Origin of the sequence: Streptomyces sp. NPDC050732, assembly GCF_040654255.1 — a bacterium.
Lineage (GTDB): Bacteria > Actinomycetota > Actinomycetes > Streptomycetales > Streptomycetaceae > Streptomyces.
On sequence record NZ_JBFAHP010000001.1, the window covers coordinates 398,215 to 440,622 of the forward strand.

Genomic DNA, 42,408 nt, shown 5'->3' on the forward strand with positions numbered 1-42,408 from the left:
ACCCGCTACTACAAACCGCAGTCCGGGGACGGGACGATCACCTTCCCCATGGCCGACGACGTGGACCCCCGCCTGAAGAAGGGCGACCGCGTCATGGTCACCATCCCCGTGGGGGAGGCCCACCCCGACAACTGGGCCATGGGCAAGGATCGCGACAGCCTGCGCCGCATGGTCCTCAAGGCCCTGCCGGGTGCGGCGAAGGTCCGGTGCGCGGACCAGTGAAAAGCGCCGGGCGGGCTCGACGACCGAGCCCGTCCGGCGCTTGTTCACTGCGACACCGTTACGGCGTGACCTTCTCGACCTTCACGCTGCCGCTGCCCGCGACCGTGCCGCCCGCGTTGAGCAGGGACACCTCGCCGAACAGCTCACGGCCCGCGGCGGCCGGGGCCTTCGCGTCGACCTTGGCCTCGACCTGCGCCGACTCACCGTTGCCGAGCTTGACCGTCTTCGACTCATCGACGGTCACCTGGCCGAGCGCGTCCGAGAAGAAGACGTCCCGGTAGTCGTACGCGGTCGAGCCGGACGGCACCGAGTAGCCCGTCACCTCGATCGTGTACGTGCCGGCGGCCGGCTTCTTCAGGCTGACGCTTTCCTCCGAGTCGCCCTCCGCCGAGGAGCCCACGACCTGGCCGTCCTTCTTCACGGCGAGGTCCAGGTCGGCGGCGACGTCCGCGGGGGAGCCGATGGCGACGTCGAGACGTTCCGCGCCCGCGGGCACGACGACCTCGGTGGTCTGCGTCTCGTTCTGCTTGATGGCGGGCCGCGCCGACTTGGCGGAGCCGAGCGCGCCGCCCTTCAGCTTGCCGTCGACGGCCGCGAAGTTGTTCGTGGCCTTCCAGGAGACGGGCGCGGGCGTGCCGACCTTCGCCTCCGGGAGCGTCTGCACGGCCGGGTCGAAGTCGACACCGAGCGCGGCGACGTTCAGCTTGTACGGGTTGTCGAGCAGCGGCGACGTGCGGCGCGACTCGACCTCGATCTCCCAGACACCGGCCTGCGGCTCCGCGTACGAACGCAGGTCCGGGCGGCAGGTGTTGGCCGGGTTCTCGTAGTTCGGGTAGCAGACGATCGACGAGGTGGAGTCGACCGGGACGCCGTACGGGTGGATCGCTATGAAGCGGGTCTGGCTCTTGTCCTTCAGACCGCTGAGCGACACCTCAAGGGACTTGGCGCCCTTGGGGACCGTCACGAAGTAGGACTTCGGGGCGCTGCGCTGCACCGAGTCCTCGGCGGAGAAGGTGAACGACGGCTTGGCGAGCGGCGCCGAGACGACGACCGTCGACATGATCTGCTGGTCGATGCCCTCGGAGCGCTCGTCGTCGACGGTGAGGATCGCGCTGTGCAGCCCGGCGGACTTGGCCTTCGCCTGGACCTTGACGGTGACCGGCTTGTTCAGCGGCAGCGTGACGTCGCCGTCGCCGAGCAGGCGGAACGTCTTCTCGTGGTTGTTGACGAGGTCCAGCTCGTGGCGGACGCCGCGGTCCGGGCCCGAGGTGCGGGTGATCGTGACGTCGTACGTCCGCTTCTGGCCGGCCTTCAGGCCGCCCTCGCGGTCGTAGATGCCGGTGCCGGGCTTCTTGAGCTCCTGCTCAAGGGCGGTGTCGACCGGGGCCTTCACGGTGTACGTGTGGGCCTTCGCGTCGTCCTCGATGGCGTTCCAGGCGTCGACCACGTTGATGCGGCCGGTGCCCTGGGCGTACGCCTGCTCGCCGCGGATGCGGTCCGCGGTCGAGGTCAGCGCGGTGCGCAGCTTCGCCGGGGTGAGGTCGACCTTCTCCCGCTTCGCGGCGGAGAGCAGCAGCGCCGAGGCGCCCGCGGCCTGCGGGGACGCCATCGAGGTGCCCTGCAGCATGGAGTAGCCGGCCGGGAGCTTGTAGCCCGCCTCGGCGACCGGGGAGCCCGGCAGCCAGGTCTGGGTGGTGTTGATGGCCGAGCCGGGCGCCGAGATGACCGGCGCGAAGCCGCCGTCCTCACGCGGGCCGCGCGAGGAGAACGGCATCATCGCGTACGGACGCTCCACCTGGGAGCCGTAGTTGGCGGCCCAGGTCTCCTTGGAGATGGCGGCGCCGACCGAGATGACCTTGTCGGCGAGGCTGGGGTCGCCGATGGTGTTGGCGCCGGGGCCCGAGTTGCCCGCGGAGATCACCAGCTGCACGCCGTAGGTGTCGATGAGGCGCGTGTAGAGCTCGGCGCGCGCGTTGTTGCCGTCGTTGAGGGCGGGCAGGCCGCCGATCGACATGTTGACGATGTCGACGCCGCGCTCGGTGACGAGGTCGATCATGCCCTCGGTCAGCGCGACGTTGGTGCAGCCGCCGGTCCAGGTGCAGGCGCGCGAGGAGACCAGCTTGGCGCCGGGCGCCGCGCCGTTCATCCTGCCGCCGAACAGGCCGTTGGCCGCGGTGATGCCCGCGACGTGCGTGCCGTGCTCCGACTCGATGACGCCGATGTTGACGAAGTCGGCCTTCTTGCCGACCCAGTCGCCGCCGTACGGGTCGGTGGGCACGTCCTTGCGGATCTCGACGACGAACGGGACGCGCTCGACGACGTCGGTCGCCGGGTCGTCCTTGCCGAAGTAGGCGACCTGGTGGCCGTCCTTGTACGGCTTCATCACCTCGTCGTCGGTGAAGTCCTTGTTGTTGTTCAGGTCGACGCGCACGGTGCCCGCGGCCGGGTCGTAGAGCATGCCCCAGCTGTCGGTGGTGTCGCCGTCGCGGTTGATGTCGCCCTTGGCGTCGCCGCCCGTGGTGGCCGACTCGCGGAAGCGGTTGACCTGGAAGGAGCCCGCCGGGGCCTGCCACGTCTCGCTGTCCCAGGTGAAGGTGGGGCCGCTGACCGGGTTGGTCATGCGGCGCCAGGTGCCGTCCGCGTCCACGATCGGGTCGGTCGCCGTCACCCAGTCGGTGATCTTGCGCTCGCCGGTGGTGGTCTTCTTCAGCGCCGGGTGGCCGAGGTCGACGCCGGAGTCGAGGATGCCGATGGTGATGCCGCGGCCGTCCGCCTTCGGGTTCTTCTTCACGAAGTCGACGGCGCCCGTCTCGGCGGCCGGGTTGTACGGGTTGTCCGCCGGGGTGTTCCTGTCCGGGCCCGGGTACGTGCCCCGCGCGCCGGGCTTCGCGCCCTTGGCGCGGTCGGCGGCCGGGGTCGGGTCGTCCAGCTCGATCTCGTGGCGCAGATCGATGGCGTGCACCGACGACAGCTTCGCGGCCGACTTGATCGCCGCGTCGGCCTTGCCGGTCGGCACGGTCGCGCGGACATAGCCGAGCTTGTCGTAGGTGCGGCCGACCGAGCCGCCCTTGACGGCGTCGAGCCGGCCGGCGACCTGCTCGGTGGCGCCGGGCGCGGTGGCGACCATCATGGTGACGGTCTTCTCGCCCTCCGCCTTGGCGTCGGCGAGCAGGTCGGCGTCGGCAGGACCGAGCTTGCCGCCCGCGGACTTGGGGGCGGGGACGGGTATCTCGTCCGCCGCGAAGGCGAGGGGCGCGGCTCCGGTCGCGCAGAGCGCGGCGGTGAGACCGACGGCTATCGCGAGGCGCACCGAGTCTCTTGAGGCCTTGGGTCTCGCGCTGGAACTGGATCTGGGCATCGGCATCCCTGTGCGTGAAGGTCGGGAAGGAGGGTCGACCCGGCCCCCGGTTTCCGAGGAGTTCCGGAATGCGGGGCCGGATGACCGCTCAGCCTTACGCAAGTGACAGCTGTTTGGGGAGAGTTGTCCGAGCTGTGATCAGGGCGTGACGCAATTCCGCCATGCGCCATCGAGGACATGGGCGGCTATAGGGGGACATGGCGGAGCGACCGCACCCGTGGCGGAGACACGGGGGACGGCATGACGAGCCACGGCGAACTCGCAGATGAACGACGGGCAACGGGAGAACCGCCTAGCGTCGACCCCGTGCAGAAAGAACTCCGGGTGGCGGCCTACGCCGTATGCGTACGCGACGGGCAGGTGTTGCTGGCCCGCTGGGTGGCGGGCGACGGCAGCAAACGCTGGACGCTGCCCGGCGGCGGCATGGACCACGGAGAGGACCCCTACGACACCGTGATCCGCGAGGCCGACGAGGAGACCGGCTACGTCGTCGAGCCCGTCGCGCTCCTCGGCATCGACTCGCTGCGCCGCCGCTACCCGCGCAGGCTCGGCGCCGTCGCCGACTTCCACGGACTGCGGATCGTGTACGAGGGGCGCGTCACCGGCGGCGCACTGCGCCACGAGACCGACGGGTCCACCGACCTCGCGGCCTGGCACCCCCTCGGCGCCGTGCCGGACCTCGACCGCGTCGGGCTCGTCGACATCGGCCTGGAGCTGTGGCGCGGCCGCCCGGCCGACGGACACGGCCGCGCCGCGGGCCCTCCCTTCCCCGCGAGGTGAACGCGGAGTGACCGCCTCCTCTCCGGTCGGGGAGGGGTGGATGACCGCGTAGGGTACCGACTGATCCACGTACGGTGATCGGCGCTGCCCGTTGCCGTCTCGTTCACGCACAGGCCATTCCCGATGCCAACGATCCAGTACGAGCGGGAGTTCGCAGGCCGCAGTCAGGCCGGGACGACCGCGACCACTGCCGACGCGTTCGCACTCGGGGAGACCGCGCATGCCGCGCATACGCTCTGTCGCCACCGCAACAGCCGCCGCAACCGCCACCGCCGCGGCCGGTGCCGCCGCCCGGCTCGACCGCCGCGCGTTCCTCGCCGCCACCGGAGCGGTCACCCTCTCCGCGGGCGTCGGCTACGCCCTCGGTCCCGGCGCCGGTTCCGGGAACGCCTCACCCGCGGGTCACGCCACCGTCCCGCGCTCCCGCCCCGCGCCCGCCGCACCCCTCATGCCGTACGAGAACGGCACCACCCTGCTCACCGTCGCCGCCCCGCACGGCACCACCGGCTACCGGCGGCTCGGCGACGGGCCCGCCTGGCCGCGCGTCGTCCGCGGCGACCTCGCGGCGGCCGAGGACGGCCGGGAGGGGCGGCGGACCCCGCTCGCCGCCTTCGTGCAATTCACCGACCTGCACCTCGTCGACGTGCAACACCCGCTGCGGTACGAGTACTTGCGCGCGCAGACCGCGAGCGCCTGGCGGCCCCACGAGTCCCTGTCCGTGGCGGGCGCCGTCGCCCTCGTCGAACGCGTCAACGCGCTGCGCGGCGCGCCCGCCACCGGCGCGCCCCTGCACTGCGTCGTGACGACCGGCGACAACACCGACAACAACTCCCGGGCCGAACTCGACTGGTTCCTCAAGGTGATGAACGGCGGCCGCATCACCCCCAACACGGGCGACCCGCGCCGGTACGAAGGAGTGCAGGCCAGCAGCCTCAAGCTGTACTGGCACCCGGACGACGCCCTGCGCGACGCCGACAAACGGCTCGGCTTCCCGCACCTGCACGGCTTCCTCGACGCCGCGATCCGCGAGGTCAACAGCCCCGGCCTCGGCCTGCCCTGGTACTCCACGGTCGGCAACCACGACGCCCTCCCCGGCGGCTGCTGGGCGCCCAAGGACTCGTACTTCACCGAGTTCGCCGTCGGGGGCAAGAAGCTGATGTCCCTGGACGAGTCGCGCGGAGCCGCCCTGTGGAAGGCGGTCAAGAAGGGCCGCGACCCCAAGGGCGCGCAGTTCAAGGAGCTCCTGCGGAGCGAGAAGCGGCGGATGCGGTCCATCACGCCGGACCCCGCCCGGGCGCCCTTCACCCCCGCCGAGTACCTCCAGGCCCACCTCGACCCCGCGCACACCGGCCCCGGCCCCCACGGCCACGGCTACACCCAGCGGAACCTCGCCACCGCCACCCAGTACTACTCCTTCCGCATCAGCGACGACGTGCTCGGCATCAGCCTCGACACCACCGACCCCGGCGGCCACTACGAAGGCTCCCTCGGCACCGCCCAGCTCCGCTGGCTGGAACGCGAACTCAAGGCCAACGAGCAGCGCGACGGCGGCCCGTCGTACGTCGTCGTATTCAGCCATCACACCAGCAGGACCATGCGCAACCTCCGCCACGACCCGGCGCGCCCCGGCGAGGCCCGGCACGGCGGCGACGAGGTCGTCTCGCTGCTCGGCCGGTACCGCTCCGTCCTCGCCTGGGTCAACGGCCACAGCCACAAGAACAGGATCACCCCGCACCGCACCCCGCACGGCTCCTTCTGGGAGGTCTCCACCGCATCGCACATCGACTTCCCGCAGCTCGCGCGGGTGGTGGAGATCACCGACAACCACGACGGCACGGTCTCCGTCCTCACCACGCTCATCGAATCCGCCGCCCCGCACCGCACCGACTTCGCCGACCTCTCACAGACCGGCCTGGCCGCGCTCTACCGCGAACTCTCCTTCAACGCCCCCGGCGCGAAGCCCGCCCTGGGCGGCGGAAACGATGACAAGAACACCGAACTCGTGCTGCGGAAGGGCTGATCCGGCCCCCGAGCGCCGCCCCTACCTGGGCAGCACCACCACATACGCCGCCGGTTCCCGGTCGGTCGCCGCCATGAGCGCCGTCCGCACCACGGTGGCCTGCTGCTCCAGCGCGTCCCTGAGCTTCCTCGGGGTGATGTGGACGACGGTGATGCCCAGCCGCTCCAGGTGCTCGCGCTTGCGGACGTACTCGGACCAGAGCGCGTCGTCGTCCTGCCGGAGGCCCTGGCGGGGCGCCCGCGTGTCCAGCTCCACCGCCACGGCCTGGTCGGGCCAGTACGCGTCGACACCGCCGAGCAGCGGGCCGCCGGGCATGCGCAGGTCGACGTTCCACAGCGGGGCGGGCAGCCCGTGCTCGTCGACCATCCGGTACAGCCGGTCCTCGGCGATGGCCCGCCCCTCGGCGAGCAGCGAGTCGACGGCGTCCACCACATGCGGCCGGTTCAGCAGCCGGGCGAGGTTCAACTCCCGGACCACGGCCGCCGGTTCGCAGTGGCCGCCGCGCACCGCCTCGGTGAGCAGCCGGCGCACCGCGCCCGCCTCGGAGAGCCGCGCCACGGCATCGGCGACGGCACGCGGCACCGGAGCGACCGGAACTCCCGTGACCTGCTGCGGAGTCGGCATCGCCGGGGTGCGCACGAGCCGGGCGAAGCCCACCGAACGCAGGCGCCGGGTGCGGGGCACCAGGACATCGATGCGGTCCAGGGAGAGCAGCGGGGGAGCGGACGAGAAGCGGTGCAGGGCGAGCGCGGCGAGTCCCGTGATCATCGCGTCCGCGTACGGGGCGTGCGGCTCGCCCGCGCGGGGCTGGGCGGGCACGGCCCCGGCCTGCCGGACCGGCGGCCGCCCCGCGTACAGCAGCGCGCCGTGCAGCCGCTCCTCGCTGGTCGGCGGTCCCGGGTGCAGCAGGCAGACGCCCGGCAGCAGCTGCTGCCAGGGGCCGCCGGGCCGGCAGTGGGCACCGGCGTCCGCCGCGGAGACGCCGTGCGCGCCGAGCTGGGCGGTGCTCATGACGCGGGGCCGGGCATCGGCGAGGTGCCTGAGCGGGAGGGGGAGGGAGAGGGGGGAGAGCGGGGTGTTGTGGTTCATGACCCGGTCGTTCCCTCGCCCGGTCGCCCCGCTAACCGCTGTTACAAGCCCGTCGACAAACCCGGACAAGCTCGCCCTAAAGCACGGGCGTTCGACAACCGATGAGTGCCGGCGCCGACCAGAGCCCTGACCTGCGCGCCCGCGGCCGCCCCACGGTGTCCCCGGAACACCGTGGGGCGGCCGCACCGCTCCAAGTGATCTAGGCCGCGGCCCCCGCGTCGCACGCCTGTGCCCGCAGCGAGCGGGCCAGGTCGTCGCGCGCCTCCAGGACCAGACGGCGCAGGGCCGGCGCGGCCCCCTCGTGGGCGGCGAGCCACTCGTCCGCCGCCGCGAGCGTCGCCGCGTCCCCCTGCAGATGGGGGAAGAGGCCCTTCACCACGTCCATGCCGATCTGGATGGACCGCTCCGCCCACACCCGCTCGACGGCGGCGAAGTACTTCGGCGCGTACGGCGCGGTGAGCTCGCGCTGCGACGGCTGGGTGAACCCCGAGATGGTCGCCTCGACCAGCGCGTTGGACAGCGCGTCGGACTCCACCACGGAGGCCCACGCCTGCGCCTTGACCGCCGCCGAGGGCCGCGCGGCCAGGCACCGCACCTGGTGCCGCTTGCCGGAGGCCGTGTCGTCCCTGGCCAGCTCGGCGGCGAGGACCTCCTCGTCGGCGACGCCGTGCGCGGCCAGCGGGTTCAGGAACGCCCAGCGCAGCTCCTGGTCGACGTCCAGACCGTCGATCTTCGCGGTGCCCGCCAACAGCCCCTCCAGGAGCTGCAGGTCGGCGGCCGACGACGCCACCGCGGCGAAGAACCGCGCCCACGTCAGCTGGTGCTGGCTGCCCGGCGCCGCGATCCGCAGCTCCCGCAGCGCGCCCTCGGCGAGTGCCCGGCCGCCCTCCTCGCGCCACTCGGGCGCGGCGTAGTGCGTGAGGGCGGACCGCATCCAGGCGTGGAGCATCTGCAGCACGCCGATGTCGCTCTCCTGCCCGGCGAAGCGGAGCACGAGACCGATGAAGTCGCGCGCGGGCATCAGTCCGTCCCGCGTGAGGTTCCACAGCGCCGACCAGCACAGGGCGCGGGCCAGCGGGTCGGTGAGGTCGCCGAGGTGCTCCCGCAGCGTGGCGAGGGAGTTCTCGTCGAAGCGGATCTTGCAGTACGTCAGGTCGTCGTCGTTGACCAGGACGAGCTCGGGGGCGGCCTCCCCGGCCAGCTCGGCCACGACGGTGCGCGGCCCGTCGACGTCGGTCTCCGCGCGGGCGTACCGCTCCAGGTCGCCGTCCGGCGTCCTCCGGTAGAGGCCCACGGCCACGCGGTGCGGGCGCAGTTCCGGATGGGACTCCGCGGCCTCCTGGAGGACGGAGAGCTCGGTGATCCGGCCCTCCGCGTTCAGGATGACCTGGGGGGTCAGGGCGTTGACGCCGGCCGTCTGGAGCCAGGACCGCGCCCAGGAACCCATGTCGCGCCCGGACGTCTCCTCCAGGACCGAGAGCAGGTCGCCGAGGACCGTGTTGCCGTACGCGTGGCGCTTGAAGTAGCGGCGGGCGCCCTCCAGGAACGCGTCACGGCCCGCGTACGCCACGAGCTGCTTGAGGACCGAGGCGCCCTTCGCGTAGGTGATCCCGTCGAAGTTGAGCTTGGCGTCCTCCAGGTCGCGGATGTCGGCCGTGACCGGGTGGGTGGAGGGCAGCTGGTCGGCGCGGTAGGCCCAGGCCTTGCGGTTGTTGGCGAAGGTGATCCAGCCGTTGGTGAAGCGGGTCGCCTCCACCATCGAGAAGGAGCCCATGAAGTCGGCGAAGGACTCCTTGAGCCACAGGTCGTCCCACCAGCGCATGGTGACGAGGTCGCCGAACCACATGTGGGCCATCTCGTGGAGGATGACGTTGGCCCGGCGCTCGTACGACGCCTGGGTCACCTTGCCGCGGAAGATGAACTCCTCGCGGAAGGTCACCATGCCCGGGTTCTCCATCGCGCCGAGGTTGTACTCCGGCACGAACGCCTGGTCGTACTTCCCGAAGGGGTACGGGTAGTCGAAGTTGTCGTGGAAGAAGTCCAGGCCCTGCTTGGTGACCAGGAAGACGTCGTCGGCGTCGAAGTGCGGGGCGAGGCCCTTGCGGCACATCGCGCCGAGCGGGATCTCCAGGCGCGTGCCGTCGGCCAGGACGCGGGAGTACGAATCCGTGACGTAGTGATAGGGGCCCGCGACGACCGCCGTGATGTACGTCGAGATCGGCTTCGTCTCGGCGAACCGCCACACCCCGTCGGACAGTTCGCCCACGCCGTTGGACCACGCGGTCCAGCCCTCGGGGGCCTGCACCGAGAAGCGGTAGGGCGCCTTCAGGTCGGGCTGCTCGAAGTTGGCGAAGACGCGGCGGGAGTCCGCGGGCTCGTACTGCGTATAGAGATAGACCTCGCCGTCCTCCGGGTCGACGAAGCGGTGCATGCCCTCACCGGTGCGGCTGTAGGCGCACTGGGCGTCCACCACCAGTTCGTTCTCCTCGGCGAGGTCCTCCAGGGTGATCCTGGTGCCGTCGAAGACCTCGGAGGGGTCCAGGTCCTTGCCGTTGAGCGAGAGGGCCGTGACGCTCGGCGCGATCAGGTCGGCGAAGGTCGCGGCGCCCGGCTCGGCGCTGCGGAACCGGATCGTGGTGACCGAGCGGAACGTGCGCGGCTCCTGACCGCTCTCGCCGACCGCCGACCGCAGGTCGAGGAAGACCTCGTAACCCTCGACGGAGAGCAGCGCGGCCCTCTCGCGGGCCTCGTCGCGGGACAGATTCTCACCGGGCACGGGCGGCACTCCCTTGTGACTCGCATGGCTGTGACTCGCATGATCGGCACGACTCGCATGACTCGCGTGGCTCGTACGAATGTCTACGATCCTCGCATGTGCCGTCTGCGGCCGACATCCGGGAATGCCCCGGTGCGCCACTGACGTTTCCCCGGCCAGATGCGAACGGATTCCCTAGGGAGAGACATGTCCGAGAACGGCAGCAAGACCCCCGTCGACTTCTGGTTCGACCCGCTGTGCCCCTGGGCGTGGATGACGTCGCGCTGGATGCTTGAGGTCGAGAAGGTCCGCGACGTGGAGGTCCGCTGGCACGTGATGAGCCTCGCCGTCCTGAACGAGGACAAGCTCGACGAGCTGCCCGAGGAGTACCGCGAGATGCTGGCGACGCAGGCGTGGGGTCCCGTCCGCGTGGTCGTCGCGGCCCAGCAGAAGCACGGCGACGAGATCACCGGCAAGCTCTACACCGCGCTCGGCACCCGCTTCCACAACCGCGGCGAGGGCCCCACGCGCGAGGCCGTCGTCGGCGCCCTTGAGGACGTCGGCCTGCCTGCCGACCTCGTCGAGTACATGGACTCGGACGCGTACGACACGGAGCTGCGCGCCTCCCACAAGGAGGGCATCGACAAGGTCGGCCAGGAGGTCGGCACGCCCGTCATCGCCGTCCCCGGCGCCGACGGCGGCCAGGTCGCCTTCTTCGGCCCCGTCGTCACCCCGGCCCCCAAGGGCGAGGCCGCGGCGAAGCTCTGGGACGGCACGCTGCTCGTGGCGTCGACGCCGGGCTTCTACGAGATCAAGCGGACCCGCACCCAGGGCCCGATCTTCGACTGACCCACAGCCGCGCCCGCACCACCCCGGCATACCGAAAGGCCCCCGTGAGTCACGTCCTCACGGGGGCCTTTCCTTCATTCACCTGCCTCGGTGAAGGTTGAGAAGACGATCACGAGGCAGGACCTGCACGGGCTGTCACCGGGGGAGCGGACGACAGCCCTGGCTCAGAGCCTGTCTTTCACGGGGCCAGCAGCAGGCTGTTGACCCGCTCCTTGGCTGCGGCGTAACGCTTCGCCACGTCCTGCCAGTTGACGACCTGCCACATGGCCTCGATGAAGTCGACCTTCTGGTTCTTGTACTGCAGGTAGAAGGCGTGCTCCCAGGCGTCGAAGACCAGGATCGGCGTGGAGCCCTGGCCGACGTTGCCCTGGTGGTCGTAGACCTGCTCGACGATGAGGCGGCCGCTGAGCGGCTCGTAGGCGAGCACGCCCCAGCCGGAGCCCTGCGTCGTCGCCGATGCCTTGGTCAGCTGGGCCTTGAACTTGGCGAAGGAGCCGAAGGACTCGGTGATCGCGTCCGCGAGGTCACCGACACCGTCGGCGGCCAGCGGCTCGCCGCCGCCACCGTCCTTCGGGCTGTTCATGTTGTGCCAGTAAATGCTGTGCAGGATGTGACCGGAGAGGTGGAAGGCCAGGTTCTTCTCCAGGCCGTTGATGGCGCCCCACGTCTCCTTGTCGCGAGCCTCCTCCAGCTGCTCAAGGGTGTCGTTCGCGCCCTTCACGTACGCCGCGTGGTGCTTGTCGTGGTGCAGCTCGATGATCTGCGGGTTGATGACGGGTTCGAGCGCCGCGTAGTCGTACGGAAGTTCAGGAAGCGTGTAAATGGCCATGAGTCCGAGCCCTCCGACTGCTGCTCTGCTGTGGTGCGCTGTTATGTCGCTCAAGTTATTGCAACTGTCTCGCAACTGCAGGCTAGCAGCAGGAACCCCGGGAAGTTGATCAGCCCTTCGTCCTAGGTCCGCGGCGCGGTACCCCGAACGGCCGAGCGCACGAAAAAAGCCCCGGACCGCGAGGTCCGGGGCTTTCCTGGGAAGTTGTCAGGCGGCGGCTGCCGCCCGCTTCTCCGCCATCTTCTGGCGCACGAACCCGATCACGGCGAGCCCCAGCGTCAGCGCGCCCGTGGCGAGCAGCTGTTTGCGCGTGTCCGGCTGGTCGGTCATCAGGTAGAAGACGTACGCCATGGCGGCCAGCGCCACCCACGTGAGGAACGGGAAACCCCACATCTTCACGACCAGCGTCTCCGGGGCCTCGCGCTCCGTCCTGCGGCGCAGGATCAGCTGCGAGACGGCGATGAAGATCCAGACGACCAGGATCATCGCGCCGATCATGTTGAGCAGCCAGGGGAAGACGTCGTCGGGGCGCCAGTAGCTGAGCAGCACGCAGACGAAGCCGAAGACCGAGGAGGCGAGGACGGCCAGGCGCGGCACGCCGCTGTAGACGCGGCCGAGCACCTTCGGGCCCTGGCCGCGCTCGATCAGGGAGTACGACATGCGCGAGGCGCCGTAGATGTTGGCGTTCATCGCGGAGAGCAGGGCGATCAGGACGATGACGTTCATGATCTCGCCGGCGCCGGGGATGCCGAGGTGGTCGAGCGTGGCGACGTAGGGGCCCTTGGCGACGACTTCCTTGTTGTCCCACGGCAGCAGCGTGACGACGACGAGCATCGAGCCGACGTAGAAGACGGCGATGCGCCACATCGCCGTGCGGACGGCCTTGGCGACGCTCCTGACCGGGTTCTCGGACTCGGCGGCGGCGATCGTGACGGTCTCCAGGCCGCCGTACGCGAAGACGGAGGCGAGGAGGCCGATGATCAGGCCGTCCGTGCCGTTCGGCATGAACCCGCCCTCGCCGCTGAGGTTCTCCAGGCCGGGCGCCGGGGCGTCCGAGCCGGGCAGGATGCCGAGGATCGCGAGGGCGCCGATGCCGAGGAAGAGCGTGATGGCGCCGACCTTGAGGGCGGCGAACCAGAACTCGAACTCGCCGAAGTTCTTCACGGCCGTCAGGTTCGCGCCGCAGAACACCAGCATGAAGAGGGCGACCCACGCCCACTCCGGGCTGTCGGGGAACCAGCCCACCATGATCTTCGCGGCGCCGATGCCCTCCAGGCCGACGGCGACACAGAGCAGGAACCAGAAGCCCCAGCCCGCGGTGAAGCCCGCCCACGGACCGATGGCCCGCTCGGCGTGGACCGAGAAGGAGCCCGACGCCGGGTTCGCGGCCGACATCTCGCCCAGCATGCGCATCACCAGCATGACGAGCGCACCGGACAGCGCGTAGGCGAGGACGATCGAGGGGCCGGCCGCGGCGATGCCCGCCCCGGACCCCACGAAGAGACCGGCCCCGATCACGCCGCCGAGGGCGATCATGGAAAGATGCCGCTGCTTGAGGCCGTGCACGAGCGGCGAGTCGGCCTTGGGGACCTCTTCGGGTGCTGCGTCCTGCTGGGTGGACGTCCGAGACATGGGCGTGCCCTGTTCAGTAGCCGAGACGGGGGAGCGAGCGGCCCACAGTCTGAAGTCCGGTACCGCTGACAGGGAACACTTGACCGCTATACGGACACCACGCTCACACGTTGTGAAGAAATGTGCACATCAAGTTCATCTTCTCTTCACGCGTGCCGCGTGCCGCTCCCGCAGCCCCGCGATCACCAGCACGAGCCCCGTCGCCCCGGCCGACCACAGCAGCTGCGGCCGCGCCCCCTCGTCCGTCAGCATCAGCCCGAGCACGGCTGCCATCGCGGCCAGCGCGGCCCACGTCAGATACGGGAACGCCCACATCCGCAGCACCAGCCGCTCCGGCGCCTCCCGCTCGATGCGCCGGCGCAGCCGCAGCTGCGAGACCGCGATCAGCGCCCAGACGAAGAGGAGCACCGCGCCGACGGAGTTGAGCATGTAGAGGAAGACCGAGTCCGGCCACTTCAGATTGAGGACGACGGACACGAAGCCGAAGGCGACGGAGGCGAGGACCGCGCGGCGCGGCACCCCGCCGCCGGACACCTTCAGGAGGGCCTTCGGCGCCTCGCCGCGCTCGGCCAGCGAGAAGACCATCCGGGACGAGCCGTAGAGGTTGGCGTTCAGCGCGGAGAGCAGCGCCACGAACACCACGATGTTCATGATGGTCCCGGCGGACGGCACCCCGATCGAGTCGAGGACCGTGACGTACGGGCTGGCGCCCGCCTGCTGCGCCGTCCAGGGCAGCACCGTCACGATGACGAGCATCGACCCGACGTAGAAGAAGAGGATGCGGTAGACCGCGCTGCGCACCGCGCGGGCGACCGAGCGCACCGGGTCGTCGGACTCGGCGGCCGCGATCGTCACGACCTCAAGGCCGCCGAACGCGAAGACGACGGCGAGGACGCCCGAGACGACGCCCTCCCAGCCGTTCGGCAGGAAACCGCCCTGCTCGGTGAGGTTGGTGAGGCCCACGGGGTCCGTGTCGGGCAGCACGCCGAAGACCGCGAGCAGCCCGAGGACCAGGAACGCGACGATCGCGAAGACCTTCAGGGCCGCGAACCAGAACTCGAACTCGCCGAAGTTCTTCACCGAGGCGAGGTTGGCCGCGGTGAAGACCAGCATGAAGATCAGCACCCAGGCCCACTGCGGCACCGCGGGCGCCCAGCCGTGCGCGATCTGCGCGGCGCCGGTCGCCTCCACGGCGAGCACGACCACAAGCAGGAACCAGTAGAGCCAGCCGACGCTGAACCCCGCCCAGCGGCCGAGCGCGCGCTCCGCGTGCACGGAGAAGGAGCCCGACGCGGGCATCGCGGCCGACATCTCGCCGAGCATCCGCATGACGCACATCGCGAGCGCGCCCGCGATCAGATACGAGACGACGATGCCGGGGCCCGCGACCGAGATCCCCGCCCCCGACCCCACGAACAGTCCGGCGCCGATGACACCGCCGAGCCCGAGCATGGTGAGGTGCCGCTGCTTGAGACCGCCCCCCAGAGGCTGGTCGGGCGGCGATTGGTCGTGCATGGCGTTCAGCTGGCTCTCAGGGTGCTCAGTGGTTTGGCGGGAACCTACAGTCTCCCCGGGCGGCAGCCCCGCGCGCAAAACGGGGCACCCACCCGCCGACCTCCGTGACGAGCGTCACGCCGCCCGAGGTGTACGAACGCCCCTTTGTACGGAGCCCACCAAGGCCCCGCCCCCGGGTTGTCGGCCGATGACCGTGTTGCCGCGCCACCGCCTGGGATAGCGTCGACGCGTTCCCCACCTGCCCACGTCCTCGCGGAGTCCCCGATGAGCATCGCCGCTGCCACCACCCGTCCCGGCCAGGTCCTCGCGGACCTGCTGCCCGCGTCCCGCGTGAAGGACGCGGCGCTCGTGCTCGGCGGCGCCGCGCTCACCGGGATCGCCGCCCAGATCGCGGTGCCCGTGCCGGGCTCCCCGGTGCCGGTGACCGGCCAGACCTTCGCCGCGCTGCTCGTCGGCACGTCGCTGGGCGCCCGCCGCGGCTTCCTCTCGCTCGCGGTGTACGCCCTCGTGGGCATGGCGGGCATGCCGTGGTTCGCCCAGGCGGGCTCCGGCGTCGCGGCCCCGTCCCTCGGCTACGTCCTCGGCATGCTGCTCGCCGCCACGGTGGTGGGCGCGCTGGCCCGCCGCGGCGGCGACCGCTCGGTGCTGCGCACGGCGGGCACGATGGTCCTCGGCTCCGCGATCATCTACGCGGTCGGCGTCCCCTACCTGGCCGCCGCCACCGGCATGTCGCTGACCCAGGCCGTCGCCGCCGGGCTCACGCCCTTCCTGATCGGCGACGCCCTGAAGGCCGCGCTCGCGATGGGCGCGCTGCCCACGGCGTGGAAGCTCCTCGACCGCTGACACGCACCGGTGCCTCCGGCCGTCGGCCGGACTATCCGACGCTGTAATTCCGCCTGAAGAGGTTCGCCGGGTCGTACGTGGCCTTCAACGCGGCGAGCCTCTTCAGCGTTTCCGGGTCGTAAAGACCCTCCGGCCGGTCGTTGCCGCCGAAGACGAAGTTGAGGGAGCGCCCCAGGGCCTGCGGCGCGAGGAGCCCGAACGCCTCCGCGTGCACCTTCCGCTGGGTCTCGACGTCCGTCCCGTCCAGCGGTGACAGGAGCCGCAGGAGCCACCCCGCCTCGCGGTAGGGCACCGCGTTCGGCGCGGGCCGCGCCAGGGCCCCGCCCAGGTGGTTGAGCTGCAGGACGTGCATGGTGGCCGCGCCGGGTCCGGCGAGCGCGAGGACGTCGGCGGCCGCGTCGACGTCGAGGCCGCTCAGGAGCACGTTGTCGCCGTAGAAGGCGTGCGGGAAGTCCGGGTCGCCGTGGATGGAGGGGCTCTCGGCGTACGGCATCTCGCGCATCGTGTCCGACACGGTGGGCCCGATCTCCCGCAGGGGAGCCACGAGCCGCTCGCCGTCGGCCGCCGAGCCGGTGGAGGCGATCCGGATCAGGAGGAGGTAGCGGCCCTTCAGGTGCGGCGGGAGCTGCGGCAGGTCCGGGTAGACGAGCGCCGCGAGCGACGAGGTCACCTCGTCGGGCAGGGTCCGCGCCCACTGCTCGTAGCCGCGCAGCACGGCGGCCGGGTCGACCGCGCCGCCGTCGAACGCGAGGGCGCCGCCGTACAGCCTGGCCACCGGCATCAGACCGATCTCCAGGCCGGTGACGACTCCGAGGTTCGCGCCGCCGCCCAGCAGCCCCCAGCAGAGCTCGGGGTCGCTGTCCGCCGTGACGTGGCGCAGGACGCCGTCCGCGGTGACGACGTCGAGCGAGCGGACGTGGTCGGCCGCGTAGCCGAACTCGCGGCCGAGGATGCCGAGTCCGCCACCGAGGGTGTACGAGACAGCGCCCACGCTCGGCGCCGTGCCGTTCGGCGGGGCGAGGCCGTGCTCCACCGCGGCCTCGACGACCTGGCCCCAGCGGGCGCCGGCGCCCACGGTGACGGAGCGCGCCTCGGGGTCGACGCGCACGGAGTCCATCCGCCGCGTACTGATCAGGACGCCGCCCTCCGACGCTCCCGGCACGCCGTGCCCGGTGGCCTGGACGCCGACGGGGAGGCCGGCCTCGGCGGCGTACGACACCGCGGCGACGACGTCGTCGGCGCTCCCCGCGCCGAAGACGATGGCGGGCCGCGTCGCGAAGCCGGTCTGCATGCCGGCGAGTTCCTCGTCGTATCCGGGATCACCCGGCCGGAACACGAGTCGCTGTGCGGTGAAGTCCACGGGAGCCTCCGTTGAACGGCCGGGCGGCGGCCGACCGCCGCCCTGCCTGCATACGTCGAGACGGGTGTCTCGTCTGACAGGGAGAGCATCCCTCACAGACGTGAACACCCGTCGTCAACTGTCCCGGCGCTCCACCGGAATTCAGGTCAGGACGCCACCCGGGGCCGCACCTTCTCGCGCACGAGCGAGAAGACGACGACGAAGGCGGCGGCGAGGAGCGAGAGCAGCACCTGCTTGCGGCCGGCCTCGTCGGTCAGCATGTAGACGAGTACGAACGAGATCATCGCGATCGTGACCCACGTCAGGTACGGGAAGAGCCACATCTTCACGACGAGCTTCTCCGGCTCCTCGCGCAGGATGATGCCGCGCATCCGCAGCTGCGTGAAGCTGATGATCAGCCACACGAAGAGGGCCACCGCGCCCGAGGAGTTGAGCAGGAAGTCGAAGACGGTGTCCTTCCACTGGTAGTTGAACCAGACGGCGACGAAACCGAAGACGACGGAGCCGAGGATCGCGGCCTGCGGGACGCCCCGCGCGTTGGTGCGCGCGAAGGACTTGGGCGCGTCGCCGCGCTGGCCGAGCGAGAAGGCCATGCGGGACGCGGTGTAGAGGCCGGAGTTGAGGCAGGAGAGCACGGCGGTGAGGACGATGACGTTCATGACCTGGCCGGCGTGCGGGATGCCGATCGAGTTCAGCGCGGCGACGTAACTGCCGTGCTCGGTGATCGACTTGTCGTTCCACGGCAGGAGCGTGATGACGACGAAGATCGAGCCCAGGTAGAAGACGCCGATGCGCCAGATCACGCTGTTCGTCGCCTTGGTGACGGCACGCTGCGGGTCCTCGGACTCACCGGCGGCCAGAGTGACGATCTCGCTGCCCATGAAGGAGAAGACGACCATCAGCACACCGGTGAGGATGGCGCCAGCCCCCTTGGGCATGAAGCCGCCCGCGTCGGTGAGGTGCGCGAATCCGGCGCCGGGGTTGTCCGAGCCGGGCAGCAGGCCGAAGACGGCGAGCAGACCGATGACGACGAAGCCGCCGATGGCGACGACCTTGATCCCGGCGAACCAGAACTCGAACTCGCCGTACGAGCCCACCGACACGAGGTTCGTCGCGGTGAGGACGACCATCACGATCAGCGCCCAGCCCCACTGCGGGACGGCGGGTATCCAGCCGTTGAGGATGACGGCACCGGCGGTGGCCTCCACCGCGAGCACGACGACCCAGAAGAACCAGTACAGCCAGCCGATGGAGAAACCGGCCCAGCGGCCGAGGGCCTGGTCCGCGTAGGTGGAGAAGGAGCCGGAGGCGGGCCGGGCGGCGGCCATCTCGCCGAGCATCCGCATCACGAGGACGACCATCGTGCCGACGAGGGCGTACGAGATGAGGATCGCGGGCCCGGCGGCGGCGATGCCGGAGCTGGAGCCGACGAAGAGACCGGCGCCGATCACGCCGCCGATGGCGATCATCGAGAGGTGGCGGTTCTTCAGACCCGCCTTGAGGCCGTCGCCGGTGTCACCACTCTGGCCTGACTGCGGATCCCCAGGGGATGTGGGGTTGCTGTCTGCCTTCGCAAGGGAGGGTTGCGAGGTCATGGACGAATCCTTAAGTTCTCGGGTCACGAGCCCCCGCATTCAAACTCAGGGGTGAACGGGACGGAAGTCCTGAATCCGGATCGTTGTATTCCGGCCAATGGCCTGGACCAAGGTCCCGCCCGGGGTGATCCCGGGGAGATCTCGACAAGATCAAGCTCCTGCCCGGTCGCGGCTACCCGCCCCGCGACATGCCACACTCGGACCCATGCGCGTGTACCTCGGCTCGGATCATGCCGGCTACGAACTCAAGAACCACCTGGTCGAATGGCTCAAGAGCCACGGCCACGAGCCCGTCGACTGCGGGCCCCACATCTATGACGCCCAGGACGACTACCCGCCGTTCTGCCTGCGCGCCGCGGAGAGGACCGCCGCGGACCCGGAGGCCCTCGGCATCGTCATCGGCGGCTCCGGGAACGGCGAGCAGATCGCCGCGAACAAGGTGAAGGGCGTGCGGGCGGCCCTGGCCTGGAGCGAGCAGACCGCGGCGCTCGGCCGCGAGCACAACAACGCCAACGTGATCTCCATCGGCGGCCGCATGCACACCCAGGAAGAGGCGACGAAGTTCGTCGAGATCTTCCTGGCGACGCCGTACTCGGGTGAGGAGCGTCACACGCGCCGCATCGAGATGCTGGCGCGCTACGAGGAGACGGGCGAGCTGCCCGCGATCCCCGCAGGCCACCCCCAGCAGTAGCGGACGTCACGGGGCTCCGCCCCGGACCCCGCTCCTCAAACGCCGGAGGGGCTGACATCACAGCCCCTCCGCACCACCCCCGGAGGGACCCGTGCCGGAGGGGCACACCATTCATCGGCTTGCGGCCGACCACCGCGACCGCTTCCAGGGCCGTCCGGTGCGGGCGACCAGCCCGCAGGGCAAGTTCTCCGACAGCGCCGCCCTCCTCACCGGCCAGGTGATGGACACCGCGGAGGCCCACGGCAAGCACCTCTTCCTGGGCTTCGCCGAGACCGGCTGGGTCCACATCCACCTCGGCCTCTTCGGCAAGTACGCCGTCGGCGAGTGCCCCGCCCCGCCCCCCACGGACACCGTCCGCCTCCGCCTGCTGAACGAGTCGTACTACTCCGACCTGCGCGGCCCCACCACCTGCGCCCTCATCACGGACGAGGAGAAGCGGGCGATACACGACCGCCTCGGCCCCGACCCCCTGCGGGACGGCGACGACCCGGCGAAGGCCTACCGCCGCATCTCCCGCAGCCGCACCACCGTCGCCGCCCTCCTCATGGACCAGAAGGTCATCGCGGGCGTCGGCAACGTCTACCGCGCGGAGGTCCTCTTCCGGCACGGCATCGACCCGTACACCCAGGGCAAGGACCTCACCGAGGCGCGGTGGACCGCGATCTGGGCGGACCTCGTGGAGCTGATGCGCGAGGGAGTGCGGCTGAACCGCATCGACACCGTCAGGCCCGAGCACACCCCGGAGGCGATGGGCCGCCCGCCGCGCGTCGACGACCACGGCGGCGAGGTGTACGTCTACCGCAGGGCGAACCAGCCCTGCCACCTCTGCGGCACCGGCATCCGCACCGCCGACCTGGCCGCCCGCAACCTCTTCTGGTGCCCCACCTGCCAGCGCCCGGCCTGAGCGGGGCCCCCGCCCCCCCTTAAGATCCAGTGACCGCTTTCACCAGCTCAACGGGGGTTTTCGCATGTTCGGCACCACGTGGATCGACGGGCCGGTCGCCATCGCGATCGGCGTGCTCTTCGTCGCCTTCTTCCTGCTGCCGTCCCTCATCGCCTTCAACCGGGGCGCCGAGCACCGCTGGCTGATCCTCGTCATCAACCTCGCCTTCGGCGCCTCGGTCATCGGCTGGCTGATCGCCCTCTACCTCGCCACCCGCCCGCCCAAGCACTCCCCGGCGCCCCAAACCGTCTAGAACCCGTGCGGCAGCCACGGCGCCACGGCGGAGCCGAAGGCCACCGAGGCCTCGGGCAGGGCGCCCCGGCGCAGCTCCCGTACCCGGCCCGCGCCCGCCAGGGACGTCAGGGACACGCCGCCGAGGTAGGCGGCACCCAACTCCCGTACGGACAGGGCGAGATCGGCCGCGTCGTCCGTGCGCTCGCACGAGGCGCCCTTCGCGTCGCCGGTGAGGCGCCAACGCCCCTCGTTCCAGGGGCAGAAGGCGTCCTCGACCTCGAACACCACGTCCAGGGGCGTCTGGTACGTACGCGCCTCAAGCGCCGCGCCCACCTCGACGAGCCGCACGTGCAGCGAGTCGCCCACCCGCAGGTCGCACCGGCGGACGTCCGTCACGAGCTGGAGCAGCGGGTCGTCCACCGGCCGGTTCCTGGCGAGGACCGACGAGGTCAGGTCGATGTCGAAGAGGAACCGCCACAGCGCCGCGTACGCCGCCGGGTCGAGCCCCTCGATGTCGCGCACCTTCACCACGCCCTTGGGGCCCTTCGTGTCCCACTCCGGCTTGATGGCATACCGCACGTACCCGACGAGCTCGCCCGCGCGCTCGGCGACCACGCACTGCAGCGGTGACGCGCCGTCCCTGTCGTCCTTCGGGTCGAGCAGCCCGAGCCGCTCCCAGCCCGGCTGCCGGGCCAGCATCCCCGGACGCCCGGTGACCCGGCGTGCGTACAGCGCCTCGCACGCGTCGTGGACGTCGGCGGCCTTCGCGTACCGAAGGGATACGTCATCCGTACCGGCGGGGACGGACAGGCGGACCCGGGTCGTGTCGATGTCGGCCCGCAGCTGCTGGGTGGCCGCGCCGTACCCGAAGCGGCCGTAGATGTCCGGCTCCGATGCGGTGAGCACGGCCAGCGCCTCGCCCCGCGCGCGCACGTCGTCGAGCTGCCGCCGCATCATCGACGTCAGGATCCCGCGCCGCCGGTGCGTCGCCGCGACACCCACCATCGTCACGCCCGCCGCGTCCGCCAGCGCGCCGCCCGGCACGGAGAGCCGGAAGGAGAACGCCCCCGCCGCCCCCACACAGGCGTCCCCGTCCCACACGCCCATCGACCGGTCGAACTCGACGAGCCTCCGCCACAGTTCCTGCTCCTCCGCGGCCTCCGGCACGCCGCCGAACGCGACGTCCAACATCCCGTACCAGGTGTCCCACTCGGTCTCCGCGAGCACGCGTAAGTCTGTCGTCATATGCCATGCCTACCAGGGCGATACCGCCCGGTGCGACAGGATTTCCACGCTCCGCGGCCCGCCTCCGGCGGGGGACAACTGGGACCTCCCGTGCGAAGTACGCGGCCCGCTGGATAAGGTCCACGAGCAATGGTGGTACGACGAGAAGGACGCGCACGCCGCGCGCACCGCGAACGGCGCGCGGAAGCCGAGACGTTCACGGCCCGGATGAAGAAGAGGCTGCACCGGGTCCGGATCGTGCTGCGCAAATCCGGGGTCGACTACTTCCGCGGCGACGGCTCCGACTGGGTGGCGCTGGCCGGGCTGCTCCTCACCGTGCCGGTGATCACCTGCTGCACGATCGTCAACAACGTGTGGTTCTCACCGGCCGCGCTCGTCCTGCCCATCGTCGCGGGCGGCCTGCTGCTGCGCCCCGCCAGCCTGCTCGGTCTCTACGCGGCGTCGGCGGTGGCCCTCATCGTGGAGTCCGTCCGGCTCGGTCCGTACACGGAAGGCGCCTCCCGCGTCACACCCGGCGTCGTCCTGGTGGTCGCCGCCTGCGGGTTCTTCGGACTCCTCATCGCCCAGTTCCGCAGCCGGGTCGGCGTCCCCTGGCGCGGCGGCGGCACCATGCTCTTCGACCTGCGCGAACGCATCCGCGTCCAGAGCAAGCTGCCGAAGCTGCCGCGCGGCTGGCACCGCGAGATGGCGCTCCGCCCGGCCGGCGGCCAGTCCTTCTCCGGGGACTTCGTGGTCGCGGCCCGCACGAACGGCGGCCGCACCCTGGAGGCCGTCCTCACCGACGTCTCGGGCAAGGGCATGGACGCGGGGTCGCGGGCGCTGCTGCTCTCCGGCGCGTTCGGCGGCCTGCTCGGCTCGCTGCCCCCGCACGCCTTCCTGCCCGCCGCCAACGGCTATCTGCTCCGCCAGGACTGGGACGAGGGCTTCGCGACCTCCATCCACCTCGTCCTCGACCTGGAGACCGGCGACTACGAACTGTTCTCCGCGGGCCACCCGCCCGGCCTCCAGCTCAGCGCGGGCAGCGGCCGCTGGGAGGAGAAGGCGGGCCAGGGCCCGCTCCTCGGCGTCTACGACGGGGCGCAGTTCGACCCCGTCAAAGGCGTCCTGCGCCCCGGCGACGTCCTGATGCTCTTCACGGACGGCCTCGTCGAGACCTCCGAGCGCGACATCGCCGAGGGCATGGACCGCCTGACGGGCGAGGCCGACCGGTACGTGGCCGGGGGCTTCCACGGCGCGGCCTGGCATCTGATCGAGGCGGTCGCGAAGGACGTGAACGACGACAGGGCGCTGCTGCTGATCTGCCGGGAGGCGTGAACCGTCCCCCACAGGCGGACAGGCCCTAGCGGACGGCTGAACCCGTCTCCGCCGCCGCGAGGTCCCGGCCGCCCGGCAGGATCCGTGCCAGCCACTCCGACCGTCCCGCGGCCAGGGGGCCGAGGACCGCGAGCAGGAGGACGTACCCCGCGATGAAGGGGGAGAGCCGCTCGTCGAGGCCCGCGCCCGCCGCCATCGTGGCGAGGATCAGCGCGAACTCGCCGCGGGCGAGCAGCGTCGTGGAGATGTTCGCCGCGGGGCCCGCCCCGAAGCCGTACACCCGCGCCGCCCCGAGTCCCGCCAGGACGTTCATCAGGAGCGTCACCGCGACCGCCGCGAGGACCGGCCAGAGCACCACCGGCAGGTCGCCGGGGTCGATGGAGAGCCCGAACGCGAAGAAGAAGATCGCCCCGAACGCGTCGCGCAGCGGATGCACCAGCTTGCGGATGCGGTCGCCGGACGCCGTGCTGCCCAGCATCAGACCGACCATGAACGCGCCGATCGCGTCGGCGACCCCGAACCACTCGGAGACCCCGGCGACGAAGACGGCGGCGCCGAGGAAGGAGATGACGAGCAGTTCGTCGTCGCGGGTGTCCATGAGGCGGCCGACGAGCCGCGTGCCGAAGCGTGCCGCGAGCGCGAGGAGGAGCAGGAAGCCGAAGGCCTTGCCGCCGTCGAGGACGGCCGCCGAGAGGCTGTCGGCGCCGGACAGGATCGGCTGGAGCGCCGCGAGGTAGAGGGCCAGGAAGATGTCCTCGACGACGATGATGCCGAGGATCGGCCTGGTCTCCGGATTGCCGAGGCGGCCGGTGTCGACCAGGACCTTCGTGACGATCGCGGAGGACGAGATGCCGAGCACTCCGGCGAGGACCAGCGCTTCGGAGGTGCCCCAGCCGAGCGCGAATCCGAAGCCCAGGCCGGCGCCGACGTTCAGGGCGAGGTAGGTGCCTCCGGCGAGGGCCATCTTCCGGCCGCCGGTCTTGAGGTCGTCCAGGTGGAATTCGAGGCCCAGGTAGAAGAGCAGCAGGACCAGGCCGAGCGCCGAGAGCATCTCCAGGTCGTGGGGGTCGGATACCAGGACCACGCCGGGGGTGTGCGGGCCGAGGAGGATCCCGGCCAGGATGAACAGGGGGATGGTGGGGAGTCCGATGCGGCCGCCGAGGCGCGCGAGGACGGCGGCGGCCAGAAAGGCACCGCCCATGGCTATCAGGGTGTCCGCGTGTCCGATGGGCCCGCTCCTTCTCGTCGAGTTTATGGTCAAGGGTTCGTAAAGAACGCGTCAATAGTTAGCTTACCAAAGGGTTTCCTGGGGGCGCGGATGACCAACGGGGTGGGGTTTCCCCTACCTGGCATCGGCCGGGAGCCGTCATGGTCCACAGCACCCCCTTCTCCGTACGTTCGAGAGGTCGAATTCGTACGGAGAGGTGGACAGGGACATGGGGCTGCGGCGGAAGAAGAACCAGGTCGTCGAGGAGGACGTACGCGTCATCGGCGCGCCGGCACACGGCGACTCGGCCGTCGAACTCCGGGGCGTCCGCCGCCAGTACGGCCGCGGCTCCGGCGCCGTGCACGCCCTCGCCGGCATCGACCTCGCCCTGCCCCGCGGCAGCTTCACCGCCGTCATGGGGCCCTCGGGCTCGGGCAAGTCCACGTTCCTGCAGTGCGCGGCCGGACTCGACCGGCCCACCTCCGGCACCGTCCACCTCGGCGGCACCGAGATCACCGGCATGAGCGAGAACAAGCTCACCGCCCTGCGCCGCACCCGCCTCGGCTTCGTCTTCCAGGCCTTCAACCTGCTGCCGTCGCTGACCGTCGAACAGAACGTCGTCCTGCCGATGCGCCTCGCGGGCCACCGCCCCGACCGCCGCAAGGCCGCCGAAATGCTCACCCGCGTCGGCCTCGGCGACAAGGCGCGCCGCCGCCCCGGCCAGCTCTCCGGCGGCCAGCAGCAGCGCGTCGCCATCGCCCGCGCCCTGGTCACCCGGCCCGACGTGATCTTCGCCGACGAGCCGACCGGCGCCCTGGACACCACCACCGCCACCGAGATCCTCGGCCTGCTTCGCCACGCGGTCGATTCCATGGGCGCCACCGTCGTCATGGTCACCCACGACCCGGCCGCCGCGGCCTACGCCGACCGCGTCCTCTTCCTCGCCGACGGCTCCCTCGTCGACCGCCTGGAGCGCGCCTCCGCCGCACAGATCACCGCCCGCATGACAGCTCTCACCGCGCCCTCGTACGCGGGGGTGGCCGCGTAATGGCGTACGTGCCCAACGGCCTCGCCCGCGCCGCCGTCCGCTTCAAACCCGCCGCGTTCGCCGGCACGTTCGTCGCTCTCATGATGGCCTCGCTGATCGTGGCCGCCTGCGGCATCCTCCTGGAGACGGGGCTGCGCGCCTCCGTGCCGCCCGAGCGCTACGCGGGCGCACCCGTGGTCGCCGCCGCCGACCAGTCCGTCCACTTCGTCGCCGGCAGCGGCGACAGCAAGTCCGAGTCGGACACCCCGCTGCCCGACCAGGCGCGGCTCGACGCCTCCCTGGTCGCGAAGGCCGGTGCGGTGCCCGGCGCCCGCGCCGCCGTCCCCGACGTCACCTTCCCCGTGCACTCCGGCGGCAAGGACGTCACCGCACACGGCTGGGGCTCCACCGCCTTCACCGGCGAGAAGCTGACCGCGGGCCGCGCCCCGCACCCCGGCGAAGTCGTCCTCGCCGCACCCGGTGCCTCCGTCGGCGACCGCACCACGCTCACCACCGCCGACGGGCCGCGCGACGTCCGCGTCTCCGGCACGGTCGAGCCCCGGCAGGGCGCACTCACCGCCTGGTTCGCCGACGCCGAGGCCGTCCGCGTCTCCGGCCACCCCGGCCGCGTCGACGCCATCGCCGTACTGCCCAAGGACGGCATCCCCGCCGACACCCTCAAGTCGCAAGTTGCGCATGCCCTCGGCAAGAAGGCCGACGTGCACACCGGCGACGACCGCAGCGCGGCCGAGGGCTCCGAACTCGCCTACGCCAAGGAACTGCTCACCGCACTCGGCGGCTCCTTCGGCGGCATCGCCGCACTCACCGCCGTCTTCACCTCGGCCGGCACCGTCGCCCTCTCGGTCGGCCAGCGCGCCCGCGAATACGCGCTCCTGCGCGCCATCGGCACCACCCCGCGCCAGATCCGCCGCACCATCGCCACCGAGACCCTGCTCGTCGCACCGGTCGCGGCAGCGGTCGGCGTGCTGCCCGGCATCGCCCTGGCCGGCTGGTGGTTCGGACAGCTGAAGGAGAAGGGCGCGGTCCCCGAGGCCGTCGACCTGTCCGTCTCCTTCATCCCGCTCGCCGCCGCCGTCGGCGTCGCCGTCCTCACCGCACTCGGCGCCGGATACCTGGCCGCCCGCCGCCCCTCCCGCATCAAGCCCGGCCAGGCACTCAGCGAGGCCTCCGTGGAACGGATGCCGCTCGGCTGGATCCGTACACCGCTGGGCATCGCCGCCGCCGTCGGCGGCGCGGTCTTCGCGGGCTTCGCCGCCCACAACACCGGCGAGGACGCGGCCAACGCGGCGCTCGGCGTCGTCATGCTCTTCATGCTCGCCGTGGCCCTGCTCGGCCCGCTCGTGGCCCGCGGCTGCGCCGCCCTGTTCGGCCTCCCGCTGCGCGGCGCCGGAGCCCCCGCCGCACTGGCCGCCGCCAACTCCCGTACGAACGCCCGCCGCCTGGCCTCCGCGATCACCCCCATCGTGCTCGCCATGGCCTTCTCCTCCGTTCTCGTCTTCATGCACACCAGCGAGGACCGCGTCGCCGCCGACCAGCAGCGCGCGGGCATCACCGCCGACCACATCGTCACCTCCGAGACGGGCCTCGCCCCGGGCGCGGTGACGAAGGCCGCCGACACCGAAGGGGTCACCTCCGCCGTCGGCCTGCTCAAGACCTCCGTGCTCGTCCCCGTCGGCTCCGGCGCCGACCGCTGGCTGGAGTCGGCGTCGACGCAGGGCATCACCGGCTCCGCCGCCGACCTCGCGAAGGTCCAGGACCTGAAGGTCGAGACGGGCGCCCTGACACTCGGCAGGGACCGGATCGCCATCGACGCCAACCTCGCCCGGTCCGCGCACGTGCAGACCGGCGACCGCCTCGACATCCGCCTGCCCGACGGCACCAGGGCCGCGCCGAAGGTCGTGGCGACGTACGGCAGGGGCCTCGGCCTCTCCCAGGTCACCATGTCCGCGGCCGACCTGAAGCAGCACGTCACCTCGTCCTTCGCCACCGAGCTCTGGACCAAGGGCGGCTCGGAACAGGCACTCGCAGGCCTCGGCACCCTCCAGGACCGCGACGGCTACACCACCGCCCAGTCCCTCGACCGCGAGCTCAACGCCTGGGCCAACACCACCATGGCGGCCGTGCTCGGCGGCTTCGCGGCCATCGCCGCGGTCAACACCCTGGTGATGACCGTCCTCGACCGCCGCCGCGAACTCGGCACGCTGCGCCTGATCGGCTCCACGCGCCGCCAGGTGATGCACATGATCCGCTGGGAGGCGCTGCTCGTCGCCTGCGCGGGCATCGTCATCGGCTCGGCGATCGCCCTCGCCACGCTCGTCCCGATGATGAAGGGCCTGACCGGCGAGTCCCCGTACATCCCCCCGCTGACGTACGGCGCCTTCGTCGGCGCAGTCCTGGTCCTCGGCCTCGCCTCGGCGACGATCCCGGCGCGAGCCGCACTAAAGTCCACCGCATGATGTCCCTCCCCGAGGTGGAAGCCCTCGCCCGCGAGGCCCACGCCGGCCAGACCGACAAGGCGGGCCGCCCCTACGCCGAGCACCTGCGGGCCGTGGCCGACGGGGTGCGGGCGCGGGGCGGCGACGACGAGCAGATCGCCGCGGCCTGGCTGCACGACTCCGTCGAGGACGACGCCCTGCCGGAGCGGTGGCTGCGCGAGGCCCCCCTCACCCCGCGCACGAAGGACATCGTCCTGGCACTCACCAAGCGCCCCGCGGAGTCCAAGGAGGCGTACGCGGAACGCATTCTCACCACCCCGGGCGCCCGCCTCGTGAAGGAGGCGGACCTGGCCCACAACGCGGACCCGGCCCGCCTCGCGGTGCTCGACGCGACGACAAGGGCGCGCCTGACGGCGAAGTACGCCACCATGCGCGCCCTGTTGGGGATCGGCTGAGGACCCGCTAGCCGGACCTGCCCCGTTCCCTGGCGAGTTGCGCCGCGTCCCGCTTGAAGGCCCACTCCATCCTGGGCTCCATCGCGAACCGGAACACGCGCTGCACCGGCGGCGTGCACAGCAGGGTCACCACGGTCGCGGCGACCACCGTCACGAAGATCTCGCCGAGCGGCTTGTGCAGCCACTCGTACTCCTCGAACCAGCCCCAGAAACGGGAGCCCTTGGCGAGGAAGCCGTGCAGCAGATAGCCGTACAGCGTGCCGGCGCCGAGGATCGTGAACCACATCTTGCGGCGCGGCACCCACGCGAAGAAGCACGCGGTGAGGACGACGGAACAGCCGAAGAGCGCCAGCGTCATCACGATGCCGACCCACCACGGCACGCCCAGCTCCTGCGCGCTGTCGCGGCGGTAGAACCACACGGAGGTCATCCGCGGCGCCGCCCAGTAGGCGAGGAGGACCGCGGCGGCGAAGACCGGCACGGACAGGATCCGCACCTCACGGCGGCGCACCAGCTGGAAGTACTCGGGCTTCATGAAGAGGCCGAGGACGAAGAAGGGGAGGAACTGCAGGACGCGCTGCAGGTCGAGGTCGTCGCCGATGTCGGGCGAGATCACGGCGAGCATGGCGATGGCCAGCGCGAGCGGCACCGGCCAGCGCACGATCTTCCACAGCGGCACGGTGAGCCGCCACACGAAGAGCGCGACCAGGAACCAGGTGAGGTACCAGGGGTCGAGCAGGCTGATCGGATGGCCGGGATCGTCGTCGGCCCAGCGCTTGAAGAGGCTGTACGCGACCTCGAAGATGACGTACGGCACGGCGACGCCGGTCACGAGCCGCTTCAGGCGGTCGGGACGCATGTCGAAACTGCGCGAGAAGTAGCCGGAGATCACGATGAACGCCGGCATGTGGAAGGTGTAGACGGTCATGTACAGCGCCTCGGCGGCGCGGCTGTGATCCGTCAGCGGTTCCCATGCGTGGGCCATCGCCACGAGGACGATCGCCAGGTACTTGGCGTTGTCGAAGAACGCGTCCCGCTGCTTGGCGGGCTTCGACGCGCTCTGGGCGGTGCTGCGGCTGGCCGGGGCGGTGGGAGCTGTGGGGGCGGCGGCCTGCGAGGGCGGGTGGTGGGCGCGGGGAACGGAGACTCCGGCCGCCGGCACCTGGGCCGGGGGGAGCGGCGCCCGGTGGCGTCCGTGCGGGTGCACCGAGTTGGTCACAGGCCCTCCCACCAGGAACTCGGTGAGACGATCCGGGACCGCACTGCGCCTGCGGGGGTGGTGGCAGCGTGGAACATCTGAGGCACCCTAGCGTCGCGGCGGTGTATTCGTAAAACCCCCGTCGCTTTCGTCGACCCAATCCCCGGGAATCGGCTGAGGTGACAAAGAGAGTCGACAAAGAGATGTGGCAGTATGCGCGGACGCCGCGTCCGGTACGTCACAACTCATCCGGTTTAAATGGTGCATAACGCCCCCGGGTGACTCCGGTGAAATGTCCGGTTGGCCGAATTGGAATTTCTTGCGAACGTCGTGTGTGGCGATGGCAACGATCACGTTGAATTCACGGTGCCCGCAAGCCGTCGAATTGCTGTGCGGCAGTGCGCCGCACGTGCCCCCGCAGGGCGCCCCCGCGCGCCGGGGTCGGAAAGCGTTGGCCGACGATGTGTCACCGGCCGCATGGAGGGCGCCCGTTGGTGGCACGATGGTTTCTGGCGGGGGAGTGCGGGGCCGTACCCCCCGGGCCGGGAGAGCGACCGACCTAGGGTGTGATCAGTGTGGCCATTTCGCTGTCAGTGGTGCTGCTGTTGGCGATCATCCTTGTGGTGCTGATCCGCGGGGGATCGCTCAAGGCGGGCCCCGCGATCGTCGCGGTGCTCTTCGGCTTCTTCCTCGCCTCCACGGGCATGGCTCCGTCCATAAACCGCTTCCTCAACGAAGTGGCGGAGACCATCAACTCGATCAGCTTCTGAGTCCGGACGGGCCGGGGAACGCGGAAACCCCAGACCGTCACCGGCCTGGGGTTTCTCCAGAAGAGCGGGCGACGGGAATCGAACCCGCGTAGCTAGTTTGGAAGACTAGGGCTCTACCATTGAGCTACGCCCGCACAGTTCGCGCCACGAGCGGAAGCCGCGGCACGACAGGCATCGTAGCGGGTCCCGGGGCCCGCCCGCACGTGCCCCCTCGCATCCCGCCGCATCCCGCCCCGTTTAACCGGGAGCCGCACTGCCTGCGGGCATGTACCCTACGTGTCGCACCGACGGGGTGTGGCGCAGCTTGGTAGCGCGTCCGCTTTGGGAGCGGAAGGCCGTGGGTTCAAATCCCGCCACCCCGACCACCTTGTTCCTCCCTGCGAGACCCGCACGAGGTCCGTCGTTCCTCTCCGCGATGCTCCGCCGAAGATCGCATTGTGGCTCGGCTCCCGCTTGCCGTTACTATGCAAGTTGTGTGCCCGTGTGTCTCTGAGCCGGGCAGAATCCCAAGAAGTCAGCCCCAAGGAGACCGAACCGTGAAGAGCGCCGTGGAGACCCTGAACCCGACTCGGGTTCGGCTCACTGTTGAGGTGCCCTTCGAGGAGCTCAAGGACAGCCTCGACGCGGCCTACAAGAAGATCAACCAGCAGGTCACGGTGAAGGGCTTCCGCAAGGGCAAGATCCCGGCCCGAGTCATCGACCAGCGGTTCGGCCGTGGCGCCGTCCTCGAAGAGGCCGTCAACGACGCGCTCCCGAAGTTCTACACCGAGGCCGTCAACGAGGCCGAGCTCAACGTCCTGGGCCAGCCCGAGGTCGACATCACCGAGCTCAAGGACAACGAGACCCTCAACTTCACCGCTGAGGTCGACGTCCGTCCCACCATCGAGATCCCGGACTACTCCGGCATCGAGGTCGAGGTCGACGCCATCGAGGTCAGCGACGAGGACGTCGACAAGGCCGTCGAGGAGCTGCGCGAGCGCTTCGCCTCCACGTCCCCGGTCGAGCGTGCCGCCGAGGACGGCGACGTCGTGACGATCGACCTGCAGGCCAAGGTCGACGGCGAGGTCCTGGAGGACGGCGTCGCCTCCGGCGTGTCCTACACGATCGGTTCCGGCGAGCTCCTCGAAGGCATCGACGACGCCGTGAAGGGCCTGGAGGCCGGTGGCGAGGCCACCTTCACCTCCGAGCTCAAGGGCGGCTCGGCCGCCGGCAAGGAGTCCGAGGTCACCGTCAAGGTCACCCAGGTCGCCAAGCGTGAACTGCCGGAGCTGGACGACGACTTCGCGCAGCTCGCCTCCGAGTTCGACACCCTCGACGAGCTCAAGGCCGACAGCCGCAAGCGTCTTGAGAACATGAAGCAGTACGACCAGGCCACGCAGGCCCAGGAGCGCGTCCTGGAGAAGCTGCTCGACCTGGTCGAGGTCCCCGTCCCCGAGAAGCTCCTCGCGGACGAGATCCAGACCCGCAAGCACAACCTGGTGAACCACCAGCTCGGCCAGATGGGCCTCGACCTCGCGAAGTACCTGGAGATCCAGGGCAAGACCGAGGAAGAGTTCGACGCCGAGACCAAGGAGCAGGCGGAGAAGGGCATCAAGACGCAGTTCGTCCTCGACGAGCTCGTCAACAAGGAGAAGCTGAACGTGAACCAGGAGGAGCTCACCGAGCACCTCATGCGCCGCGCGCAGTCCTCCGGCATGTCCCCCGACCAGTTCGCCCAGGCCGTCGTCGAGGGCGGCCAGGTCCCGATGCTGGTCGGCGAGGTCGCCCGCGGCAAGGCCCTCGCGGTCGTCGTCGAGGCCGCCACGGTCAAGGACACGAACGGCGAGGTCGTCGACCTTGAGGACGACGAGGACGAGACGGCCGAGACCGTCGAGGCGACCTCGGACTCCGCCGAGGACAAGGCCGACGAGAAGACCGAGGCCTGAGCCTCGCTCTGACGCGCGTACGCCGGGCCCCCAGGACTTCATGGTCCCGGGGGCCCGGTGCTTTTTTAGGGGCGCGGGGAACTGCGCGAGCAACCACACACAAGCCGCACCCGCCATCGACCCTCCGGCGGCAGACGCGCCCGCGGCCCTGACGGGGCGCGACCTGCGCTCACAGCGAACAGTTGGCTCTCCGGGATTCCCCGGAGGACCCTGCGCGTTAGGGTCCATGAATACGAGGGCAGGGGAGTCCCCGACGCCGCCCCGGAGCGGCGCCGCACGCGGGCCCCCGCGCCCCAGCTGAAGACGTGAGACGGCCCGGCGCCGTCGTAAGACGAGCAGGTGGATACGTGACGAATCTGATGCCCTCCGCCGCCGGCGACCCCTCCATCGGTGGTGGCCTCGGCGACCAGGTCTACAACCGGCTGCTCGGCGAGCGGATCATCTTCCTCGGCCAGCCGGTCGACGACGACATTGCCAACAAGATCACCGCACAGCTGCTGCTCCTTGCCTCCGACCCGGACAAGGACATCTACCTCTACATCAACAGCCCCGGCGGCTCGATCACGGCCGGCATGGCGATCTACGACACCATGCAGTACATCAAGAACGACGTGGTGACGATCGCGATGGGCATGGCCGCCTCCATGGGCCAGTTCCTGCTCAGCGCCGGCACGCCGGGCAAGCGCTTCGCCCTGCCGAACGCCGAGATCCTGATCCACCAGCCGTCCGCGGGCCTCGCCGGCTCCGCGTCGGACATCAAGATCCACGCCGAGCGCCTCCTTCTCACCAAGAAGAAGATGGCCGAGCTCACGGCCTTCCACACCGGCCAGACCGTCGAGCAGGTCACGCGCGACTCGGACCGCGACCGCTGGTTCGACCCGCAGGAGGCCAAGGAGTACGGCCTCATCGACGACATCATGTCCAGCGCCGCCGGCATGCCGGGCGGGGGCGGGACCGGAGCCTGAGCCCCGTGCTCAGCGCCCCGAAGCCGACACCCAAGCCCCTCCCTTCTCAGGAGATTCAGAGATGAACCACTTCCCCGGCAGCGGCCTCCTCGGGCGTGCGCAGGCCGAGAGCGGCCAGGCCGAGTTCACCGGCGCCAGCGCCGAGTCCCGTTACGTGATCCCGCGCTTCGTCGAGCGCACCTCGCAGGGCGTGCGCGAGTACGACCCGTACGCGAAGCTCTTCGAGGAGCGCGTGATCTTCCTCGGCGTGCAGATCGACGACGCGTCCGCCAACGACGTCATGGCGCAGCTCCTGTGCCTGGAGTCGATGGACCCGGACCGCGACATCTCGATCTACATCAACAGCCCGGGCGGCTCGTTCACGGCCCTCACGGCCATCTACGACACGATGCAGTTCGTGAAGCCCGACGTGCAGACCGTCTGCATGGGCCAGGCCGCGTCCGCCGCCGCCGTGCTCCTCGCGGCCGGTACGCCGGGCAAGCGCATGGCCCTGCCGAACGCGCGGATCCTGATCCACCAGCCCTACAGCGAGACCGGCCGCGGTCAGGTCTCCGACCTGGAGATCGCCGCCAACGAAATCCTCCGGATGCGTGCGCAGCTGGAGGAGATGCTGGCCAAGCACTCCACGACGCCGATCGAGAAGATCCGCGACGACATCGAGCGCGACAAGATCCTCACGGCCGAGGACGCGCTCGCGTACGGCCTGGTCGACCAGATCATCTCCACCCGGAAGATGAACAATTCCTCGGTGGCCTGACGCAGCGCTGTAGCATCTGCCGCTCCTCGGCACGGTTCGCGCACGACTCGCGTCGAAGTGAACCGTGCCAAGGGGGGCCCGAACGGGGGGCCCGGCAAGGTACCGTCGGATAGAGGCACCAGGAGCCGCTGAACGTGGCGTCTCCCAGGCGAAGGGGAAGCACCTCGTGGCACGCATCGGTGACGGCGGCGATCTGCTCAAGTGCTCGTTCTGCGGAAAGAGTCAGAAGCAGGTCAAGAAGCTCATCGCAGGCCCCGGTGTGTACATCTGCGACGAGTGCATCGACCTCTGTAACGAGATCATCGAGGAAGAGCTCGCGGAGACGAGCGAGGTGCGCTGGGAGGAACTCCCCAAGCCTCGCGAGATCTACGAATTCCTTGAGGGCTACGTCGTGGGCCAGGAGCCCGCGAAGAAGGCCCTCTCGGTAGCGGTGTACAACCACTACAAGCGGGTCCAGGCCGGAGAGAACGGCGGCGCACAGGGCCGTGACGACGCGATCGAACTCGCGAAGTCCAACATCCTGCTGCTCGGCCCGACCGGCTCCGGCAAGACACTCCTCGCGCAGACACTCGCCCGCATGCTGAACGTCCCGTTCGCCATCGCGGACGCGACGGCGCTGACGGAGGCGGGCTATGTCGGCGAGGACGTGGAGAACATCCTCCTGAAGCTCATCCAGGCCGCTGACTACGACGTCAAGAAGGCCGAGACCGGGATCATCTACATCGACGAGATCGACAAGGTGGCCCGCAAGAGCGAGAACCCGTCGATCACGCGCGACGTGAGCGGCGAGGGCGTCCAGCAGGCCCTGCTCAAGATCCTGGAGGGCACCACGGCCTCCGTGCCTCCGCAGGGCGGCCGGAAGCACCCGCACCAGGAGTTCATCCAGATCGACACGACGAACGTGCTCTTCATCGTGGGCGGCGCCTTCGCCGGCCTTGAGAAGATCATCGAGTCGCGGGCGGGCGCGAAGGGCATCGGCTTCGGCGCCACCATCCGCTCCAAGCGCGAGCTGGAGGAGAAGGACCAGTTCGAGGACATCATGCCGGAGGACCTGGTGAAGTTCGGGATGATCCCCGAGTTCATCGGCCGCCTCCCCGTGATCACCTCGGTCCACAACCTCGACCGCGAGGCCCTGCTCCAGATCCTCGTCGAGCCGCGCAACGCGCTGGTGAAGCAGTACCAGCGCCTGTTCGAACTCGACGGCGTGGAGCTGGAGTTCGAGCGCGAGGCGCTTGAGGCCATCGCGGACCAGGCGATCCTCCGCCAGACCGGCGCGCGCGGCCTGCGCGCCATCATGGAGGAAGTCCTCCAGTCGGTGATGTACGAGGTCCCGTCCCGCAAGGACGTGGCCCGCGTCGTCATCACGTCGGACGTCGTCCGTTCGAACGTGAACCCGACGCTGGTGCCACGCGACGTGCGCGGTGGCGGCGCCGGGGAGCAGAAGTCCGCGTAGTTCTCTTACGCGGAGAGGGGCGCCCGGCGATTTCGATCGCCGGGGGCCCCTCTCCGTTGCCCGCCCTCTGCCGCTGCTCGACGCCGCTACTTGACCTCTACGCGGACGTCGTCGCGCAGGTTCGCGACCTGGGTGGCGACGTCGTCCAGGGAGATCTCCGCGCCGCTGCCGGTCGTGGCGGCGTCGGAGTAGGTGGCGTACGCGACCGTGCTGTGGTCGCCCCAGACGCACATCGGCGTCTGGAAGCTGTTCGGCACGCCCTGGTCGTCCGCGCCGGTCTCACCCATCTTGAACTCGGCCTTCTGGCATTTCATGATGCCGTTCCCGAAACCGTCCGGAGTGAACTCCTCCGGGCTGCCGATGAGCTTCAGGCCGCCTTCGGTCCTGGCCGAGTCCTTCTCCATCTCGGCGAAGATGGCGTCCACGACCTTCTCCGGGTCGTCGATCTCGCCGTACACACCGGAGTAGTTGAGGGACTTCATCGCCGCACCCTTGCCGTAGTTGTACGCGGCGTGGGCGTCCTTGGGGTTGCTGACGCCCTTCTTCTCCAGGTCCGCGAGGTCGCTCGACGACATCCCGCCGGCGTCACCGGCCGACGTGTCCTTCTTGTAGCTGCCGAGCACGGTCTCGGGCGCCGTCAGCTTGTACGTCTTGCCGTCGTCGGAGACGGAGGAGGCGCTGACCTTGTCGTAGACGAAGTACCCACCGACAGCGAGCGCCGCCACCACGACCACGGCGCCTATGACAAGCCCGGTCTTCTTCTTGCCGCCGCCCTGCGGGGGGACGGGGGGCGGGCCGTAGGGGGCCTGCGGGTACTGGCCGTACGGGCCGGGCTGCTGGGGCTGTGCGGCGTACGGGCCGGGCTGGTTGTAGCTCACTGCGTGGGTTCCCCTCGTTGGCTGTGCGGTGGTGCGGGCCGCGTCAGGACTTGACGCGGACTTCCTTGCGGAACTTCAGCGCGGTGGCCGAGGCGTCGTCGAGCGAGATCTTGCCCGCCATGGCGTCGGAGACCGCGATGGGGACCACGACGCCGACGGTGCTGTGGTCGCCCCAGATGCAGACCGGCATGTGGATCTCCTTGGGAGCCGAGGACGAGCCGCTGCCCGGGTTGTCGTTCTTGATCACTGACTCCTGGCACTTGAGCACGGCGTCGTCCGTGCTGAAGTCCTTGGGGCTGCCGACCAGCTTGCCCGTCTTCGCGCCGGGCTTCTGCGAGTCCTTCTTGACCTTGGCGAACATGCCGTCGACGACCTTGCCGGGGTCGTCGATCTCGCCGTAGACGCCCATGAACTGGATGAGCTTCTGCGACAGGGGATTGCTCTCGTCCCCCGCCTCGTAGGCGGCGTCGACATCCTCGGGGTCCGTCACGCCCGCCTTCTCGGCGGCCTTCATGTCGCTGGAGTTGAAGCCACCGGACTGGTTGCTGCTCTTCTCGTACTCGCTGAGGACCGTCTCGGGCGTCGTCAGCTTGTGCGGGCCGTCGTCCGCCACGGAGGAGCCGCCCCCGCTGTCGCTGCCGCCGAGGACGAAGTACGCGCCGACGCCGAGGGCGGCGACCACGGCGACCGCGCCGATGATGACCCCGGTCTTCTTCTTCCCGCCGCCACCCGGGGGCGGGGGCGGGACCTGCCCGTAGGGGGCGTGGGGCTGCTGGCCGTAGGGGGCCTGCTGCGGGTAGCCGTAGCCGGGCTGGGGCTGCGGTGGGGGAGCCTGCTGGGGGTAGCCGTAGCCGGGCTGGGGAGCCTGTGGCGGCTGGCCGTAGGGGCCGGGCTGCTGGGGCGGCTGGCCGTACGGCCCGGGCTGCTGGGGCGGCTGCCCGCCGTACGGGCCCGGCTGGTTGTAGCTCATGGGGGTTCCCCTCCGAAACGCTTGGGTGCTGCCGACATCCTGACGCAACGGAGCCCGGTCGAATGACCGGGCCGTCGCGCGTGAACAGGCGTCAGATCTTGACGCGGACCTCCCCGCGGAACTTGGCCGTGGTGGCCGCGGCCGCGTCGAGATCGGCGGCCTTGCCCGCCAGGGCGTCCGCCGCGTCGACGTTCACCAGGAAGCCGACGGTGCTGTGGTCGCCCCACACGCAGGTGCCCGCGGACATCTCGCTCGGGCCGGACGAGGGGCCGGACGACGAGCCGGCCGTGCCCGCGCCGCCGCCCAGGTCGACCTTCATCTCCTGGCACTTGAGGACCGCGCCGTCCAGCCCGGCGGGCTTGAACTCCTTCGGTTCCCCGACGAGCGTCACGTCCTCGTCGGTGCCGCCGTCGACCGCGTTCTTCTTCATCTCGCCGAACAGGGCGTCGACGACCTTCTCCGGGTCCTCGATGTCGCCGTAGACGCCGCCGAAGTTGAGGGCCTTCACCGCCAGCGGGTTGCTCTCGTCGCCCGACTGGTAATTGCCGCTGACGTCCTTGGCGTTCTTCACGCCGAACTTCTCGGCGTCCTCGATGTCGCTCGACGACATGCCACCGCCACCGCTGCCGCTGTCGTCACTCTTCTTGAACTCGCCGAGCACCATCGCCGGCGTCGTCAGCTTGTGCGGTCCGTCGTCCTTGATGCCGCCCTCGCCACCGCCGCCCGCGACGCTCGACGAGCCGCCGTTCTTGCCGCCCTTGTCGTCGTCATCGCCGCCCGCGAAGACGAAGTAGCCGCCGACGGCCGCGGCGGCGACCACGGCGACGGCGGCTATGACGAGGCCGGTCTTCTTCTTGCCGCCGCCACCCGGGGGCGGGGGCGGGACCTGCCCGTAGGGGGCGTGCGGCTGCTGGCCGTAGGGGGCGTGGGGCTGCTGGCCGTACGGGGCTTGCTGCGGGTAGCCGTAGCCGGGCTGGGGCTGCGGTGGGGGAGCCTGCTGGGGGTAGCCGTAGCCGGGCTGGGCAGCCTGTGGCGGCTGGCCGTAGGGGCCGGGCTGCTGGGGCGGCTGGCCGTACGGCCCGGGCTGCTGGGGCGGCTGCCCGCCGTACGGGCCCGGCTGGTCGTAGCTCATTGCTGGGGTTCCCTCCCGATGCTTATGTGTTCCGAACATCCTGTCGGATGGGCGTACGGGGTCGGGGCTACGGACCGGATCGATGCGGAGTTGTTGAAGGGCTGTTCCAGAGAGCGGACGTACGAAGGCCCGGAGCGGATCGTCCGCCCCGGGCCGCTGTGTCCGCTCTCCGCGCCCGGTCCCGTTACGCCTTCACGCGGGCGGCCTTGCGCAGGTCGGCCGCGAAGGAGGCGACGGCGTCCGTGGCCATGCCGCCACTGCCCTTCATCATCGCCTCCACGTCGATGCCGAAGACGATCCCGTACGTGCTGTGATCAGCCCAGATGCAGATCGGCAGCTTCGTCTCCTTGCCGTCTTCCGAGATGCTCGCGGTCTGGCACTTCATGACGGCGTTGTCGAGTCCGTCGGGCTCCACGGTCTCGGGGCTGCCGACGAGCTCGAACTTCTCGTCCGCGTCGCCGGTGGCCTCGCCCGACTCCTTCTTCGCGTTCTCGTCGGCCTTGGCGAAGCCGTCGTCGATGGCCTTCTCCGGGTCGTCGATCTCGCCGTACATGCCCTGGAAGCTCATCTGCTTCCCCTTGAGGGCTTCACCGAATTCGTACGAGGCCGCCACATTCTCCGGGTTCTTGATGCCGATGTCCTCGGCGTTCTTCTTGTCGCCGGAGCCGAGCGGGCCGTCGTCGGGGGAGTCGGAGTCGCTGCCCTTCTTGTACTCGCCCACCGAGGCCGGCGGCACCAGCTTGTGCGCCCCGTCGTCCTCCACCGACGTGGAGTCGCTGCCACCGAAGAGGAAGTACGCGCCGACGCCGAGCGCGGCGACCACGGCGACCGCGCCGATGACGAGACCGGTCTTCTTCTTGCCGCCGCCACCGCCACCGGGAGGCATGGGCGGGGGCGGGACCTGCCCGTAGGGGCCGGGCTGTTGGGGCTGGCTGTAGCCGCCCTGCTGGGGTGCCTGAGGGGGCTGCTGCGGGAAGCCGTAGCCGGGCTGGGGCTGCTGCGGCGGGACGCCCTGCGGGGGCTGCCCGTAGGGGCCGGGCTGCTGGGGCTGCTGGCCGCCGTAGGGCCCCGGCTGCTGGGGCTGCTGTCCGTCGTACGGGCCTGGCTGGTGGTGGCTCATGGCGTGGTGTCCCCCTGGAACGCTGATGTATCCCGGTCCGAAACGCTGATGTGTCCCTGTCATCCTGAAGGAAGTCCGGGGCCCGTGGAGCCCGAGACCGAAAGCGATGTCGAACATTCCGGTTTCGGGACCGCTCCACCACCCCTCTAAACTGGCCGGGTGACCGAGAACGCTCAGCAGCAGCCCCCAGCGACCACTCCCGAACTGCCGACCCAGTACGCGCCGGCCGAGGTAGAGGGGCCGCTGTACGAGCGCTGGGTAGAACGGGGTTACTTCTCCGCCGACGAGAAGAGCGAGAAGCCTCCGTACACCGTCGTCATCCCCCCGCCGAACGTGACGGGCGCGCTCCACCTGGGCCACGCCTTCGAGCACACGCTCATCGACGCCCTCACCCGCCGCAAGCGCATGCAGGGCTTCGAGACGCTGTGGCAGCCCGGCATGGACCACGCCGGCATCGCCACGCAGAACGTCGTGGAGCGCGAGCTCGGCAAGGAGGGCAAGTCCCGCCACGACCTCGGACGCGAGGCGTTCATCGAGCGCGTCTGGAAGTGGAAGGGCGAGTCCGGCGGCCAGATCTCCGGCCAGATGCGCCGCCTCGGCGACGGCGTCGACTGGGACCGCGAGCGCTTCACCATGGACGAGGGCCTCTCGCAGGCCGTCCAGACGATCTTCAAGAAGCTCTACGACGACGAGCTGATCTACCGCGCCGAGCGCATCATCAACTGGTGCCCGCGCTGTCTGACGGCGATCTCCGACATCGAGGTCGAGTACCAGGACGACGACGGCGAGCTCGTCTCGATCAAGTACGGCGAGGGGGACGAGACGCTCGTCGTCGCCACCACCCGCGCCGAGACGATGCTCGGCGACACCGCCGTCGCGGTCCACCCCGACGACGAGCGGTACAAGCACTTGGTCGGCAAGCAGATCAAGCTGCCGCTGACCGACCGCACGATCCCCGTCGTCGCCGACGAGCACGTCGACCCCGAGTTCGGCACCGGCGCCGTCAAGGTGACCCCGGCCCACGACCCGAACGACTTCGAGATCGGCCAGCGCCACAGCCTGCCGAACATCGCGGTCATGGACGAGCACGCCGTGATCACCGCGCACGGCCCCTTCCAGGGCCTGGACCGCCTGGAGGCCCGCTCCGCCATCGTCGGCGCGCTGCGCGCCGAGGGCCGCATCGTCGCCGAGAAGCGCCCGTACACCCACTCCGTGGGCCACTGCTCGCGCTGCAAGACCACCATCGAGCCGCGCCTGTCGATGCAGTGGTGGGTCAAGGTCGGCCCGCTCGCGAAGGCCGCGGGTGACGCGGTCCGCGACGGCAAGGTCAAGATCCACCCGCAGGAGATGGAGAAGCGGTACTTCGACTGGGTCGACAACCTCCACGACTGGTGCATCTCGCGCCAGCTCTGGTGGGGCCACCGCATCCCCGTCTGGTACGGCCCGAACGGCGAGGTCGTCTGCGTCGGCCCCGACGACGAGGCGCCCACCGGTGAGGGCTGGACGCAGGACAACGACGTGCTCGACACGTGGTTCTCCTCCGGCCTGTGGCCGTTCTCCACCCTCGGCTGGCCCGAGCAGACCGAGTCGCTCGCGAAGTTCTACCCGAACTCCGTCCTCGTCACCGGCTACGACATCCTCTTCTTCTGGGTCGCCCGGATGATGATGTTCGGCCTGTACGCGATGGACGGCACCCCGCCGTTCCACACGATCGTGCTGCACGGCATGGTCCGCGACCAGTTCGGCAAGAAGATGTCGAAGTCCTTCGGCAACGCGGTCAACCCGCTGGACTGGATGGACAAGTACGGCTCGGACGCCCTGCGCTTCACCCTCGCCCGCGGCGCCAACCCGGGCACGGACGTGCCGATCGGCGAGGACTGGGTCCAGGGCTCCCGCAACTTCGCCAACAAGATCTGGAACGCCACCCGCTTCGCGATGATGAACGGCGCCACGATCGAGGGCGACCTGCCCCCGGCCGAGCAGCTGTCCGCCACCGACCGCTGGGTGCTCTCCCGCCTCAACGCGACCGTCGCCGAAGTCGACGCGCTCTACGACGACTTCCAGTTCGCCAAGCTCTCCGACGCCCTCTTCCACTTCGCGTGGGACGAGGTCTTCGACTGGTACGTCGAGCTGTCCAAGACGACATTCATGGCGGGCGGCGAGGGCGCGAAGGTCTCGGCCCGCGTCCTCGGCGAGGTCCTCGACGTCACGCTGCGCCTGCTCCACCCGATCGTCCCGTTCGTGACGGAGACGCTGTGGACGGCGCTGACCGGCGGCGAGTCGCTCGTCGTCGCCGACTGGCCCTCGGACAGCGGCTTCCGCGACGCCGGTGCCGAGCAGGAGATCGAGACCCTCCAGCAGGTCATCACCGAGGTCCGCCGCTTCCGCGCCGACCAGGGCCTCCAGCCCGGCCAGAAGGTCCCGGCCCGCCTGACCCTGGACGGCACGGCGCTCGCCCCGCACGAGGCCGCCATCCGCCAGCTCCTCCGCCTCCAGCCGGAGGGCGACGCCTTCACGGCGACGGCGACACTGCCGGTCTCGGGCGCGACGGTCGCGCTCGACCTGTCCGGCACGATCGACGTGACGGCCGAGCGCAAGCGCCTCGCCAAGGACCTCGCCGCCGCCGAGAAGGAGAAGGCACAGGCCGAGGCGAAGCTGGGCAACGAAGCGTTCCTGGTGAAGGCCCCCGACCAGGTCGTGGACAAGATCCGCGGCCGCCTCACCAAGGCGGAGGCCGACATCGCCCGCCTGCAGGCGCAGTTGGAGGCGCTGCCGGCCGCGTAACCGCGTACGCACGCGAAGGCCCCGGGACCGGCACAGG

General features: G+C 70.5%; 33 protein-coding genes and 2 tRNA genes (1 of these 35 only partly in view). 19 read left to right on the forward strand and 16 right to left on the reverse strand.

Annotated elements, in window-relative coordinates; genetic code table 11:
* A protein-coding gene (locus AB0H82_RS01760) for a hypothetical protein (RefSeq protein ID WP_362987626.1) crosses the window boundary here: on the forward strand, positions 1-222 show its final stretch. The gene continues 519 nt to the left of window position 1, outside the view; only the last 222 of its 741 coding nucleotides appear in the window; the start codon falls outside the window, past its left edge; the stop codon is at positions 220-222.
* 58 nt (positions 223-280) lie between these two features.
* Here AB0H82_RS01760 and AB0H82_RS01765 read toward each other — a convergent pair whose 3' ends face one another.
* Positions 281-3,580 (reverse strand): S8 family serine peptidase, encoded by a 3,300-nt coding sequence (locus tag AB0H82_RS01765; RefSeq protein WP_362987628.1) that lies wholly within the window; start codon positions 3,578-3,580, stop codon positions 281-283.
* A 306-nt stretch (positions 3,581-3,886) separates the two neighbouring features.
* Between AB0H82_RS01765 and AB0H82_RS01770 the strand changes: the two genes are divergently transcribed.
* Positions 3,887-4,360 (forward strand): NUDIX hydrolase, encoded by a 474-nt coding sequence (locus tag AB0H82_RS01770; protein ID WP_362987630.1) that lies wholly within the window; start codon positions 3,887-3,889, stop codon positions 4,358-4,360.
* Between the two features lie 220 nt (positions 4,361-4,580).
* Complete coding sequence (locus AB0H82_RS01775; RefSeq protein ID WP_362987632.1) at positions 4,581-6,380, forward strand: TIGR03767 family metallophosphoesterase; 1,800 nt, start codon at positions 4,581-4,583, stop codon at positions 6,378-6,380.
* A gap of 21 nt (positions 6,381-6,401) precedes the next feature.
* Here AB0H82_RS01775 and AB0H82_RS01780 read toward each other — a convergent pair whose 3' ends face one another.
* A complete protein-coding gene (locus tag AB0H82_RS01780) occupies positions 6,402-7,469 on the reverse strand; it encodes a hypothetical protein (RefSeq protein ID WP_362987633.1) in 1,068 nt (355 codons plus the stop codon).
* A 199-nt stretch (positions 7,470-7,668) separates the two neighbouring features.
* Positions 7,669-10,245, reverse strand: a complete 2,577-nt coding sequence (gene pepN / locus AB0H82_RS01785; protein WP_362987634.1) for an aminopeptidase N — start codon at positions 10,243-10,245, stop codon at positions 7,669-7,671.
* A gap of 186 nt (positions 10,246-10,431) precedes the next feature.
* Here pepN and AB0H82_RS01790 point away from each other — a divergent pair, with 186 nt between their 5' ends.
* Positions 10,432-11,073 carry a DsbA family protein gene (locus AB0H82_RS01790; protein ID WP_362987636.1) on the forward strand — a complete coding sequence of 214 codons (642 nt, stop codon included), beginning with the start codon at positions 10,432-10,434 and terminating at the stop codon, positions 11,071-11,073.
* A 178-nt stretch (positions 11,074-11,251) separates the two neighbouring features.
* Here AB0H82_RS01790 and AB0H82_RS01795 read toward each other — a convergent pair whose 3' ends face one another.
* The 3 genes from AB0H82_RS01795 to AB0H82_RS01805 all read right to left on the reverse strand — a co-directional run bounded on the left by AB0H82_RS01795 (position 11,252) and on the right by AB0H82_RS01805 (position 15,049).
* Positions 11,252-11,902 (reverse strand): superoxide dismutase, encoded by a 651-nt coding sequence (locus tag AB0H82_RS01795; RefSeq protein ID WP_362339562.1) that lies wholly within the window; start codon positions 11,900-11,902, stop codon positions 11,252-11,254.
* Between the two features lie 207 nt (positions 11,903-12,109).
* Positions 12,110-13,534 carry an amino acid permease gene (locus AB0H82_RS01800; protein WP_362987638.1) on the reverse strand — a complete coding sequence of 475 codons (1,425 nt, stop codon included), beginning with the start codon at positions 13,532-13,534 and terminating at the stop codon, positions 12,110-12,112.
* A gap of 135 nt (positions 13,535-13,669) precedes the next feature.
* The gene (locus AB0H82_RS01805; protein ID WP_362987640.1) at positions 13,670-15,049 is read right to left on the reverse strand and encodes an amino acid permease; all 1,380 of its coding nucleotides are present in this window, start codon (positions 15,047-15,049) and stop codon (positions 13,670-13,672) included.
* A gap of 264 nt (positions 15,050-15,313) precedes the next feature.
* Between AB0H82_RS01805 and AB0H82_RS01810 the strand changes: the two genes are divergently transcribed.
* The gene (locus AB0H82_RS01810; protein ID WP_362987642.1) at positions 15,314-15,892 is read left to right on the forward strand and encodes a biotin transporter BioY; all 579 of its coding nucleotides are present in this window, start codon (positions 15,314-15,316) and stop codon (positions 15,890-15,892) included.
* Between the two features lie 31 nt (positions 15,893-15,923).
* Here AB0H82_RS01810 and AB0H82_RS01815 read toward each other — a convergent pair whose 3' ends face one another.
* Positions 15,924-17,183: an FAD-binding oxidoreductase gene (locus AB0H82_RS01815; RefSeq protein WP_362987737.1), complete on the reverse strand. Its 1,260-nt coding sequence runs from the start codon at positions 17,181-17,183 to the stop codon at positions 15,924-15,926.
* Between the two features lie 215 nt (positions 17,184-17,398).
* Positions 17,399-18,847, reverse strand: a complete 1,449-nt coding sequence (locus AB0H82_RS01820) for an amino acid permease (RefSeq protein WP_362987644.1) — start codon at positions 18,845-18,847, stop codon at positions 17,399-17,401.
* A 205-nt stretch (positions 18,848-19,052) separates the two neighbouring features.
* On the opposite strand from AB0H82_RS01820, the gene AB0H82_RS01825 reads away from it, so the two are divergent.
* The 3 genes from AB0H82_RS01825 (at position 19,053) to AB0H82_RS01835 (ending at position 20,734) form a co-directional block, all read left to right on the forward strand.
* On the forward strand, positions 19,053-19,538 hold the full coding sequence (locus tag AB0H82_RS01825; RefSeq protein WP_362987646.1) for a ribose-5-phosphate isomerase: 486 nt from the start codon (positions 19,053-19,055) through the stop codon (positions 19,536-19,538).
* 91 nt (positions 19,539-19,629) lie between these two features.
* On the forward strand, positions 19,630-20,442 hold the full coding sequence (locus AB0H82_RS01830; RefSeq protein WP_362987648.1) for a DNA-formamidopyrimidine glycosylase family protein: 813 nt from the start codon (positions 19,630-19,632) through the stop codon (positions 20,440-20,442).
* A 64-nt stretch (positions 20,443-20,506) separates the two neighbouring features.
* Complete coding sequence (locus AB0H82_RS01835) at positions 20,507-20,734, forward strand: superinfection immunity protein (RefSeq protein ID WP_362987650.1); 228 nt, start codon at positions 20,507-20,509, stop codon at positions 20,732-20,734.
* Here AB0H82_RS01835 and AB0H82_RS01840 read toward each other — a convergent pair.
* Positions 20,731-21,960 carry a GNAT family N-acetyltransferase gene (locus AB0H82_RS01840; RefSeq protein WP_362987652.1) on the reverse strand — a complete coding sequence of 410 codons (1,230 nt, stop codon included), beginning with the start codon at positions 21,958-21,960 and terminating at the stop codon, positions 20,731-20,733. The genes AB0H82_RS01835 and AB0H82_RS01840 overlap by 4 nt on opposite strands.
* Positions 21,961-22,089: 129 nt before the next feature.
* On the opposite strand from AB0H82_RS01840, the gene AB0H82_RS01845 reads away from it, so the two are divergent.
* Complete coding sequence (locus tag AB0H82_RS01845) at positions 22,090-23,274, forward strand: PP2C family protein-serine/threonine phosphatase (protein ID WP_362987654.1); 1,185 nt, start codon at positions 22,090-22,092, stop codon at positions 23,272-23,274.
* Positions 23,275-23,299: 25 nt separating this feature from the next.
* Here the strand turns inward: AB0H82_RS01845 and AB0H82_RS01850 are convergent, their stop codons facing one another.
* Positions 23,300-24,475: a cation:proton antiporter gene (locus AB0H82_RS01850; protein WP_362987656.1), complete on the reverse strand. Its 1,176-nt coding sequence runs from the start codon at positions 24,473-24,475 to the stop codon at positions 23,300-23,302.
* Between the two features lie 235 nt (positions 24,476-24,710).
* On the opposite strand from AB0H82_RS01850, the gene AB0H82_RS01855 reads away from it, so the two are divergent.
* The 3 genes from AB0H82_RS01855 to AB0H82_RS01865 are packed head-to-tail and all read left to right on the forward strand — an operon-like array spanning position 24,711 to position 28,419.
* Positions 24,711-25,529, forward strand: a complete 819-nt coding sequence (locus tag AB0H82_RS01855) for an ABC transporter ATP-binding protein (RefSeq protein WP_362987658.1) — start codon at positions 24,711-24,713, stop codon at positions 25,527-25,529.
* Positions 25,529-27,985, forward strand: coding sequence for an FtsX-like permease family protein (locus AB0H82_RS01860; protein WP_362987660.1), 2,457 nt, complete (start codon positions 25,529-25,531; stop codon positions 27,983-27,985). Before AB0H82_RS01855 ends, AB0H82_RS01860 begins: the two co-directional genes overlap by 1 nt.
* Positions 27,985-28,419: an HD domain-containing protein gene (locus AB0H82_RS01865; protein ID WP_362987739.1), complete on the forward strand. Its 435-nt coding sequence runs from the start codon at positions 27,985-27,987 to the stop codon at positions 28,417-28,419. Before AB0H82_RS01860 ends, AB0H82_RS01865 begins: the two co-directional genes overlap by 1 nt.
* 7 nt (positions 28,420-28,426) lie before the next feature.
* Here AB0H82_RS01865 and AB0H82_RS01870 read toward each other — a convergent pair whose 3' ends face one another.
* The gene (locus tag AB0H82_RS01870; protein WP_362987663.1) at positions 28,427-29,638 is read right to left on the reverse strand and encodes an acyltransferase family protein; all 1,212 of its coding nucleotides are present in this window, start codon (positions 29,636-29,638) and stop codon (positions 28,427-28,429) included.
* A 554-nt stretch (positions 29,639-30,192) separates the two neighbouring features.
* Here AB0H82_RS01870 and AB0H82_RS01875 point away from each other — a divergent pair.
* Positions 30,193-30,387 carry a hypothetical protein gene (locus AB0H82_RS01875; protein ID WP_055570088.1) on the forward strand — a complete coding sequence of 65 codons (195 nt, stop codon included), beginning with the start codon at positions 30,193-30,195 and terminating at the stop codon, positions 30,385-30,387.
* Between the two features lie 63 nt (positions 30,388-30,450).
* Here AB0H82_RS01875 and AB0H82_RS01880 read toward each other — a convergent pair.
* A tRNA-Gly gene (locus AB0H82_RS01880) sits at positions 30,451-30,521 on the reverse strand.
* 154 nt (positions 30,522-30,675) lie between these two features.
* Here AB0H82_RS01880 and AB0H82_RS01885 point away from each other — a divergent pair.
* The 5 genes from AB0H82_RS01885 (at position 30,676) to clpX (ending at position 35,487) form a co-directional block, all read left to right on the forward strand.
* Positions 30,676-30,752: transfer RNA gene (locus tag AB0H82_RS01885), tRNA-Pro, on the forward strand.
* A gap of 171 nt (positions 30,753-30,923) precedes the next feature.
* Positions 30,924-32,312: a trigger factor gene (gene tig, locus AB0H82_RS01890; protein ID WP_362987665.1), complete on the forward strand. Its 1,389-nt coding sequence runs from the start codon at positions 30,924-30,926 to the stop codon at positions 32,310-32,312.
* A gap of 359 nt (positions 32,313-32,671) precedes the next feature.
* Positions 32,672-33,277: an ATP-dependent Clp protease proteolytic subunit gene (locus tag AB0H82_RS01895; RefSeq protein WP_190329594.1), complete on the forward strand. Its 606-nt coding sequence runs from the start codon at positions 32,672-32,674 to the stop codon at positions 33,275-33,277.
* A 61-nt stretch (positions 33,278-33,338) separates the two neighbouring features.
* Positions 33,339-34,034, forward strand: coding sequence for an ATP-dependent Clp protease proteolytic subunit (locus AB0H82_RS01900; protein WP_362987667.1), 696 nt, complete (start codon positions 33,339-33,341; stop codon positions 34,032-34,034).
* 166 nt (positions 34,035-34,200) lie between these two features.
* On the forward strand, positions 34,201-35,487 hold the full coding sequence (gene clpX / locus AB0H82_RS01905) for an ATP-dependent Clp protease ATP-binding subunit ClpX (RefSeq protein ID WP_362987669.1): 1,287 nt from the start codon (positions 34,201-34,203) through the stop codon (positions 35,485-35,487).
* Between the two features lie 86 nt (positions 35,488-35,573).
* Here clpX and AB0H82_RS01910 read toward each other — a convergent pair whose 3' ends face one another.
* The 4 genes from AB0H82_RS01910 to AB0H82_RS01925 form a co-directional block, all read right to left on the reverse strand.
* Positions 35,574-36,365, reverse strand: coding sequence for a hypothetical protein (locus AB0H82_RS01910; protein WP_362987671.1), 792 nt, complete (start codon positions 36,363-36,365; stop codon positions 35,574-35,576).
* 43 nt (positions 36,366-36,408) lie between these two features.
* Positions 36,409-37,335, reverse strand: coding sequence for a hypothetical protein (locus AB0H82_RS01915; RefSeq protein WP_362987673.1), 927 nt, complete (start codon positions 37,333-37,335; stop codon positions 36,409-36,411).
* A 91-nt stretch (positions 37,336-37,426) separates the two neighbouring features.
* Complete coding sequence (locus tag AB0H82_RS01920) at positions 37,427-38,467, reverse strand: hypothetical protein (protein WP_362987675.1); 1,041 nt, start codon at positions 38,465-38,467, stop codon at positions 37,427-37,429.
* A 184-nt stretch (positions 38,468-38,651) separates the two neighbouring features.
* The gene (locus tag AB0H82_RS01925) at positions 38,652-39,587 is read right to left on the reverse strand and encodes a hypothetical protein (RefSeq protein WP_362987677.1); all 936 of its coding nucleotides are present in this window, start codon (positions 39,585-39,587) and stop codon (positions 38,652-38,654) included.
* A 159-nt stretch (positions 39,588-39,746) separates the two neighbouring features.
* Between AB0H82_RS01925 and AB0H82_RS01930 the strand changes: the two genes are divergently transcribed.
* Positions 39,747-42,371: a valine--tRNA ligase gene (locus tag AB0H82_RS01930; RefSeq protein WP_362987679.1), complete on the forward strand. Its 2,625-nt coding sequence runs from the start codon at positions 39,747-39,749 to the stop codon at positions 42,369-42,371.
* Positions 42,372-42,408: the final 37 nt, after the last annotated feature.

Bases quoted from the DNA above. Each gene is read 5' to 3' on its own strand.
- AB0H82_RS01840 (WP_362987652.1), bottom strand. From the start codon at position 21,960: ATGACGACAGACTTACGCGTGCTCGCGGAGACCGAGTGGGACACCTGG.
- AB0H82_RS01800 (WP_362987638.1), bottom strand. From the start codon at position 13,534: ATGTCTCGGACGTCCACCCAGCAGGACGCAGCACCCGAAGAGGTCCCC.
- AB0H82_RS01795 (WP_362339562.1), bottom strand. From the start codon at position 11,902: ATGGCCATTTACACGCTTCCTGAACTTCCGTACGACTACGCGGCGCTC.
- AB0H82_RS01765 (WP_362987628.1), bottom strand. From the start codon at position 3,580: ATGCCCAGATCCAGTTCCAGCGCGAGACCCAAGGCCTCAAGAGACTCG.
- AB0H82_RS01895 (WP_190329594.1), top strand. From the start codon at position 32,672: ATGCCCTCCGCCGCCGGCGACCCCTCCATCGGTGGTGGCCTCGGCGAC.
- AB0H82_RS01790 (WP_362987636.1), top strand. From the start codon at position 10,432: ATGTCCGAGAACGGCAGCAAGACCCCCGTCGACTTCTGGTTCGACCCG.
- AB0H82_RS01860 (WP_362987660.1), top strand. From the start codon at position 25,529: ATGGCGTACGTGCCCAACGGCCTCGCCCGCGCCGCCGTCCGCTTCAAA.
- AB0H82_RS01815 (WP_362987737.1), bottom strand. From the start codon at position 17,183: ATGCAGACCGGCTTCGCGACGCGGCCCGCCATCGTCTTCGGCGCGGGG.
- AB0H82_RS01900 (WP_362987667.1), top strand. From the start codon at position 33,339: ATGAACCACTTCCCCGGCAGCGGCCTCCTCGGGCGTGCGCAGGCCGAG.
- AB0H82_RS01780 (WP_362987633.1), bottom strand. From the start codon at position 7,469: ATGAACCACAACACCCCGCTCTCCCCCCTCTCCCTCCCCCTCCCGCTC.
- AB0H82_RS01820 (WP_362987644.1), bottom strand. From the start codon at position 18,847: ATGACCTCGCAACCCTCCCTTGCGAAGGCAGACAGCAACCCCACATCC.
- AB0H82_RS01775 (WP_362987632.1), top strand. From the start codon at position 4,581: ATGCCGCGCATACGCTCTGTCGCCACCGCAACAGCCGCCGCAACCGCC.
- AB0H82_RS01855 (WP_362987658.1), top strand. From the start codon at position 24,711: ATGGGGCTGCGGCGGAAGAAGAACCAGGTCGTCGAGGAGGACGTACGC.
- AB0H82_RS01915 (WP_362987673.1), bottom strand. From the start codon at position 37,335: ATGAGCTACAACCAGCCGGGCCCGTACGGCGGGCAGCCGCCCCAGCAG.
- AB0H82_RS01845 (WP_362987654.1), top strand. From the start codon at position 22,090: ATGGTGGTACGACGAGAAGGACGCGCACGCCGCGCGCACCGCGAACGG.
- AB0H82_RS01835 (WP_362987650.1), top strand. From the start codon at position 20,507: ATGTTCGGCACCACGTGGATCGACGGGCCGGTCGCCATCGCGATCGGC.
- AB0H82_RS01805 (WP_362987640.1), bottom strand. From the start codon at position 15,049: ATGCACGACCAATCGCCGCCCGACCAGCCTCTGGGGGGCGGTCTCAAG.
- AB0H82_RS01920 (WP_362987675.1), bottom strand. From the start codon at position 38,467: ATGAGCTACGACCAGCCGGGCCCGTACGGCGGGCAGCCGCCCCAGCAG.
- AB0H82_RS01850 (WP_362987656.1), bottom strand. From the start codon at position 24,475: ATGGGCGGTGCCTTTCTGGCCGCCGCCGTCCTCGCGCGCCTCGGCGGC.
- AB0H82_RS01810 (WP_362987642.1), top strand. From the start codon at position 15,314: ATGAGCATCGCCGCTGCCACCACCCGTCCCGGCCAGGTCCTCGCGGAC.
- AB0H82_RS01865 (WP_362987739.1), top strand. From the start codon at position 27,985: ATGTCCCTCCCCGAGGTGGAAGCCCTCGCCCGCGAGGCCCACGCCGGC.
- AB0H82_RS01825 (WP_362987646.1), top strand. From the start codon at position 19,053: ATGCGCGTGTACCTCGGCTCGGATCATGCCGGCTACGAACTCAAGAAC.
- AB0H82_RS01925 (WP_362987677.1), bottom strand. From the start codon at position 39,587: ATGAGCCACCACCAGCCAGGCCCGTACGACGGACAGCAGCCCCAGCAG.